The sequence below is a fragment of the Tardiphaga sp. P4_G1 genome, assembly GCF_056401215.1.
Window position 1 is genome coordinate 220,088 of sequence record NZ_JBFUJU010000009.1, and the last position, 57,671, is coordinate 277,758.

28 protein-coding genes (2 of these 28 running past the window's edge) are annotated in these 57,671 nt (G+C 62.5%); 16 read left to right on the forward strand and 12 right to left on the reverse strand.

The features are described 5' to 3' along the window. From AC1DUY_RS22350 to AC1DUY_RS22360, 3 genes are all read left to right on the forward strand, one after another. Positions 1-8,443 carry the 3' portion of a filamentous haemagglutinin family protein gene (locus tag AC1DUY_RS22350; RefSeq protein WP_478117170.1) on the forward strand. The gene continues 3,896 nt to the left of window position 1, outside the view, so the window shows 8,443 of its 12,339 coding nt (coding positions 3,897-12,339); the start codon falls outside the window, past its left edge; its stop codon occupies positions 8,441-8,443. A gap of 302 nt (positions 8,444-8,745) precedes the next feature. Continuing rightward, positions 8,746-9,306, forward strand: coding sequence for an STN domain-containing protein (locus AC1DUY_RS22355; protein ID WP_478117172.1), 561 nt, complete (start codon positions 8,746-8,748; stop codon positions 9,304-9,306). 72 nt (positions 9,307-9,378) lie between these two features. Further along, complete coding sequence (locus AC1DUY_RS22360; RefSeq protein WP_478117174.1) at positions 9,379-9,717, forward strand: RNA polymerase sigma factor; 339 nt, start codon at positions 9,379-9,381, stop codon at positions 9,715-9,717. Here the strand turns inward: AC1DUY_RS22360 and AC1DUY_RS22365 are convergent. Next, a complete protein-coding gene (locus AC1DUY_RS22365) occupies positions 9,677-10,126 on the reverse strand; it encodes a hypothetical protein (protein ID WP_478117176.1) in 450 nt (149 codons plus the stop codon). The genes AC1DUY_RS22360 and AC1DUY_RS22365 overlap by 41 nt on opposite strands. 279 nt (positions 10,127-10,405) lie before the next feature. On the opposite strand from AC1DUY_RS22365, the gene AC1DUY_RS22370 reads away from it, so the two are divergent. The 8 genes from AC1DUY_RS22370 to AC1DUY_RS22405 all read left to right on the forward strand — a co-directional run bounded on the left by AC1DUY_RS22370 (position 10,406) and on the right by AC1DUY_RS22405 (position 38,695). After that, complete coding sequence (locus tag AC1DUY_RS22370; RefSeq protein ID WP_478117178.1) at positions 10,406-11,053, forward strand: STN domain-containing protein; 648 nt, start codon at positions 10,406-10,408, stop codon at positions 11,051-11,053. Between the two features lie 20 nt (positions 11,054-11,073). Further along, positions 11,074-11,598: an RNA polymerase sigma factor gene (locus AC1DUY_RS22375; protein ID WP_478117180.1), complete on the forward strand. Its 525-nt coding sequence runs from the start codon at positions 11,074-11,076 to the stop codon at positions 11,596-11,598. Continuing rightward, the gene (locus tag AC1DUY_RS22380; RefSeq protein WP_478117182.1) at positions 11,522-12,634 is read left to right on the forward strand and encodes a FecR family protein; all 1,113 of its coding nucleotides are present in this window, start codon (positions 11,522-11,524) and stop codon (positions 12,632-12,634) included. The genes AC1DUY_RS22375 and AC1DUY_RS22380 overlap by 77 nt, the downstream gene beginning before the upstream one ends. Before the next feature lie 193 nt (positions 12,635-12,827). Further along, entirely contained in the window at positions 12,828-23,552 is a 10,725-nt protein-coding gene (locus AC1DUY_RS22385) for a filamentous haemagglutinin family protein (protein WP_478117184.1), read from the forward strand. A 315-nt stretch (positions 23,553-23,867) separates the two neighbouring features. Further along, a complete protein-coding gene (locus tag AC1DUY_RS22390) occupies positions 23,868-24,548 on the forward strand; it encodes an STN domain-containing protein (protein WP_478117186.1) in 681 nt (226 codons plus the stop codon). After that, positions 24,545-25,090 (forward strand): RNA polymerase sigma factor, encoded by a 546-nt coding sequence (locus AC1DUY_RS22395; protein ID WP_478117188.1) that lies wholly within the window; start codon positions 24,545-24,547, stop codon positions 25,088-25,090. The genes AC1DUY_RS22390 and AC1DUY_RS22395 overlap by 4 nt, the downstream gene beginning before the upstream one ends. Positions 25,091-25,120: 30 nt before the next feature. Beyond that, positions 25,121-26,104, forward strand: a complete 984-nt coding sequence (locus AC1DUY_RS22400) for a FecR family protein (protein WP_478117190.1) — start codon at positions 25,121-25,123, stop codon at positions 26,102-26,104. A 240-nt stretch (positions 26,105-26,344) separates the two neighbouring features. Next, positions 26,345-38,695, forward strand: a complete 12,351-nt coding sequence (locus tag AC1DUY_RS22405; protein ID WP_478117192.1) for a filamentous haemagglutinin family protein — start codon at positions 26,345-26,347, stop codon at positions 38,693-38,695. 913 nt (positions 38,696-39,608) lie between these two features. Here the strand turns inward: AC1DUY_RS22405 and AC1DUY_RS22410 are convergent. The 4 genes from AC1DUY_RS22410 to AC1DUY_RS22425 form a co-directional block, all read right to left on the reverse strand. Further along, the gene (locus AC1DUY_RS22410) at positions 39,609-40,007 is read right to left on the reverse strand and encodes a hypothetical protein (protein WP_478117194.1); all 399 of its coding nucleotides are present in this window, start codon (positions 40,005-40,007) and stop codon (positions 39,609-39,611) included. 366 nt (positions 40,008-40,373) lie between these two features. Next, positions 40,374-40,502 (reverse strand): hypothetical protein, encoded by a 129-nt coding sequence (locus AC1DUY_RS22415; RefSeq protein ID WP_441230024.1) that lies wholly within the window; start codon positions 40,500-40,502, stop codon positions 40,374-40,376. 5 nt (positions 40,503-40,507) lie between these two features. Continuing rightward, positions 40,508-40,954, reverse strand: a complete 447-nt coding sequence (locus AC1DUY_RS22420) for a hypothetical protein (protein ID WP_478117196.1) — start codon at positions 40,952-40,954, stop codon at positions 40,508-40,510. 4 nt (positions 40,955-40,958) lie between these two features. Then, on the reverse strand, positions 40,959-41,681 hold the full coding sequence (locus AC1DUY_RS22425; RefSeq protein ID WP_441230022.1) for a hypothetical protein: 723 nt from the start codon (positions 41,679-41,681) through the stop codon (positions 40,959-40,961). A 401-nt stretch (positions 41,682-42,082) separates the two neighbouring features. On the opposite strand from AC1DUY_RS22425, the gene AC1DUY_RS22430 reads away from it, so the two are divergent. Together AC1DUY_RS22430 and AC1DUY_RS22435 are read left to right on the forward strand one after the other, a co-directional pair. Continuing rightward, positions 42,083-42,823, forward strand: coding sequence for a Crp/Fnr family transcriptional regulator (locus AC1DUY_RS22430; RefSeq protein ID WP_089267544.1), 741 nt, complete (start codon positions 42,083-42,085; stop codon positions 42,821-42,823). Between the two features lie 64 nt (positions 42,824-42,887). Continuing rightward, positions 42,888-43,025 (forward strand): hypothetical protein, encoded by a 138-nt coding sequence (locus AC1DUY_RS22435; protein WP_176454725.1) that lies wholly within the window; start codon positions 42,888-42,890, stop codon positions 43,023-43,025. 108 nt (positions 43,026-43,133) lie between these two features. Here the strand turns inward: AC1DUY_RS22435 and AC1DUY_RS22440 are convergent, their stop codons facing one another. After that, a complete protein-coding gene (locus AC1DUY_RS22440; RefSeq protein ID WP_147421613.1) occupies positions 43,134-43,406 on the reverse strand; it encodes a hypothetical protein in 273 nt (90 codons plus the stop codon). Between the two features lie 281 nt (positions 43,407-43,687). Between AC1DUY_RS22440 and AC1DUY_RS22445 the strand changes: the two genes are divergently transcribed. From AC1DUY_RS22445 to AC1DUY_RS22455, 3 genes are read left to right on the forward strand one after another with little or no spacing between them, the layout of a single operon-like run. Continuing rightward, positions 43,688-45,199, forward strand: coding sequence for a cytochrome P450 (locus AC1DUY_RS22445; protein WP_478117200.1), 1,512 nt, complete (start codon positions 43,688-43,690; stop codon positions 45,197-45,199). Next, a complete protein-coding gene (locus AC1DUY_RS22450) occupies positions 45,196-47,262 on the forward strand; it encodes a hypothetical protein (protein WP_478117202.1) in 2,067 nt (688 codons plus the stop codon). The genes AC1DUY_RS22445 and AC1DUY_RS22450 overlap by 4 nt, the downstream gene beginning before the upstream one ends. A gap of 6 nt (positions 47,263-47,268) precedes the next feature. Further along, positions 47,269-48,852: a Dyp-type peroxidase gene (locus AC1DUY_RS22455; protein ID WP_120288714.1), complete on the forward strand. Its 1,584-nt coding sequence runs from the start codon at positions 47,269-47,271 to the stop codon at positions 48,850-48,852. Between the two features lie 20 nt (positions 48,853-48,872). Here AC1DUY_RS22455 and AC1DUY_RS22460 read toward each other — a convergent pair whose 3' ends face one another. The 6 genes from AC1DUY_RS22460 to AC1DUY_RS22485 all read right to left on the reverse strand — a co-directional run. Continuing rightward, positions 48,873-52,067, reverse strand: a complete 3,195-nt coding sequence (locus AC1DUY_RS22460) for an ATP-binding protein (RefSeq protein ID WP_478117204.1) — start codon at positions 52,065-52,067, stop codon at positions 48,873-48,875. 247 nt (positions 52,068-52,314) lie between these two features. Continuing rightward, entirely contained in the window at positions 52,315-53,346 is a 1,032-nt protein-coding gene (locus tag AC1DUY_RS22465) for an ABC transporter ATP-binding protein (protein WP_231077851.1), read from the reverse strand. After that, on the reverse strand, positions 53,343-54,338 hold the full coding sequence (locus AC1DUY_RS22470) for an ABC transporter ATP-binding protein (protein ID WP_478117206.1): 996 nt from the start codon (positions 54,336-54,338) through the stop codon (positions 53,343-53,345). The genes AC1DUY_RS22465 and AC1DUY_RS22470 overlap by 4 nt, the downstream gene beginning before the upstream one ends. Positions 54,339-54,341: 3 nt before the next feature. Beyond that, positions 54,342-55,244 (reverse strand): ABC transporter permease, encoded by a 903-nt coding sequence (locus AC1DUY_RS22475; protein ID WP_089266329.1) that lies wholly within the window; start codon positions 55,242-55,244, stop codon positions 54,342-54,344. Beyond that, positions 55,241-56,221 (reverse strand): ABC transporter permease, encoded by a 981-nt coding sequence (locus tag AC1DUY_RS22480; protein WP_175366953.1) that lies wholly within the window; start codon positions 56,219-56,221, stop codon positions 55,241-55,243. Before AC1DUY_RS22480 ends, AC1DUY_RS22475 begins: the two co-directional genes overlap by 4 nt. Positions 56,222-56,253: 32 nt before the next feature. Continuing rightward, positions 56,254-57,671 carry the 3' portion of an ABC transporter substrate-binding protein gene (locus tag AC1DUY_RS22485; RefSeq protein WP_478117209.1) on the reverse strand. 211 nt of this gene lie beyond the right edge of the window, so 1,418 of the gene's 1,629 nt are visible here — the last part of the coding sequence; the start codon falls outside the window, past its right edge — the gene reads right to left on this strand; it ends in the stop codon at positions 56,254-56,256.

Consider the following 57,671-nt stretch of genomic DNA (forward strand, 5'->3'; position numbering starts at 1 on the left):
CGTGCCGCGCGAGTTCATCATCTCGCAGATCAATCGCGGCAGCGGCCTTGCTTCCAATCTGACGCCCAATGCAGCCGATCCGGCGCTGGGCTACGGCACCGGCCGGCTCGGCGCCAACCAGGTGACCGATGGCGGCTTCGGCACGCTGTCGCTGCTGGTCAACGGCATTCTCAGCTTCGATGGTGACGTCACGCTATCGGCGGCGCAGAGCCTGCGGCTTTATGCCGGCAGCTACGCGCTGGCCGAGACGGCGGCGGGCACGTCGGCGGTGTCGCTCGCGACATCCTATCTGCGACTGGCGGGGTCCACCCGCGCGAAGGCAGACTTCCAGATTATGCCGACGGTGACCTGGCGCGACGGCCCTTCGAGCCGCAGCAGCGAGGCTCGGTTCTCCGCCACGGCGGATCTCATCGAGATCCGCGACCGCGTCGGCTTCGGCGCGGGGGGCACAGTCGCGATGGAGTCGGGTGCACTGGTGATGATGGACCGCCGTGGCTTCGGCCATGTGGATGTCACCAGCCGCGGCGATGTGCGGTTGCTTGGCGGCAAGTTCGGCATGGGCCTGAGCGGCGCCACCACCACCGAATTGTCGTCGCCCGGCGACCTGACGCTGACGGCAGCGCAGATCTATCCGGCCAGCGACGTCGACGCACAGCTGCTGGCCGGCGCCACCACTGGCGCCTATGCGGCCGGCAGCGTGTTGACGATCAACGGCTATGGCACCCCGGTTGCAGCGCCGCTATCGGTGTTCGGAACGCTGGCCCTCGGCGGCGATACCGTCCTGCAGGGCGGCGTTGTCCGCGCCCCCATGGGCAATCTGATCCTCGGCGCAGATACCCGCGGCAACAATGTCGCACGCGCGAGCCTGCTGTCCCTGCTGCCGGGCAGCGTGACCTCGGTGAGCGGCGCCGGCGTGATGATGCCCTATGGCGGCACTTCCGACGGCGTGTCCTACAGCTATAACGGCACGGCGATCAAACCGCGTGCGCTCGGCACCAGCGGCATCAGCGTGAACGGCGACAGCGTGATCGGCGAAGCCGGCGCACTGCTCGATCTGTCCGGCGGCGGCGTGCTGACGGGGGCCGGCTTCATCAGCGGCCGTGGCGGTTCCGTGGATGTGCTGCGCACGCCCTTCGCCAATGCCAATCCGGCATTCCCGGTCAGTGCTGCGGGCAACAGCGTCTATGCGATCGTGCCGTCCTTCGGCAATGCGTATGCACCGGTTACTGCAGATGCCGGAGCGGGCAACCCGCTGATCGGCCAGCAGATCACGCTGACGCAGGATGCCGGCGGCCTCAAGGCCGGCACCTATACGCTGCTGCCTTCCACCTATGCCTTGATGCCCGGCGCTTTTCGCGTCGAGATCGGCAAGACCGGTGCAATGGTCGGCAATACAGCGACGCTGGGCAATGGCAGCACGATCAGCGCCGGCTATCTCGGCATCGCCAATACGGCGATCCGCAATACGCTGCCAAGCCAGTTGATCGTCACCTCGGCCGACACGGTGCGCCGCCATTCGACCTATAACGAGACGGGCTACGACGCCTACACCGTCGCCAATGCGGCGAAGCTCGGCGGCATGCGCGGCCAGATCGCCGCCGATGCCGGCACGCTGAGGCTCGAATATTTCTATTCGAGACCGAAGCCCGGTGTGGCGATGTTCAGTTTCGACGGCACAGCGCTGTTCAATCCGGAAGCAGGCAGCGCCGGCTTCGGCGGTACCACTTCGGTGATCGCGCAGTATATCGAAATCCTCGGCGCCGGCGCGGCGCCGACGGCCGGCTATACCGGCCTGTCGATTCACGCCGACGACCTCAATGCGCTTGGCACGCCTCGGCTGCTGGTCGGCGGTGCTCTTCAACTCGATTACGCCGAGAATTTTGCGAGCTTTAAGGCCCAGGCCGCCGTCATCGATATCCGCAGTGGCGCGCATCTGACTGGCGCCGAGATATTCCTGATGTCCTTCACACCATGGGGCGGCATCACGATCGAGCAGGGCGCATCGATCGACACGATCGGACGCGGCCGGGCGGTCTATGACTCCACCAACGGCATTGTGTTCAATGCGAGCACGGCTGGTGTGGTGGCCGTTTCCAACGGGCTGATCAATCTGCTGCCGCCGGTGGCGGAGGGATTCTCCTCTCCAGGTACGATCCGCATCGGCGATTGCGCCGGCGGCGGCTGCAGCGGGATCACGTCGATCCTCACCGAAGGCACGCTGGCGATCGCCACCGACAAGGCCTTCACGCTGACGCCGCAGACGGTCTATGGCGCCAAAAATCTGGCGCTGGCGGTGTCGTCGGTCAATCTCGGCAGCGACGCGGCTTTGCAGCAGGCGACAGCCAACGGACAATTGCCGGCGGGTCTGTCGCTCAATCAGGGCATTCTGAACAATTTGCTGGCGGGCAACGCGGCTGCCAACGTGCCCAAGGTCGAAACGCTGACGATCACGGCGCGGGATTCCGTCAACATCTACGGTTCGGTGGTGCTCGATACCTTCGATCCCGCGACCGGAAAATCCTCGATTGCCCAGCTGGTGATAGGCACGCCCGCGATCTATGGCTATGGCAGCGCGGGGGATCGCGCTGTCATCACGACCGAACAATTCGTCTGGACCGGGCTTGCGCAGAAGCCAAATCGGTATCTGTCGGAGGGTTACGCGCCGAATACACCCGGCGCTGTCATCGGCGGCCTGCTTGGCAGCAGCACGCTCGACATCAACGCGAAGAACATCGTTCTCGGTTATGCCAGCGGCACCCAGCCGATCGCGATCATGCCGGCGGAGCGTCTGGCGCTCGGCTTCGGCACGATCAACATGACCGCGTCCGAAAGCGTCACCTCGAATGCCAAGGGAACGCTCAAGGTCTATCAGCAGCAGGGCAGCTACGATGCCGTGACCGGCTACCAGTATTCCGGCGGCAACCTGACCATCACCGCGCCGGTACTGACCGGCGTGTCCGGATCGGACAATGCGATCACCGCCGGGGGCACCATCGCAGTACTGGCGCCGGCAGGAGGCGAGATCGGAACCTCCACGACACTCGGCGCGCAACTCAGCCTGTCCGCGCAGAATATCCGCATCGACGGCGCCATCGCGCTTTCGTCCGGCAAACTGACCCTGAACGCCACCGGCGATATCCTGCTGGACGATCGCTCGCGCATCGATCTGGCCGGCCGCAAGCTCTCCTTCTTCGAAGCCAACCGCTATAGTGCCGGCGGCCAGCTGTTGATGGCCAGCACTGGCGGAAACATCACGCAGACGGCCGGCTCGGTGATCGACGTTTCGGCAGTGTTGAACAGTGCCGGTTCCGTCGAGGCCGTCGCGCTCGGTACGGGAGCCGGGCAGGTTGCGCTCGGCGGAACGGTGCTCGGCAGCAGCAGCGGCTGGTATGATGCGGGCGGCACTATCGTCCCCGCCGCGGGATCGGAGATCACGATCCGCGCGCAGGCGGTGAACGATTTCGCCGGGCTGAATACACGTCTCACCAATGGCCAGGTATTCGGCGCGCGGCGTTTCCAGATCAAGCAGGGCGACATCGTCATCGGCGACGAAGTGCGTGCCCGCGATGTAGAGATCACGGCCGACGGCGGCAGCCTCATCGTCAACGGCACCGTCGATGCCAGCGGCTTCGAGGTCGGTACGATCCGGCTTGCGGCGCGCGACAATCTGACCGTCAACGGTACGCTCGATGCGCATGCCACCGGCATCCGCCGCGACAGCTATGGCAAGATCATCGACAGTCCGAACCGGGCCATCGTCGATCTCACCACGCGCGACGGCAGGGTCACGCTTGGCAACACAGCACGGATCGATCTGCGCTTCGGCACATCCGATGCGGCTCATCACGATGGCGTGGCGCGCGGCACGCTGACGCTGAACGCGCCGCGTATCGGACGCACCGATGTCGCGCCCGATAACGACGTTGCGGTCGATGTCGCCGGCAGGCCTGAGATCCTTGGCGCCAAGACCATCGCCGTTTACGGCTTCCGAACCTATGACGATGCGCAGGTGGCGCCGACGACAGATGCCGCCGGGCAAACCACGCAGCTGATCACGCAGGACTATCTCAACATTATCGACGGTCACAGCAGGACCTATATCGAGGACGCCCTGAAAAATGACGCCCTCACGGCGCGACTTGCCGGGCTCGGCAACTATCATCTGCGTCCGGGTGTCGAGATCGTCAGCAACAGCACCATCAACCCCGATGGCAATCTGACCGTGCTGGGTGACATCGATCTGTCGAACTGGCGCTACGGGCCGGATTCCGACATCCACAGCGTAGCGCGGCGCGGCTTCGGCGAACCGGGTGCGCTGGTGCTGCGCGCGGCAGGCAATCTCCATGTCTATGGCAGCATCACGGACGGCTTCGCACCGCCCGCTGAGACGCCGGGCGACAAGGGCTGGTATCTTTCGGAAAAGAGCCTGCCGCAATTCGACAAGCACATTGCCTATGGCGCCGACATCACGATTCCCATCGATGGCGTGGTGCTGGACATCGGAACCGTGTTTCCGATGAAGGTCGCCTTGAACTTCGATATCTCGGTTGCCGCGATGACGCTGCCGGTCGGCACGACGCTGCCGGTGGATGCGGTGCTGACGGGAAGCTACACATTCGGAGCCGGCACCGTGTTGTCGGCGAATGTCTATAACGCCGATGGCAGCATTCGCGCTGCCGCCGGCACCGTGCTGACGGCCGATCTCGTTGCCGATGCCGGCATGAAGCTTGGCGCGGGCACGCCGCTGCGCGCCGCTGCCGATGTTGCGGCGCTGGTCTGGCCGAAGAACGTCGTGCTGCCCACCGCCATGAAGACGGTGGTGCAGACGACGCTGGCGCGCGGCTCCGTCATCCCGTCGGGGACGGATGTCCAGTTGCCGGGCGATTCTGCTGTCAATCTGCGGCCGGGCGCCGTGCGGAGCGATAACTGGGCGGTTGCGCCGATGTTGCCCGAAGGCACGACGAGCTGGAACATACAGCTCACTGCCGGTGCGGATCTCGCCTCGGCGGATCGCCGCGCCACCAATCCGTCGGCGCATGGTTCGATCATTCTCGCCGACACGCATTCCAACATGACCACGGCAGTCGTACAGGCTGGTGGCGACTACTATGCCTGGACGCAAGAAGGTGCCGACGGCGGGGCTGGTGTTGCCGGTGACCCTGTTGGCGATCTCAGCTTCTACTGCGATATCTTTCCTACATGGTGTGTCACCGTCAGCAGCCCGATCCGCGACGTAACCACCGCGAACTATCTGTCACCGGCATTCAGCGTGGTCCGGACCGGAACCGGCGATCTCGGCATGGTTGCTGCGGGCGACCTGCGGATGAATTCGGCCTTCGGCGTCTATACCGCCGGCACACAGTCCGCCGCAATCCTGGACGGCGCCGGCAAAAACCCGTTTAACCTGGAACGCGGCCAGAGCGTCAACGGGGCCTTGCCTTCGAACTATGACGATGTGGCGAGCACTTATCAGGCCTGGTATCCCGAGCACGGCGGCAATCTGGATATTCGCGTCGGCCGCGATCTCGTCGGCGACGTCTGGGGGCAGATGCCGCACGACAACGTGCCGAGTTCGGGCGTGGGCAATTGGTTATGGCGGCAGGGCACCGGCAGTGCGATCACCGATGCATCCGGCATCGCAACCTCGTGGTGGATCAATTTCGGTGCCTATACGTCGGCACCGATCAGCAATCAGCCTGCGTCGCCATTTTTGGCAGGCTTTACCGGTTTCGGCACACTTGGCGGCGGCAACATCACCATCAATGCCGCAGGGGATGCCGGCATCATCACGCCGCGAGGGGACATTTTGGCCGCCGCGCCGCGCAGCCAGGCGCTGGTCGTGGCGGTGGGCAGCACCGGGCGGGTCGATGCATCGGGCAATCTGACATTGACCGGCGGCGGCGACCTGCAGATCAGGATCGGCGGCGCGCTCAACCCCAATCTCGACGCGGTCCAGTTCGCGAGCAGCCGCTCCTCCAATAGCCAGAATACCGGCCTCAATGGCACGCTGACCAATCTGCGCGGTCTGACGACCCTGTCGGCGGCGTCAGTCGGCGGCGTCAATCTGCTGTATCGCATCAATCCGACCACGCTACGCGGCTTCGATGGCGACCTCATGGATGTCCGGCCGGTCGATCCGTTTACCTCGAGCGTGGCCAATAGCCAGGGCGGCATCGAGTTGTTGCCGGGCGATTCCGCGATCTACCTGAACACGTCGGGCGATCTGGTGCTCGGCACCGCGTCCGATCCCGGCCGCGTCTTCACCAGCAATCTCTCGAAGCTCACGGCCAGCGGCACGGCGACCATCGGCCAGAGCTGGTTCTCGCTCTGGACCGACCACACGGCCATCAATCTGTTGTCCGCAGGCGGCAACCTGACGCCGGGCACCGATGCGTTCAACCGGAACCGGAACTACAATTTCGGCAATGCCAATACCGGCGATACGGCGACCGTCTATCCGTCCATCCTGCGCGCGGTGGCCGGATCGGGCAGCATCTATTACGGCAATGGGGCCGGCGGCGGCGGCGCGACCCCGCCCACGAGTTCGATCCTGCTGGCACCGTCCACGAAAGGTGCGCTGGAATTGTTGGCGGGGACATCGATCTATGGCGGCGGCTACGGCATCGGCATGTCTGGTTCGGACGCGCCGCTTCCGACGCCGTTCCGTGCGGCCTTTGTCGGCTATCAGGCCGGAGGTACCCCCGAATTCTCCAACACCAGTCCGCAAGGTGCGCTGGTTGATTCCTATGGAAGCTCGGTCATCGGTATATCTGACACGTATCCGCTGTTCGCCTTTGGCCCCGACACCATCGGCACGACCTCACTGCATGCCGGCGATCCGTCATCCGCGCTGTTCTATGCGGCCAATGGCGATATCGTCGGACTGTCGAGCGGCGCGATCCGGACCTTCGAACCGGGCACCGCGGCGGGGCGCACACAACTGACCTGGTATCGCGCCGGCATCGCCATGCGGGTGCGTGCCAGCGGCGACATCATCAATCCCGACCTGATGATCGTGAACAACAACAGCGACGACGTCTCGCTGCTGCAGGCGGGCCGCGACATCACTTATGCCAATGTGCAGGTTGCCGGGCCGGGCGCATTGGAAATCATGGCCGGGCGCAATCTCGATCAGGCAGACCAGGCCTCGGTCACCTCGATCGGGCCACTGGTCGCGGGCGACGATCGACCGGGCGCATCCATCGCGATGATGGCGGGCGTCGGCGTCAACGGGCCGGACTACGCCAGGCTCGCGGCGCTCTATCTCGATCCTGCCAATGTAGCGACGGCCGGCGTGCCGCTCGCCGATCAGGTCGGCCGGGTTGCCAAAACCTATGAAGGCGAACTTGTTACCTGGCTGAAAGAGCGCAACGGCTTCTCCGGTTCGGTGGAGGAGGCGCGCACCGCTTTCGCCGCGCTGCCGCCGGAGCAGCAGCGCATCTTCCTGCGGCAAGTCTATTTCGCAGAGCTCCGCGCAGGCGGTCGCGAATATAACGACACGGTAAGCTCGCGTTACAAGTCCTATCTGCGCGGTCGCCAGATGATCGCGACGCTGTTCCCGGATCAGGATGCTGCCGGCAATCCGATCGCGCACCGCGGGGACATCACCATGTTCGGTAGTGCCGGTGTGCACACCAATTTCGGTGGCGATATCCAGGTGCTGGCGCCGTCCGGCAAGGTCGTGGTCGGTGTCGAAGGAACGTTGCCGGCGGCGACGTCGGGCGTCGTCACGCAAGGCCGGGGCGACATCCAGATCTACGCACAGGGCAGCGTGCTGCTCGGCCTGTCGCGCATCATGACGACCTTCGGTGGCAACATCCTCGCATGGTCGGCATCGGGTGACATCAATGCCGGCCGCGGCGCCAAGACCACTGTCCTCTACACGCCGCCGAAGCGGGTCTATGACATCTACGGCAACGTGACGCTGTCGCCGCAGGTGCCATCGGCCGGCGCGGGCATTGCCACGCTGAACCCGATTCCGGAAGTTCAGGCTGGGGACATCGACCTGATCGCGCCGCTCGGCACCATCGATGCGGGCGAAGCGGGAATCCGCGTCTCGGGAAATATCAACCTGGCCGCGCTGCAGATCGTCAACGCGGCCAACATCCAGGTGCAGGGATCGTCATCGGGCATCCCGACGGTGCAGGCGCCGAGCATCACGGCGGCCCTGTCGAGCTCCAACGCGACCACGGCGACGCAGCAGACGGCGACGCCGCAGCAGGCTGCCAACACCAATCCATCGGTGATCATCGTCGAGGTGCTCGGCTATGGTGGCGGAGAAGGCTCAACGCCAGCCGGCAGCGAGGACTTGAAGCGATCGAAGCGAAGCGAGCGCAGCTACGACCACAACAGCGCATTCCAGGTCGTCGGCGTTGGCGAACTGAACGAAACGGAGAAACAGAACCTCAGCATGTCCGAGCGTCGGTCGTTAAACACGCGGTAAGATGCAGGGCGAATGATCGATCTGGGGAGGTCATGGTCGCCGGGCGCAATGTCCCGGAGCCGTTGTTTGACATGTCAGTGTCACAGACGGGGCCTACATCAGCGCTGATGTGATAGTTGCAGATGGGGAGGGCGGACGTGGCTCCGGGGGCGCGTTTGTCGATCTGGGCCCGTGCCTGGTCTGGCCGTGCGTCGCTGATAGGTCTCGTTTTGTTGCTGTCCAGTCACCCCCTCGCTGCGGAAAGCAGGATTGATCGCGTGCGCGTTGATGCGACGTAGGAAGACGCCGGCGTCAAGTCTGTCATGCTGGATATTCCGTCGCAGGCCCTGGACGTCGCGCTCAAGGCATTCGGTGTCGCCACGCAGGTCGCGTTGTTTTACGAAACTGGCGTCGTCTCCGGGCGGCGTTCGTTCCCGGTGCATGGCGAATATCCGRTAGACGCTGCGCTGCGGGTGATGTTGAAGGGCACCGGCTTGTCGAGCACCTCGTTCGATCGCGGTACCATCACCATTCTTGCGCCGGCACCACACGCCGTGGCCTCCGATGTGAAACGGGCAAAGGCGGGGCTCGCGGAGTTTTCCCTTTATCTCGCTTTGGTCCAGCAAGGCCTGGATCGGGCGTTCTGCCGCGCCCCCGTGGCTGCGAGCGACCCTGACGATTTTCTCGCGCGGGTCTGGATATCGTCGACGGGCGAAGTGCAACGCGCGGAACTGCTGCCAGGAACCGGGATCGAAGCGCGTGATCGTGTCTACATAGCCGCCCTGACGGGGCTGTTGATCGGCGCGCCGCCATTGGCCGCCATGCCTCAGCCAGTCAACCTGATGATCATGCCGAAACAGTCTCAGGGTCGTCGGCCTGCATGATGCAGGGGCAAGGAACGGATTCGCGATCCGCTGCCCATGAGTAATTCTGCGGATGTCACCCTGCTACGACAGATGCTGGTCAGCGAGTATGACGATCTGCGACGGCGACTCATGCGTCGGCTCGGATCCGAGGGTGTTGCAAGCGAGGTGTTGCAGGAGACTTATCTGCATATCGAGCGTTCCTCGCTGATGAGCGTCATCTATAGTCCGAAGCGCTATCTGCTGACGATTGCCACCAATATTGTGCGGATGCGCTTTCGCCGCGAACGCCGCCTGACCAACCTGTCCGACTTGGATGAAGGGCTCGGCTTTGTCGATGAAGCGCTCGATCCGCTGCGCAGCCTGGAAGCCCGGCAGGAGTTCGAGGCCCTCAAGGCGGCGTTCGACGAACTCTCTCCGCGTCGGCGCTAATCCCGTTTGCATCGCGGCTGGAAGGGCGCAAGTTGCGCGAGATCGCCGACGAACTGGCCGTCTCGGAGCGCCTCGTCGAAAAAGAATTGAGAGCAGCGCTGATGTTTTGTGGCGTGACGCAGATGTCCGCTTGCTGCAAGGAACATGCCGCACCATCACACTTCTGGAGGGATTGAAACCGATCCTGGCGGCCGCGCGTCTGCCATTGTTCGAACTGACTGGAGAGAAGACGGATCAGGAAAGAAAGCTGGCTATCGACCGGTTTCGCAAGAGCACCAACGGCTTGCTTCTCATGACGCGCACGACGGGAGGACGAGGCCTCGATCTTCTTTTCGCGCATTGCGCCGTGTTCTATTCCCAAAATCCGATCCCGACGATGTGGCAGAGATGTCGCATTGGCCAACTTCATCGAAAACTATTCGGACTGTGCTCTTAAGATGATCCATTGCCCGGCGTCATGATGGTGTCATAGCGCTCCAGTATCGCTCCCGGCGAGATCGGGTCCATAAATGTTACGAATGGAGCGGGCCGGTCTGTTTTTGTTCGCGCGGCTTTTGCGGCCCGATCTGTCTCCTGTTCAGGGTGGGCGCAGCAGGCTCGCCTGAGCGGGCATCGATTCGAGGATGTTTGGGTGCGATCGGGTCTAGGAGACTGCGTGCGGTCTGCGTCCCGACGGTTGCCGTTGTGCGTGCCCTTAGTATTCCTGTTGCTGTTCTCATGCATTGAGCAGGTTTTCGCGCAGCAGCCCAAGCACGAGAAAATCTCGTTCGATATAGCGGCGCAACCTCTGGCGGATGCCCTCGTCGTCTATGCGCGAGTAACCGGTATCGAAATTCTGGTAGATGACGATCTTCTTGCAGGCCGCTACGCCTCACCTGTCAGTGGCATGTTTCATCCCACGATCGCCTTGCGCCGGATGGTGGCGGCAGGCGGTCTCGATGTCCGCTATGTGGACCGCGGCGCCGTCACTCTGTTGCCGCACCAAGCGCCCGGTCGCCAGGTCGGAGATAGTCCGGATCCATACGCATCATTTTCCGCGGCGCTGCAGTCCGCACTTGGGCGGGTGATGTGCAGTTACGATGACGATTCTAGGGGGCCATATCGCGTTGCCGCGCAAATGTGGATCGGTCCCACCGGCAGCGTCCAGCATGCGGTGCTGCTCGATACAACGGGCGATGGCGACCGCGACGCCGCGGTTGCCAAGCGACTTGAGTCATTGGAAGTCGGGCAAAAGCGACCGGACGGACTGCCGCAGCCAGCGACCGTGATTGTTGTGTCGCGCCCGTCGCATAATGCCAGCGGCTGTCGGCCCGTGCGCGCAGGGCAGCTCCCGTGACTGAAACCAGCTGGGCGACTTTGCGCGATCTTCTGGTCGATCGCTATGATGATCTGAGAAATCGGTTGGCGAGACGCTTGCGCTCGCCCGATCTTGCCAGCGATTCCCTTCAGGAGACCTGGCTGCGGCTGAACCGGATGGGCAGCGCCGGCACTCTGCGCAGCCCCGAGGCCTATCTGTTTCGGATGGCGCTGAACGTTGCCGCAGACGCACGCGACTCTCAAAAGCGGCGATTGACCTATTCCGAAGTCGAGCCGTTGATGGCGCTTGATGAAGATGAACTCGATCCAGAGCGGTTCGCCGAAGCGCGCTCGGACGTCAATGCTTTGGCGCAGGCTCTCGACGAACTGCCGCCGCGACGGCGCGCGATCTTCATCATGGCACGTGTGGACGAATTGCCCCATCGCGTGATCGCGGAGCGGACCGGTCTATCTGTTCGCATGGTGGATCGCGAATTACGCAAGGCGCTTGATTATTGCGGCGAGCGGCTCGACAGGAATGTCGTTAGAGTGTTCGGCCCGCGAGATTCGGAAAGGCAATCATGACTCCGACCGTTCTCTTTCGCATCCCGGGACGGCGTCGCACATGACGAGCGGGGTTGCCAAAACAAGTCTTCCGGTGGATGAACTCACGCGTGAGGCGCGGGCCTGGGTATCGCGCCTGACCTCCGGAGAGGCCACCACCGCAGATCTCTCCGCGTTCGATCGCTGGCGCTCGACAAGCCCGGCTCATCGCAGGGCTTTTGCCGAAGCAAAATTGCTGTGGAGCGTGCTGCGCCCAGCTGCTGAACAGGCGGTCAGTCGGTCGGAAACGTTCGACAGCGCACGTCGTCGATCAGACCCGCAGAACGGGCTCGGGCGCCGAGCCTTCCTCGGCGGCGCGATGGCGGCGTCGGTGGTCGGCGTCGCAGTGATAACAAGCCGGCCGCCGCTTGGGCTGTGGCCGACGCTCACCGAGATGACATCCGATTACCGGACTGCGAAGGGCGAAACCCGGAAGATCCAGCTCGCGGATGTTTCGGTGGCATTGAATACCCAGACCAGCGTTGCACTGCTACCGGTGTCCGGAAATACCGACCAGATCGAGTTGGTGTCCGGCGAGGCTGCGATCGTCGCGGATCGTCAATCGATGCGGCCCTTCGTGGTCCTCGCTGGCGGTGGTCGCGCCACTGGTCAGAATGCAGCCTTCAATGTCCGACATACCGGATCAACCGGGTGCGTCAGTTGTCTGACCGGAGAGGTTCTGGTCGAGCACGGCGAATCTGCGGTGAGGCTGCAACCGCAACAACAGGTGACTTACGACGCCAAAGGTTTACAGCCAGCCATCCCGACCGATGTCGCTTCGGTGACAGCGTGGCAACACGGAATGCTGGTGTTTCGTAGCGATCCGTTGTCCCGCGTGATCGACGAGGTCAATCGTTATCGGCCAGGTCGATTGGTTCTGATGAGCGAAGAGCTCGGTCGCCGTCAGGTGTTTGCCAACTTCCGCATCGACCGGATTGATGAGGTCGTACCGAGGCTGCAGTCTGTGTTCGGCATTCGCGTGCGGTCGCTTCCTGGCGGAATAGTCCTGCTCGGCTGACGCATGCCCTGCATGACAGGAGTGTGACGCGCGATCGCAAAAGATTCTCAAAAAAACGACGTTTGACGTGTCTGTCTGGGGTCATCCCATCGGTCAACCTAATGAGACGGTGCTGGCAGTCGTTTGCCTGCCAATGTCGATCTTGGTTTGTCCGAGGTCAAAACTGACCGAACTGATGCCTAGAGGTTTCACGATGTTGATGTCACGGATCGCCATTCGCTCTGCAACGCAATCATCCCAGCGCACATCGTATCTCCACGGTTCGCTGCTTGTCGGCGTCAGCGCGACAGCGTTGTTGATCGGTTCACTGGCCGGCGCTCAGGCGCGGAGCCTGCAGGGCAGTGGACCGTCGGTGAGCGCAGCGGCAGCCGCCGCAGCAACGGCCCAGGCGGGCACCGCGCAGGCGGCAGCGACGGCGTCACAGGCGATGATCCGTGCCGCGGCGTCGATGCAGGGCATGCGTAACATCCAGGCGGCGGCGCGCGCCGCGGCGCTGGCGGCCGGCAGCACGGTGCCGAATGGACTGACGCCGGGCGGGCTGGTGATGGCGCCAGGCGCGGTGCCGGGCAAGACCGATGGCGGCGCCGGCCTGTGGCAGGGCGCCAACCTGCCGACGCAGATGGTCTCTGGCGGCCGCACGCAGGTCGAGATCAAGCAGAACGAAGCCAAGGCTATTCTCACATGGCAGACGTTCAATGTCGGCCGCGACACCGACCTACGGTTCGACCAGAGTGCCGGCGGCAAGGACACGGCGAACTGGATCGCACTCAACCGGGTGCTGGATTCATCGGCGGCGCCGAGCCGGATTCTCGGTACCATCAAGGCCGATGGACAAGTCTATGTGATCAACCGCAACGGAATCATTTTCGGCGGATCGAGCCAGGTCAACGTCCACACGCTGGTGGCGTCGTCGCTGAGCCTGAGCAACGAGCAGTTCAAGGCTGGTATCGCCAAGAATATCCTTGTCGGCGCGAGCTCGATACTCCCGACATTCGGCGACATCCCCGCTGAGACATCGCCGACAGCAAATCCTGCCGTTTACGGCTCCACGCCCGGAAGCGTCGTGGTCGAAGCTGGCGCGCTGATCGAGAGCCAGACAGGCGGCAAGGCGATGTTTTTTGCGCCGCACGTGGTGAATGCGGGTTCGATCAGGACCCCCGGCGGGCAGATACTAATGGCCGGCGGCGAAAATGCATGGGTGTTCGATCCGCTGGTTTTCGAGGCTGGTGCCAATTCGATTGCGGATCCAGACAGGACGGTGCGCGGTCTCGACGTGCTCGCCTCGTCTCCGATGCGATTTCTGATGAGCTACAGCGACTGGACCTGGAGCGGTTCTCCACAGGCCGTCAAAGACATCTACGTTTCGGCGGCGGCAGAAATGGACGCGCGCGCGGCCAGCGTCGGCTACCAGGTCGTGAACAACGGAGCGATCGAGGCGAGCCGCGGCAATATCACCATCGCGGCCCGCAACGTCACTCAGAACGGCGTGCTGCTCGCATCGACCGCCCTGAACAACCAGGACGGTTCGGTGCTGCTGCGCGGCACCAGTCAGGGTTTCGTCGGCCATACCGGTGATAAGCTCGTGACCTATTCCTGGTTGAACGGCACGCTGACACTGGCCAGTGGTAGCGTCACCACGGTCGTGCCCGACCTGACCGATACCGGCAGCATCGAATTGAGCGCCATCGAAGCGCGGTATCGCACGGGAAGGGTCGATCTGCGTGGCGCGCTGATCGACATCCAGAGCGGGGCAACGGTCGTGGTTCCGTCGGGCACCATATCGGCCGTCGCGAGCAAAGTCTGGATCGCCGGTTCCAAGCCCACCACGACCGAACCGGTGCGCGATGGCAGCCGGCTCTATATCGGTGAGAACGCGCTGCTCAGCGTCGCCGGCTTGCAGGATGTTCTGCTCAGCATGGAGAGCAACAGCGTCAAGGCGGAGCTGCGCATCAATGAACTGCGCGACAGCGTACTCTATATCGATTCCTGGCTGCGCGGCGCGACGGTCTATGTGGACAAGCGGGTGAGCGGATCGTTCAAGGATGGCCCGATGGCGGGCGTCCAATGGATTCAGAACGCGGATGGCAGCTACCAGACCGGCAACTGGGTGGGGACGCCGATCGGCGATGTCAGCGCCTGGATCGGCACGGGATCGACCTCGCTGGCAGAACTTTCGACCGCGGGTGGCAAAATCATTCTGAAGTCCAGCGGCGATATCGTGGTTCGCGCCGGGGCAACACTCGACATCGCCGGAGGAACAGTCCGTTACGCTGACGGCTACATCCGCACGACGAATCTCGTCGGCGCGGACGGGCGCATCTACGGCATTGGCGACGCGACCCCGGATCGACTCTATGTCGGGCTTCCCGGGAAATTCTCTCGCTATCATACTCGAACCAATATCACCGAGACATGGAGCACCATCTTCGATCGTGGTATCGGCGAGCGTTTCGAGCGGGGCTATGTCGAAGGCCGTGATGCCGGACGCCTCGTCGTCTATAATGCCGCGGGCTTCGCCATGGAAGGCGAGATCGATGGTCGCGTCGTTACCGGGGAGAGGCAGGCAGCCAGCGGTGAGGCGGCAACCGCCGGGACGCTGCAAGTTGGCGGCGGCGGCGTGGAGGATACGCTGTGGCTGAGTTCCAGCATCGCCATGACCGCTAGCCCGACATTGCTCGGCAGCGGCTTCACCGCCAACTCGGCGATGCCGGCTGCGTTCTACGACCCCACGTCCGACGGGCCATCCCGTGCCAAGACCACCTATCTCGATGTTGCTATGCTCAACAAATCCGGGCTCGGCAATTTCGAACTGTACTACAATAAAAACTTCAGCGTTACCGAAGACGCCAGCCTCGAATTGATCCCGGGTGCGTCGCTGGCGCTGATCCAGAACATCACGTCCTCGGAGCTGACCAAAACCAGCGTCGTCATCGATGGTCGCATTCGTGCGGCCGGCGGCACCATCACTTTGAACACCAACAACAACCTGACGCTTGGTGCTAGTGCGGTCATCGATGTCAGCGGTCAGTGGATCAATGAATATGCCAGTGGCGCGCCGACCCAGGCGCCGAATATCAGCGGCGGCAGGATCGGCCTGATCGTCAGTCCGAACTCCGCGAAACTCGGCGTGGTCGGCACGGTCAGCGTGGCATCCAGCGCGGTGCTGGATGTGTCCGGTGGCGGCTGGCTCAGCAGGCGCGGCGGCAAACAGAATTTGCGGCTGGGCGATGCCGGTACGCTCGAATTGACGAACATGGCGAACAACGACCTGTCCATCATCGACATGCGTGCCTACGCCGCCGGGTCGGGCGGCACTCTTATCCTGTCGATGCTGGGCGACGTCCGGATCGGCGGCACGCTGCCTGCAGACCCCCTGACACGATACGTGCCGGGAACGCTGTATGCTGACCGCGGTTTCCGCTCGGTGTCAATTCAGACTACCGGCAACGTCACCATTCCCGAGGGGGAGACTGTCTCGCAGATTCCGGTCGGCGTCGAACTGGGCTCCGGCGGCGCGCTCGGCTATGTCACTGGCAGCAAGGTCACGTCGCTCGGTGCGGTCCGCGTCCTCGATCTGCAGGAACGCATGACGCGCGGCGCAGCGTCACTGAGCATCGATACGCCAAATCTGATCAGGATCGGCGCCGGCGCCACGCTGACCACCGATATTGGAGGCAATATCAGCTTTAGTCAGGGGGCGGGGTTCACGGGCTCCGTGCAGATCGACGGCGCCATCGAGGCGCGAGCCGGTATGGTCACAATCAACACCGGCAACTTCACGCTGGCAAATGGCGGTCGCATCGACACGCGCGGCGTCGCCGCGATCATGGTTGATACCTGGACTGGCCTACGCACCGGCAGCGTGCTTAGCGGCGGCTCCGTAAAACTCACTGCAACCAACATTGATATCAAAGCCGGCTCGCTGATCGATGTGTCAGGCGCGGACGGCGAAGTCGATCTCAGGGCGGGACGTGGCTTCAGGTCGGTCGGCTTGCCCAGCAATGGCGGTCTGATTTCCGCAGAGATGTTCGGCGGTCTGATCGAAGGAGACCTTCGCGGTCGATCCGGCGGCCCTGGCGCTTCCGGCGGCAGTATCAAAATCAATCAGAGAGCCGGAACGATCTTCGTTTCCGATGCAATCAATGCCGCAGCGGGCCGCGGCGTCGTCAGGCCGGGCTCACTACAGGACGGGGGCTTCGCCGAATTGACGCTCGTGTCCGTTGGGAGCGTGGTGTTCGACCGCGTCGATCTCAGCTTCACGCGCTCGATCGCAATAGATGGGATCATTGCCAGTGCAGGAGCGGGCACCGTACAGCTTGCGGCGCCCTATGTTTCGCTGTCCAATAGCCTGCTGCCAAGCACTGTTCCGACTCGGGCTCCCACTGCGGCAGGGAGCGGCGAGATCGTGCTCATTGCCGACCTGATCGACGTTACCCAGGGTGCATTCACCGGCTTCGCCGAAACCCGACTCGTGGCTCACGATCTGCGGCTGGGCGGGCTGCTCGCCGACCTGACGTTTGACCGCCAGGCGATGCTGTTTGCGGACGGTAAGCTCGCCCTGAAGGCCGGCCAGATCTATCCGGCGACCGGCGTGCAAGCCTCGATCAAGGCCGGTGCGCAACTGCTCATCGAAGCCAATGGCGAGTCCGCGTTGCCGCTGTCTGCGGCGGGCTCTCTGACGCTGGAAGCGCCGGTGATCGAGCAGAACGGTGTCGTCCGCGCGCCGTTCGGTGTGATCAATTTCAAGGCGAGCAGCCGCGTTACGCTAGGCTCCGGCAGCACCACGTCGGTGTCCGGCGACGGGCTGGTTCTGCCCTATGGCCTCCTGATCAATGGCGAGTTCTGGGGAGATCCGACCAAGCGGGCGACCACGACGCGTCCTCCGACGCTGGATCGTCTTCCGGAGAAGCAGATCACGCTCGATGCGCCCTCCATCAATGTGGCGACAGGGTCGGTGATCGACATTCGCGGTGGCGGCGATCTGCACGCATCGGAATTCGTGGTCGGTAGCGGCGGCTCGCACAATATTCTCGCAATGCCTGGCGTCTACGCCATCGTCCCCGCGGCGGGCGGAGCGACCGCGCCCAGCAGCAATGCCGGCATCGGCAGCAGAATCTGGCTCGCGGGCGGCAATGGTTTGGCGGCGGGCTGGTACGCGCTGATGCCACCGCAATATGCGCTGCTGCCTGGCGCGTTTGCCGTCCAGGCTGTCGCCGGCAGCGACAGCCATAGCGTCGTCGATCCCGTCACTTTGCTGGACGGTACAGTGCTGATGTCGGGACGTCTGGGCAATGGCCGGGATGGCGCTGCCGATGCGCTGACCTCGACGTTCCGCGTGATGAGCGGCAGCGTGGTGCGCGCCTACAGCGAATTCAACGAAGCCAGTGCCAACAGCTTTTTCGCCTCCGATGCTTTCAAACTGACGCAGTACCGCTTGATCGGCCGCGATATCGTGACGCCGCGGCTGCCCGCCGACGGCGGCGCGGTGGTGTTCAGGGCGACCAGTGAACTGTCGCTCGATGGCCAACTCCGCTCTGCCGCGGCGCCGGAGGGCGGTCGCGCAGGTCTGGTGGATATCGCAGCGACCAATATCGCGGTGATCGGCGCCGGACAGGACCGCAGCGGTCTGGCGGGGTATCTGATCATCGACTCCGCGCGGCTTTCCAGCTTCGGTGCAGCGAGCCTGCTGCTCGGCGGCGTTCGCAGCGGCGCGACGGCCGGCCTCGGCATCGAAGTCATTGGCGGCAGCATCGTGGTGCGCAACGACGCGTCGAGTGCGCTGGTCGGACCCGAAATCATCCTGGCCTCGACGAACACCATCAGCATCAGCGCCGGCAGCGTGCTGCGGGCAGAGGGAGTGGTGAACGGCGGCAGCGGCGACCTCATTATCAAGCCGCAATTCGCTGAGAACCCGGCCAACAACAATACACCTGACAACACCGCTGATGATCACGCGCTGATCCCGGCGCGGGACTACGGCGCGCTTATTCGGCTTTCGAACGGCGACGTCGCCAGCGTCGTTCGCGCGGGCGCGGAGGCGACACGCGGCGAGGTCGAAATCGGAGCCGGCGCAGTCCTCGCAGGCGGCACGGCGCTGATGATCGATGCGACCCGCAACACCACGCTCGCCGGTTCGGCACAGGTGTCTGCGGCGGACATCACGCTGTCCGGCAGCAACATCGGGTTCGGGGGCGGCAATTCTGGCCTGGTGTTCGATGCCGCCAGCCTGGCGCGTTTCAACAGCGCGCAGAATCTGACGCTGCGCAGCTACGCGACGATCGATTTCTACAACGGCATCGATTTCGGCTCGGCGGGTCTGAAGTCGATCACGCTGGACGCGACGGCATTGGTCGGTCGCGGCGCCGGCGCGACCGTCGTTACGGGTGACACGATCGTCCTCCGCAACTCGTCGGGCAGCCTGGTCGATCCGCTGGTCGCCAATCAGGGCACGCTGGCGCTGAACGCCAACCAACTCGTCCTCGGCAGTGGCGTCAAATCGCTGCGCGGTTTCAACACGGTATCGATCAATGCCGGTAGCCGCCTCGTCGCCCAAGGCAAAGGCAGCCTCGACGCCGGTTCGGCCAGCTTGTACATCGCGGTCCCGGTCATCACCGGGCAGGGCGGTGCGAACCAGTCGATTGTTACCAGCGGCGCTCTGTCGGTCGATGCCCTCGGGGCAATGTCAGCGCGCGATGTCGATAGCCTCGGTTCGCGCTGGGCTTTCACCGGCAGCCAAGTTGATTTCGGCGGTCGCGTCATGGCGATCGGCGGCGGCGTGTCGCTGACGGCAACCGCGGGCAACGTGGTGCTGCGCAACGGGGCCTCCCTTGACGTCGGCGGTTTCGGCAAGGTCTTCAACGACGTCACAGCCTATACCAATGCCGGGACGATCAATCTCACGGCGGTTGGCGGCAATGTGCTGCTCGACGCCGGCGCTACCCTCAACCTTGCGGCAACCGCCGGCGGCGGCGATGCCGGCAGCCTGTCCGCCGTGGCCTCGGGCGGCGGCACGGTGGTGCTGGCCGGTGCGATCGACGCACATGCCGCGGCGGGTCGGGGCGGCTCGTTCGCGCTCGACATCGGCGCACTGTCGAACTTCGGCGGCTTCGGCCAGCAATTGGAAGCTGCGGGCTTCAGCCGCGCGCGCCAGTTCCGCATCCGCGACGGCGACGTCACGCTCGATGGCAATACCCGCGTGGAAAGCTTCGTCCTCACCACCGATGCCGGCAGGGTGACCATCACCGGCACTGTCGATGCCAGCGCGGCCTACGGCGGCAGCATCGCGATTGCCGGCGGCAACGGCGTGGCGATGGCGAATGGCGCCAGCCTGATCGCGCGCTCGACCACGGCGCTCGGCAGCGGCCGGGTCACGCTCGACGCCAGCGGCGGCATGCTCGACATCACAGGCGGCGTGATCGACGTCTCTGGCGGCGAAGGCGGCAAGGTTCGTTTCCGCGCGCAGCAGACCATTGCGCCGAACCACGTCATGGTGAGCAATCTTGCCGCAACCATTGTCGGCGCGCGCTCGGCTGTCCTGGAGGGTGTCTGGCGGCAGACTGATGTCAATGGCAATCCCGTTCTGGTTTCGCTCATCGATGCCGCGCTGATCGCGCAGGCCAATGCAGCGGCCAACGCTTTCGCGGCGAACGCGGCCTCCGTTGCAACGCGCCTCGGCACCGGCGTCAATCTCGCCATCACGTCGGGGATCGATATCCGCAGCGACGGCGACCTGACGCTTGCCGCCGACTGGGATCTGTCCGGCCTGACGACACATCAGGGCAGCCTGACACTGCGCGCGGCGGGCAACCTCAACCTGCTCGGCAATATCAGCGACGGCTTCAGCAATGCCACCCGCACCAGCGCGTTGCTGGCCCAGGACTCTTGGGATCTCCGGCTGGTGGCCGGCGCCGACATCAATGCCGCGGATGCGCTGGCGGTGCGGCCGATCGCCGGACTTGCCACGGGCAGCGGCTCGCTGCGGCTCGGCAACGCCACCACCGGCTATCTGGCGCGCACCGGCACCGGCGATCTCGCCGTCCGCGCCGGGCGCGACATCCAGCTCGCCCATTATCAATCGGTGATCTACACCGCCGGCCGCCAGGATACGGCGCCCTTTGGCGATTTCAGCGCTGGAACGACAGGGGCGGTCTACGGCATCCAGGGCGGCAATCTCAGCATCGGCGCCGGTGGCAGCGTCATCAGCACGTTGCCAACTGTGAACGCCAACAACATGCTCTATACGGCCTGGCTCAGAAAAGCGGGCGCCGTCAACAACGCCAATGATCTGCTGTTGACGCAACAGAGCACATGGTGGATCGACTACAGCAAGTTCATCCAGGGCGTCGGCGCGCTCGGCGGCGGCAACGTCAATGTTCAGGCCGGCGGCGACCTCGACAACCTGCTGGTCGCGTTGGCCACCACCGGACGCGTCAGCGGCGGCAAGACAGCCAATTCGGAAAAGACGCTCCGGGTGGACAATGGCGGCGCCATGACCGTGGTCGCCGGCGGCGAAGTGAAGGCCGGCAACTATTACATCGCCCGCGGCGACGCCACGATCGATGCCGGAGCCTTTGTGGTAGGGCGCACCGTCTCCAGCATCATCACCGGGTCCCGGCCGCTCACGACTCGCTATGACATCGCGCCGGTGCTTGCGCTGGGAGATGCCTCGCTGACAGTTCGTGCCGCCGGCGATTTGCGGGTGCAGACCGTGCTCGATCCGCTGATGTCCTACGATCCCACCCGCGGTACAGGCATCGCGCAGACTTACATGCTTGGGCAGACCGACAACAGCCGTGTAAGCCTGATGTCGACAGGCGGCGATGTCACACTGGTCAACCAGAGCCTTTATCTGTCGCAGGACGTCACGACGGCGAATAACTGGTTCGCTGCAACCACGGTGAAAGTGCAATTTGCCAATCAGTACGCCGGCAATCTTTACCCCGCCTTGACCAGCATCACAGCGCTGAACGGCTCGATCGCCAATCTCGGTCAGCTCTCGACATTGCCGGCCGCCAGCGGCGAGCTGCAGATGCTGGCAGCGGGGAATATCGGCGTCGGCAACATCCTGATGTCGCGTGCGACGCCGCAGATGCTGGCGTCGCCCTTCCGCCCGTTCAACGGCAGCGGCGGCCCATTGCAGTATTCGGATCTTCAATCGACCAGCATCACCCGGTTTCTCGATCTGCTGCGCAACGCGGTCGATCCGTCGGCGTATTACGGAACGAGCCAGCCGTATTTCAACCGGGTCTCCAATCCCGATGTGCTGAGCAACGCCGGCGACTACGCACCGAGCCGCATCTACGCGCTGAACGGCAGCGTCCGCTCCGGCAGTCTGGTATCAAACGAACAGACCTGGATTTCGGCGGGGGCGGACATCCTCGACCTCAAGCTCAACCTGCGCAACCTGCACGGCATCGACGTATCATGGATGCATGCCGGCAACGACTTCCTGTATCACACGCCCGGCCTCAACGCGGTGCTTGATCCGGCCGTCACCATTCAGGGGCCGGGCGGATTGCTGCTGACCGCCGGCCGCGACATCTATGCCGACACGATGGGCGTCGTGAGCACGGGAAACCTGACCTTCCTCCGGTCAACGTCGCCGGCGCCCGTGGCAATCAAAGGCCTCTCCGCAGCCGGCGCGTCGATCGAATTGATGGCCGGCCTGCGCGGCCAGCAGCCGGACTACGCGGCAGTGGCAGCGGCGTATCTCGATCCGGCGAATGTCGGGAGCATGCCGAGCTATCTGACCGTCGCGATCAATGGAGAGTTGCGGCCGCTTTATATGACCGAGCTGCTCGGGGTAAGGGATGGTGCAATCGTCAAGCAACTGCGATTTGGGCTGATATCCTTCATCTACGATACCACTGGCCAGCTGCTTTTAGGGTCCCCGGCCGAGCTATGGGCCGCGTATCAGGCGCTGCCAGTGCTGACGCAGCAACGCTTCCTGCGCCAGGTCTACATGCAGGAACTGCGTGCCGCGGGGCGCGACTATACCGCGGGCGGCGCGACCGGCGGCTACGCGCGCGGTTACGATGCAATCGCCAGACTATTCCCGGGTGACGCCTGGAAAGGCAACGTGCAGAGCGGCAATCTGCTGGTTCGCACCAACCTCGGCGGGAGCATCGGCGTATATACGCCGGGCGGCGGGCTGGAGATCGCCGCATTGAACCAGAATGTCGAGGCGAATTACGGCCTGATCACGCTTGGCTATGGTCGCATCGATATTTTTGCGAAGCAAAACGTCGTCGTGAACCGCTCGCGCGTGCTCACTTTCTCCGGCGGCGATATCACGATCTGGTCCACGCTCGGCGATATCAACGCCGGCCGCGGCGCCAAGACGACGCGCGTGCCGAGCGCGCCCGTCGTGAGCACCAATGTCGATACAGTCACCCTGGTGAAGGAGAATTCCGACATTACCGGATCCGGCATCGGCACGGTGATTGGCTTCTCCGGCGTCGAGCCGGGTGATGTGGATCCGATCGCCCCGGTCGGCACCGTCGATGCCGGYGACGCCGGCATCCGGGTCAGCGGTAACTTCAATGTGGCTGCGTTATACGTGCTGAACACGGACAACATCAAAGTCGGCGGTGAAACGAAAGGCGTGCCGAAGGCGGAGGCGCCCGCGGTCAATCTGATCCCCGACACCAAAGACAAGGCTGCCGCCGATGCGGTCAAGGATTCAACGCAGCAAAATACTGCGAACGCGCAGCCGTCGGTGATCATCGTCGAGGTGTTGGGCTATGGCGGCGCGTCGAATCTCGCTCCGACGGACGACGACCGCCGCCGCGACAAAGACAAGGATGACCGGCAGGGCCTGCGTCAGGATCCGAACAACCCGGCGCAAGTCGTCGGCTTTGGCAATCTCACCGAGCAACAGAAGCAGGCTCTGACGGAAGAGGAGAAACGCAATCTTTGACCCAGGCACCTTGTCCATCCGTTGTTAAGGCGGGAATCAGCAGAAGCAATCACCGCCGTGTAACGGAAGCTAGCTCGCGGTCGAGATACCCGTTGTGGCACCGATCCAGCCGGCACCTCCAAATTGCCGGCGCGGTTCTCCTTCTCGGCGAAGCAATGTCACATCGCGCCTTATAAATAGCGGCAGCAATATGTGGCGTGCGACGAATGTTGCGCTTGATCATTCGGCAGATCGGCCTGACATCTAGTTGTTATACTTGTCACATAGGTACGAGCTTGGCACGTCACGTGCCCTTCAATGTGAGGATGGGGTCAAATGCCCGCGCCATGGGTTGCGCATGTGGGCGTTGCGCTTCGTCTTGCGGTAGGTGTTGCTTTGCTGGGTTCTCCGATCGACGCGCAAGCGTCCAGCGAAGCACGACGTTTCGACATTGCTGCGCAGCCGCTCGCCAGCGCGCTGGTCGAATTTGCCGACAGCACGGGGTTGGCTGCGTTGGTCGATGCCGAAGTCGCCAGCGGCAAGCGATCAACCGCCGTTCACGGGCGGTTGCTCCCGCAGGACGCATTGCGCATTCTTCTTGCTGGGACCGGTCTTTCGTTTCGTCGTGTCGGCGACACCGCCTTCACGGTCGGTCCGAACACGACGGCGCCGATGATCGACGGCGAGCATTCTGACGGGCATCGTCGCGCGGAGTTCAATCATTATTTCGCGCTGATTCAGGGTACGATCGAACAGGCGCTCTGCAGCGATGCGGAGGTACGGCCCGGACCGTACCGTTCGGTGGTGCAGGTGTGGGTGGGACGGGCTGGATCGATCGATGCGATTCATCCGGTCGGTTCGAGCGGCGACGATGGCCGCGATGCGCGCATAGCCCTCGCAATCGCGCGCGCCAGAGTGACACCGCCGCCGGTCGGGCTGCCGCAGCCCGTCACCGTCATTCTGCAGCACAGCACGTCCGACGCGGTCTGCGCGACCGGGGCTGCGGCGGCACGATGACGGAAACGTCGACCGTCCGGATGCGGAGCATCTTCGAGGCCAAATATCAGCGGTTTCGCGAGCGGCTGCGTCGCCGGCTAGGCTCCGATGCCCTGGCGGTCGAGGTGTTGCACGAGACTTGGCTGCGGCTCGACCGGATTGGCGACGTCAGCGCTATTCAGAAGCCGGAGTCTTACCTGTTCCGGATGGCACTGAACGAGGCCGCGGACCGTCGCAAGGCCGACAACCGCAAGCTCTCACCCGCCGAGATCGAGGCGGTGCGCCATATGATGGACCACACCCTCGATCCCGAGCGCATTTCGGACGCGCGACGGGAGATAGAGGAGCTTGCGGCTGCGCTGAACGAGCTGACGCCGCGCCGCAAGGCGATCTTCCTGCTCGCGCGGGTCAATGAAATGAAACACGCCGACATCGCGGTGAAATTCGGCATTTCCCCGCGAATGGTTGAAAAGGAGCTCGTGCAGGCCCTGCAGCACTGTTCGCAACGTCTGGGAAGAAAAGTCATCCGCCGGTTCGGTCCCGGCCTCCCGAAAGAGTCTTAGGGGTAGGGGATGGGCGAGGACAGCACTCCAATGACAGACGTGAACGGGCATGAGGCGCTGGCGCACGAGGCGCAGGCGTGGCTCGTCCGCCTGACATCCGGCGAGGTCACGGCTGCGGATAGCCGGGACCTGGCGAGCTGGTGCGCGCGCAGTCCGGCGCATGGGCGGGCTTTCGCCGAGGCCAATGCGCTGTGGGACAGGCTGGAACAGGCGGCGCGCCACCCAGCCGTATCGGCGTCGCTGGGGCTCGCGCCGTCAGGTCATGCATTGTCGGGCCGAACAGCACATTCCCGTCGCTGGTTTCTGGGCGGAGCGATTGCGGCATCGGTTGCCGGGGCCGGTTATCTGATTGCGCACCCGCCGATGGAGCTGTGGCCATCGCCCCAGGAGCTGGCCGCCGATTACCGAACCCGTACCGCGGAGCGGCGCCAGATTGCGGTGGGCGATGGAATTACGGTCGAATTGAACACCCGCAGCAGCCTCAACGTGCTTCACGACGCAAACGCGAACAGGCTCGAGTTGATTTCCGGTGAGGCCGCGATCTCCGTCTCGCAGCAACAGCCCGCAACACTGACGGTTGCGGCCGGAGGCGGGGCCGTTCACGCCACCGATGCGCAGTTCAACCTCCGATGCGAAGGCGGGCGCTCCGTGGTCACATGTCATCGCGGCACGGTCGCGATCGCCTATGCGGGGACATTCGTCACCGTGGGTGAGGGCAAGCAGGCCTTCTATGCCGATGGCATCGTGAACGCACCTGCCATCGTCGATCCTGCTGTCGTCATGGCCTGGCGCGACGGTCAACTGGTGTTTCGGCAAACGCCGCTTGCTGACGTCGTCAGCGAGGTCAATCGGTATCGGAACGGTCGGATCATTCTCGCGAATGAAGCGCTCGGGCGCCGTCCCGTCGAGGCACGCATTGCCATCGACCGGGTCGACGATCTGATCGCCCTTGTCAAGGAAGCCTATGGCGCCAAGGTGACGTCGCTTCCCGGTGCCATCGTCGTGCTCTCGTGATCGGCTTCGGCCGTGGCCATTTGCGAAATTTTCATGACACGGTTCAGTCCCGTTCTGCCTCGGACCGTCTTAGGGGCAATCAGAAGAAGAGACGAAGTGCAGGCGTGTTGAAGTCATCGGCGGTTGGCATTGCAGCGATAGAGCTGCCGATGCTGGGCGCGGATATTGATGCTGTTCTCCTTGGTCCCTTCTAACGAACGGTCTCGGTTCGACTTCGGTCGCGCCGTATGAGGGGCAATCATGGCGTCGCACATCAATAAAATGCAGGCTTTCTCGCGTCACGGCGTTTTGCTGACCACGGTCAGCGCAGTGGCGCTCCTGATATCCGCGTCATTGGTTCATGCACGTTCCATGAACGGCGGCAGCAGCGGCGGCACGTTCTCAGCACCGAACATCGCGTCCGATGCCGCTGCGCAGGCGGCGCAGCAGGCGGCGGCCGCCGCGCGGCAAGCACAAGGTTCGCTGGCGCGTGCAGCACGTGCCGTGCAGGATATGCAAAGCGTGCAGGCCGCCGCACGGGCTGCCGCAGCGGCGCGGCAAACCTCGATGACGGCGCCGGTCAATGTCCCGAACGGCCTCGGTGCCGGCGGGCTTCTTCCGAACATGCCCGCCAACTGGACTGGCGCCAATGCGCCAACTGAGGGCGTCGATGGTGCTGGTCAAACGCAAGTCAATATCCGTCAGACCACGCAACAGGCGATCCTGAACTGGCAGAGTTTCAATGTCGGCGCGCGCACGACGTTGACCTTCGACCAGCAGGGCAATGCCAATTGGGTGGCGCTCAACCGCGTCAACAACGCCACAGCGCCGAGCCAGATCCTCGGCACCATCAAGGCCGATGGTCATGTCTATGTCATCAATCAGAGCGGCATCATTTTCGGCGGCAACAGCCAGGTCAATGTCGGGTCGCTGATCGCGTCGACGGCCGATATTACTGATAGCCAGTTCCGCAACAACGGCATCTACAGCACCCAGACCGGCAACATCTACGCCCCGAGTTTCACCGCGGCCGGCGGCAAGGTCGTCGTCGAATCCGGTGCGTCGATCGCAACGCGCACGCCATCGTCGGTGACATCCGGCGGCGGCTATGTCCTGATGCTCGGCAGTGAGGTCGAGAATGCCGGCAGCATTTCGACGCCGAAGGGCCAGACCTTGCTCGCAGCCGGCGAGAGTTTCATCCTGCGCCGCGGCTTCGGCACTGAGGGCAACGCGACATCCACGACGCGCGGCATCGAGATCTCGACCGTCATCGGTATCGGCAGCACCAGTGGCCGCGTCATCAACAGCGGGGTGATCTTCGCGCAGCAGGGCGATATCACGCTGACCGGACGCACGCTCGCTCAAAGCGGCGTGCTCTTGGCGACCAGTTCGGTCAATACCCGCGGTACCATCCATCTGCTCAATTCGGCGGCGGACCGCCAGGGCAGCGTGACGCTGGGCGCAGGCAGTGTCACCGCCATCCTGCCCGAACTGGAGAGCAGCGAGACCGCGCTCGATAGCCAGCGCGACGCGCTGATCGCGGCGTCAACGGAGGCCAACAAGCTGCGCGCCGCCAGCGCCACGGGGGCGTTCGACAATCTGTCGATTCTGGCGGACCGGCAGGACCAGTCGCGCGTCGAGATCGTCACCGGCGGCGTGGTCAATTTCCAGAACCAGTCGCAAACCATGGCGCAAGGCGGCCAGGTTGCCGTCAGTGCCGGCACGCGCGTCTTTGCAGAAACCGGCGCCAGCATCGACGTCTCCGGCGTGCGGGGCACGGTACGGCCGATGTCAGCCAACCAGGTGCTGGTCAACGTCCAGGGCAACGAACTCCGGGATTCGCCGGTCAATCGCGACAGCGGCGCGCTGATCAACAAGAACGTCTGGATCGACATTCGCGATCTCGTGCTGCTGCCGGCCGGGACCGGCGGCTATGCCGGCGATCGCTACTACACCAGGGGCGGCCTGCTCGAACTCGGCGGCTATCTTTCCAACACCGCGCACACCATCGGCGAATGGACGGCGCTGGGCGGCACCATCACGCTGGCGGCGCCGGACGTCATCGCGCAGGCGGGCGCCAAGTTCGACATCTCCGGCGGATCGGTGAGCTACGATGGCGGCCGGATCTATTCGACCAAGCTGATCGGCTCGGACGGTCGCATCTACAGCTTTGATAACGCGCCCGCCGATATGAAGTTCATCGGCGCCGCTGGCGGCTTCGTGCGTCAGCACAATATCCAGGGCAAGATTGCCGACCAGCTGACCGAGGTCTGGAGCAGCATATTCGACCGCTCGTCGTCCTGGCGCTACGAGGCGGGCTATACCGTGGGCCGCGATGCCGGCCGTCTCAATCTTTCGACGCCGACCGCGATGTTCGAGGCGGATATCATCGCTGATGTCGTCGCCGGCGAGCGCCAGAACAGCGCACGCGCCGCCAATGTTGCCGACGGCTACAAGCAGGTGCAGAACGCCGCACCGCTCGCCGGCACGTTGGGCATCGGGCAATATACCGCGCTCGGTCAGCCGGATCTGTATAACAGCGACGTCCGGATCGAAGATGTCCCGATCGTCACGATGGCGCTCGGTGTGGCGGACGTGCTCCCGGCAGGCCGCACCAACACGGTTTGGCTTGACGCCCGGCATCTGTCCGAACAGGGCCTCGGCGGTTTGCAAATCGGCACTCGCGGCACCATCACCATCGACGGCGATCTGACGCTTGCCAATGGCGGCGCGCTTAGTCTCATTGCGCCGATCGTCGAGATCAAGGCCGATATCACCGCCCGTGGTGGTTCGATCGACGTCACCAATGTCTTCACCTCCGCGTCGCTCGGCACGATCAACCTGACCTCGAACGGAACAGCGCGGATCGCGGTGCGCGCGGGCGCCGTGCTCGATCTCAGCGGCGTGCAGGGCCTCGACGCCCCGAGCCAGGATCCGAATGTCCTCGCCTATCTTAATGGCGGTTCGGTCTCGCTGCGATCGAGCCGCGATGTCGTGCTTGAAGCCAAGGCGCTGATCAATGTGTCGTCGGGTGCCGGAATGCTGCGCACCGGAAAGATCCAGGGTGGCCGCGGCGGCTCCGTTACGCTCAGGGCCAATCTCAACGGCGTCGATTCGACGGGCGACCTGACCCTTGCCGGCGACGTGCGCGGCTATGGCATGAACGGCGGCGGCAGCTTGATCCTGCAGACCGATCGCGCCACGATCGGTGCAGCGTCCGATATCACTGGAGTTGGCACGCTGGTGCTGGCGGCGAATTTCCTCTCCAAGGGTTTTGGTACTTACACGATCATCGGCAATCGCGGCGTGACCGTGGCCGATGGTGCGACCGTGGATGTCACGATGCCGGTCTATCGTCCGGCTGATACGATGGCTGCAGGCCTCGAAGTCTGGACGCCGCCGGCTTACATCGCCAATAATCTGACAGGCGCACTGACCCAGCGCGGCGGCGCCAGCCTGACGCTGCAGGCCGGCAACAGCCAGTTGCTGGCGAGCGACCTGCCGTCGGTCGGTCTCAGCATAGGCAAGAATGCCGTGATCACGGTCGATCCCGGCAAGTCCATCTCGCTGAGCAGTGTCGGCCAGTTGACGGTAGACGGCACATTGCATGCCGCGGGCGGCAGCATCTCGCTCAAGACCATTGATCTGTCGGGGTTCCAGGTCGATCAGGTTGCGGCAACGACCAACAACCGGTCAATCTGGATCGGCGAAAGCGCGCGGCTCGACGTCGCGGCACAGGCCGTGGTCGGGCGCGACGCGGGGGGTGGTCGCCACGGTCTGGTGGCCAATGGCGGCAGCATCGTCATCGGCGGCGAGATCGATAGCGCGCTCGGCCAGGCGCCGGGCTCGAACAATTTCATCGTGGTGCGGCCGGGGGCGGTGCTCGACGCGTCGGGCACAGCGGCGACGCTCGATGTCAGCGGTCTCGGCGCGGTGGATGTCGCCAGCAATGGCGGCAGCATTTCGCTGATCTCCAACAACGGACTGTTCCTGGACGGCACGATGATCGCCCGTGCAGGCGGCGCCGGTGCGGCGGGCGGCAGCCTGAATGTCGCGCTGCAGATGCTCGAATATCGCATCCAGACATTGGATCCGGCCAATTTCCCGCTGGCGGACGCGGCTTATCTTGCACAGCGCCGGATCGTCCTCGCCGATACACAAGGCGGTTCGATACTCGCTGCGGGTCTGCAGGCTGGCGCGGCCGATGCAGCCATGACCTATGGCTATGGCCGCCTCGGCGCTGACACCGTTGCGCGCGGCGGCTTCGACAATCTTGCGGTCATGAGCAGCGCCATCGGCTTCGATGGCAACGTGACCCTGCGGGTCGGCCAGAGCCTCAACCTCTATAGCGACATGATGATGCCGGTCGCCGGCAGCGCGCAGGACGCGCGCATCACGCTGCAATCGACCTATGCACGGCTGGGCCAGATCAACTATGTCTATAAAGAACCGGACTCGCAGAAATCGCGCATCCCGGTCATCCCCGCTGATCCCACCCGTTACGACGTGCAGCTCAATGTCGCGGCAAAGCTGATCGACATTCGCGACACCGTCAATCTGACGTTCGGCAAGACACGCCTGGCAAGCGCCGGCGACCTGCGCTTCCTGCAGGGCGTGCGGCCGGTGCCTGGCGTGCCTGTCTTCGGTGCGATCACCACGTCGCTGCTCAGTCCCGGCAGCATCACACTGCGCGCGGCGCAGGTCTATCCGGCGACCGGCACGGTCGCGCAGGTCCAGGTCGGGCAAAACACCGTGAATGGCGTGATCGGCTACGATCCCGCACGAATTCTGCGCATCGAGGCGACTTCGGCCGAGATCCCGACGGTGCCGTACTCGGTGTTCGGTGACCTGACCCTGGCGGCCGCCTTTGTCGAGCAGGCCGGCGTCGTTCGCGCGCCGCTCGGCAAGCTGACGATCGGCACCGGTCAGTACGAGGGGTCGAACTCCACCCGCGTCAGCTTGCTGGCGGGCAGCCTGACCTCGGTGAGCGGGCGTGGCCTCGTGATGCCCTATGGCGGGACGGTCGACGGGTTGAGCTACCAATATAACGGCAAGGACGTGACGCTGGTCGGCGCGGGTGGGGCGGGCTCCACGACCTTGTTGATCGGCATCGCCTTGGGCGGCAAGAGCGCCATCGTCGATTCCGGCGCGCTGCTGGACCTCTCCGGTGGCGGCGATCTCACCGGCGCGGGCTTCATCAGCGGCCGCGGCGGTTCGGTCGATATCCTGCGCACGTCGTTCCGCAACGCCAATGCCGCGAACACATTCAGTGCCTCGGGCAATGCCGTCTATGCCATCGTTCCGGGCTACAAGGGTGACTACGCCCCGGTCGGCGCGGATGCCGGCGCCAGCAATCCGCTGGTCGGACGCCAGGTCACATTGGATGGCAGCACGCCCGGACTCCCGGCCGGCACCTACACCTTGATGCCCTCGACCTATGCGTTGTTGCCTGGCGCATTCCGCATCGAGATCGGCGCGCAGCAGGAACGCAATGCTATCCCCGGGGTGAATCTAGTCGCCAACGGGTCGTACCTGACGTCCGGCGTGCTCGGCTTTGCCAACACCACCATCCGGGACAGTCTCGCCAGCCAGGTCGTGCTGACGCCGTCCGCCGTGGTTCGCAGCTTCTCACAATATAACGAGACTGGCTACGCAGACTATGCGCTCGCCGACGCGGTGAAGCGCGGCGTGCCGCGCGCGATGCTGCCGGTGGACGCGCGCAGCCTGGTGCTGGACCTCAATCCTGGCGCCGGGATCGACGCACTCCGCTTCAACGGCACCGCAAAGTTCAATGCGGAGAGCGGCGGCTATGGCGGTGCGGTCATGCTCGCCACCCGTTCCGGCGGCGGCTACGATATCGAGGTTGTCGCAGGCGGTGCAGCCGCCACGGCCAGTTTCCAGGGCGTGTCGATCGATTCGACGATGCTCAACGCGCTTGGCGCCTCGCGCATCGTGGTCGGCGGAATCCAGTTCGTTGTGTACGGGCAGGGCGGCCGGCTCGTCGATAGTTACGACCAGACGCAATACATCTATCTCCGGCAGGGCTCGGTGCTATCGGCGCCGGAGGTCTTCCTGATGGCCAACAGCGGAAATACCAGAACCGGAAGCGGCATCGTCATCGAGCGCGGCGCCCATATCAACACCATCGGCAAAGGTGCTGCGGCCTACGATTCGCGGGATGGCTACGTTTACGCGGCGACCGGCAACCAGGTGATGGTCTCCAACGGCATGCTTGATCTGGTGCCGAATACGGCTAAGGCGAGTGCTGTCACAACCAGCGGCGTGCGCATCGGGGTTTGCGACGTCGGTATTTGCAGCGGGCAGACTGAAATCTATTCCGAAGGCACTATCGCGCTGGTGACTCCGAACCAGTTCCAGCTCGACGACGCCGTGCGTTACGGCACCCGCAATCTCACACTCTCGGTCAGCCGGATCAATCTTGGCGACAGCGCCGTGTTGATTGACGCGGCGGCGCGCAACATCCTGCCGAGCGGGCTGTCGATGAACCAGTCGCTGCTCGATCGGCTGCTGCGCGGCGATACCCGATATGGTGCGCCTGGGCTGGAGACGTTGACACTGTCGGCGTCCAATGCCGTCAACATTTTCGGCACCGTCACGCTGGACACCGTCGATCCCACCACCGGCAAATCGACGCTCGCCAATCTCGTGCTCAGCACTCCGGCGATCTATGGCGCCGGCACTGCCGGCGACGTCGCCACCATTCGCACCGGCAATTTCATCTGGCGCGGATCGACGCTGGCGCCGGGCGAACTTGTCGCCAACGGCGCGGGCACCGGCAGCGGTACCCTGAACGTCGCCGCCGATCGCATCGTGTTCGGCTACGGCCCCGATTCGCGCCCGAGCGGCAACGATATCGACAGCCGGGTCGCGCTCGGCTTCGCCAATGTTAATCTGTCGGCGACCGACCGCGTCAGCGCCAATCAGCAGGGCACGCTATCGGTCTATCAGGCGCGCGGCGCCTATGTGGCCGGACAAGGCTACAGCTATAACGGCGGCAATCTGTCCATCACAGCACCGCTGGTGACCGGCGAGGGCGGCTCGGTCAACAGCATCACCGCGGGCGGCGCACTGCGGCTGGTCGGCGCGGGCACGCCCGGCGCGGTGACGACCGATGCGCTCGGCGCAAATCTGACGCTGAACGGCAGCAGCATCACGCTGGAGACCGCGATCGTGCTGCCGAGCGGCAAGTTGGCGCTCAAATCGACTACCGACATCACACTCACCGGCGCTTCGCGCATCGATATGAGCGGCCGCGAGATCGTGTTCAACGATGTCAGAAAATATAGCTGGGGCGGCGATGTCACGCTCGACAGCAGCACCGGCAATGTCCGCCAGGCGCCGGGCTCGGTGATCGACCTTTCGGCGCGCTTCAACAATGCCGGCAGCCTCACCGCGATCGCGCTCGATGCCGCGGCCGGCACGGTCGATCTGCAGGGCGCGATCCTCGGCACGACGGAGGGCCACACCGATGCCGGCGGCACGCTGGTGTCGTATCGCGCCGGCAGCGCCACCGTGCGCGCGCAAAGCCTCGGCGATTTCGCCGCGCTCAATGCGCGGCTCAATGCCGGCGGCGTCTACGGCGCGCGCAGCTTCCAGATCAAGCAGGGCGATGTCACCATCGGCAACGAGTTGAAGGCGAACGAGATCAATGTCTCTCTCGACAACGGGCGTCTCACCGTCGTCGGCACCATCGATGCCAGCGGCGAAAGCGTCGGCACCATTCGCCTCGCCGCGAAGAACGGCCTCACGCTGGCGGGATCGGCAGTGCTCGATGCCCATGGCACAACGCTGCGGGTCGATAGCTACGGCATGATCATCGATAGTCCGAACCGTGCGATCGTCGAACTCAGCTCGGGCAACGGCCGGCTGACGCTGGCGCAGGGCGCCCGCATCGATCTGCGGCACGGCACCAATGCCGCAATGGGTACGGCCGTCGGGCAGAACGACGGTATTCCTCGCGGTACGCTCGACCTCAACGCGCCACGGATCGGCAGCGGCGGCAATGTCACCGATGCCAACGCGGCAACCTTCGGCGATATCGATATCGATGTCGGCGGCATGCCCATCATTCAGGGCGCGCGCTTCGTCGCCGTCAATGCGATGCGCAGCTATGACGATGCGCCTTATGCGGTGGATCCCGCGGCCAATGGCCGGCGCTATCAGGTCATCGACCAGGCCTGGCTCGACGGCAAGCATGCGGACAGCGAGGCGTTCATCAATGCGGCGCGCGGCAATGCCACGCTCGTCGACGGCAAGCTCGCCGGCCTCAACAATGCGACTTATCGCGACGCCTTCCATCTGCGTCCGGGTGTCGAAGTCGTCAGCAAGACGGCAGACGGCGATCTGGTTGTCACAGGCGATCTCGATCTGTCGCGCTATCGCTATGCCAGCCTCAATCCGCATTCGCAGCTGACCGGCATTTACGGATCGGGTGAAGCCGGCGCGCTGACGCTGCGGGCCGGCGGCGATCTCAACATCTATGGCAGCATCAATGACGGCTTCGCGCAGCCCCCGGCAACGCAGGACGACAAAGGCTGGGTGCTGCGGCCCGGGAAGGAATTCACCGGCGCCGATATCACGATCCCGCGCACCGGCGTGGTGCTGGCGACCGGCACCATTTTCTTCGGCGCCAAAGCGCTGAATTTCGATCTGCCAATCCGTGCGCGCGTTTTCTCCGCAGGCATGGTGATCCCCGTCGCCAGCGCTCTCAATGCCGTGATGAATTTGGTGCCGGGCACAGTCATAACCGCCAACATCCGCAATGCCGGCGGCAGTATCCTGTATCCCGCGGGCACCATCATCGGGAGCGCCGTCAGGCTTCCGGTCGGCACAAAGTTCGATGCCGGGTGGAAGATGCCCGTAAATGCCAGCTTGGCCGCGATGGTCTGGCCGAAGGGCGTTCCGTTGCCGGGCGTATCCGCTGCGCAATACCTTCTGAACGGTAATCTCACTTTGCCGATGGGGGCAGTCCTGCCAGCAGGCACCGATATTAAATTGCTGAGCGGTGTGACGTCGATCGAGTTGCGGCCCGGGGCGGCCGGAAAATTATACGCCGTGGCGGCGATGCTGCCGGAAGGTTCGCAGTCGTGGTCGATGCGGCTTGTGGCTGGCGCCGATACGAATGCGGCCGACGGCCGCCTGACCAATCCGCGCGCGAAGCACGGAGATCTGACGCTGGCCGACAATCACTACGGCCTCTATGGCGTGCCCGGACCGGGCGCAACCTATCTTTGGTCGGAATACGGCATCACCTGGTACGGAGATCCCAGCGATCCGTCCATTTATGTCGGTGCGCCGATGTCTCAGCAGCAGTACGAGGACGCCTGTATGTACGATTCGCAATCATGCACGGCGGATCCAAACTCTCCGTTCGATCTGTTGCCCGGCAGCACACGTTTCAGCGTCATTCGAACAGGCGCCGCCGATCTGGACCTCATCGCTTCCGGCAACGTGGCAATGGGTACGCTCTACGGCGTCTACACGGCCGGTACGTCCTCGACGACGACAAGCGCCAGCGATCCATACAATCTGCCGCGCGCGATGCATGGCTCGGGCACCGTTCTAACCGACGGTAATCAAGGTTACGAGAAGTTCGTCAATGGCGGTCCCGACAGTCTGGCACGCGCCTGGTATCCGACCGGCGGCGGTAATCTCACCGTCACGGCGGGCGGCGATCTCACCGGCGATCTGATGACCTTACCGGTCTATACGGGCGGAATCAGTCGCCCGAACGAGCGAGATATCGGTTACAACAGCGCGACGATCGGTAACTGGCTTTGGCGGCAAGGCACCGGATCCACGCTCGGCGGTGGCGCCGATCAGGCCACCGCATGGTCGATCAATTTCGGCAGCTATGTCTCGCCGTCAATTCTCAGCATCATCAGGGCCGACACCTTGATCGGCTTCACCGGCTTCGGCACGCTCGGCGGCGGCGATCTCCGCGTCGATGTGGGCGGCAATGCCGGCATCGTCACGCTGATGGGCACGAACGTTGTCTCATCGAGCGGCGTGGAAGCACAGGATCAGACCAGCAACCGGCGCACCCAGGGCCTCGTGCTCGCCGTGGGCAGCACCGGCCGCGTCGGCGCCGATGGCAGCCTGACGCTGACCGGCGGCGGCGATCTCGATCTGCGGGTCGGCGGCAAGCTGAACCCGGCCTCGCTGTATGTCGATGCCAGTTTCAACGGCACGGTTACCAACCTGCGCGGCGATACCAGGATCGTCGCAGGCGCGCTGGGCATGGTGAGCCCAATCTATGGCGTCCAGCCGATCGACCAGTCGCCGCGCGAAAGCCGGGCCTTTGACGTGCTGAATGCGTCGCGGGCATTAGCTTTTGGCGGCTTGGTGCTGGCGCCCGGCGACTCGGCCTTCACGCTGAACAGCGGCAGCGACCTGGTGCTGTCCGGCGCCAGCGATCCCGGCCGCGTGACCACCGTCGTCGATGCGCCCTATGGGCGCGACGGCGCGGCCGGCGGCAACACCTGGTTCTCGCTATGGACCGACCACAGCGCCATCAACCTGTTCTCTGCGGGTGGCGACCTGGTGCCGATCACCCTCGGCAGCGCTTTGCCCTCCACCGACTCGGCGCTGATGTATCCGTCGATCCTCACCGCCGTCGCGGCTGGCGGCAGCTTCTACTACGGTAATTCGATTTCCGATCGCTCGGCGCCGATCTCGTCCGTTTACGCGCCGCTGCTGCTGGCGCCTTCGGCCAACAGCCAGCTCGAATTCCTGGCATCGGGGTCGATCTATGCGGGCGGCTATACCGTGGCCCGATCGAGTGCATCGGCATCGTCGCTGGCGACGCCATTTCGTCCGGCCTTCACTCTGGTTGATGCTATCACAGGTGGGACCACGTTCAGTAATCTCTCGGCCACGGGCAACGTGGCGTATGAGAGCCAGGGCATCTATCCGCTGTTCGCCTTCGGGCCGAACACCGCCAGCGCGGAATGGGGCAGTCTAGATCCGACACGGTTTTATGCCGTCAATGGCGATCTCGTCGGTGTCAGCAGCGGCCGTATCATGACCTTTGCAGCCAATGATCCGACGCGGGCCGGACAGGTTTGGTATCAGGGCGCAGGCCCGATGAGCATGATGGCCGGGCGCGACATCGTCGGCAGTGGCACCGCGCTCGGGACCACCGAGGATGGGCTGGGGTCGAACTACCAGACCTACTTCTCCTCGACCGGCAATCTGTTCGTGCATCATTCCGAGACCGATGTGTCGCTGGTGCAGGCCGGCCACGACATCATCTATAGCAGCTTCAATGTAGGCGGCCCCGGCACGCTGCAGATCTCGGCCGGCCGCAACATCCTGATGGACGACAGAGCCAGCGTCGTCTCGGTCGGTCCGGCGGTCGCGGGCGATCGGCGGTCGGGTGCCAGCATCGCGATGCAGGCCGGCATCGGCAACACCGCGCCGAACTATCAGGCACTGCTGCGCTATCTCGACCCGGCTAATCTGCTGCCGACCGGCACGCCGCTGGAAGGATCAGGCAAGGTGGCGAAGACCTATGAGAAGGAACTCATCACATGGCTGCAGCACCGCACCGGCTTTGCCGGGACCGATGCCGAGGCGCGCGCCGCCTTTGGCGCTTTGCCAGCGGGGCAGCAGCAGGTGTTTCTGCGTCAGGTTTATTTTGCTGAACTGACAGAAGGCGGTCGCGAATACAACAACAGCGCCAGCCTGCGCCATTTCAGTTATCTGCGCGGCCGCGAGGCGATAGCGGCGCTGTTTCCCGGCAATGTCTATTCCGGCGACATCACGATGTTCGCAGGCTCCGGCGTTCGCACCTTGGAGGGCGGTGATATCTCGATGTTCACGCCCGGCGGCAGGCTGATCATCGGCACCGAAGGCGTCGCACCGCCGGGCTCGGCGGGCCTGATCACGCAGGGCGACGGCAATATCCAGATCTACAGCCAGGGCAGCGTCTTGTTGGGATTGTCGCGCATCATGACCACCTTCGGCGGCAACATCATCGCCTGGACCGCTAATGGCGACATCAATGCCGGCCGCGGCTCGAAGACCACCGTGGTCTACACACCGCCGAAGCGTGTCTACGACATCTATAGCAATGTCACGCTGTCGCCGCAGGTGCCCTCGGCGGGCGCCGGCATCGCGACTCTCAGGCCGATCCCGGAAAAGCCGCCCGGCGACATCGACCTGATCGCGCCGCTCGGCACCATCGATGCGGGCGAGGCGGGCATCCGCGTCTCCGGCAATATCAATCTCGCCGCACTGCAGATCGTCAATGCGGCGAATATTTCGGTGCAGGGCTCGTCTTCAGGTATTCCGACCGTGCAGGCGCCGAGCATCACTGCGGCGCTGTCGAGTTCCAACGCGACTACGGCGACGCAACAGACTGCAACGCCGAAGCAGGCCACCAACAACAATCCGTCGGTGATCATCGTCGAAGTGCTGGGCTATGGCGGCGGGGAACCGAGTGAGGACGACAAGAAGCGCAATCCGCCGCGCGAGGACAAGCGCGCGCAAAATCCAGCAAGCCCCGTGCAGGTTCTCGGCGCGGGCAGACTCGAACAGGCAGCGATAGATCAACTGACGCCAGATGAACGAAGGCGTCTGGTGCAGTAAGTCAGGGACCGCACGCATGTTGAAGGCGAATGGTTGATCGTTATCCCCACGGCAACAGCGCAGTTCGCGGCCGCCGTCGGCGTTGCGTACGACCGGCGCCATATAGTCCGGATAGATGCCCGGTCCAAGGCAGGTTGCCGGAGCTGTCCTGCTCGACCTTGAACAGATCTCGACTGGCGGCCTGGTTCTTGGTCATCGAATAGACATTGCACATTTGGCTATTCAGATTTTCGTGCGGCCTTTGTAAGAGGCGATAACGGCTTGAATGGCTTCGTCGCTCGAAATCTTGCCGTCAGCCACGTCGTTCGTTCGTGAAACAGCCGCGGTGACGAGGCGACTTCGATGCGTTCCGACGACTCGGAGATCGCTCATGAGTCTCACAAGACCATTCCGACAAAGAGAAATTCTGTAGTAATCTCAATCGCCCAAAGGGCTGCAAAATGTCGGAATGGGTTTTGAAAACACTGCCGAAATTCGAAGACTTCCAAGCTGAATACGAGGGTTCGATTCCCTCTACCCGCTCCAATGATTTCAATCGGTTAGCAGTGTCGATTTCTGATTTTCAGAAATTGGTGGCAACTCTGGTGGCAAGTATTCTACCTAAAGTATGCCTCGGAAAATAATAAAGCCGCCTAGTGGGCGGCTGTGAATATCTGTTAGTGGCGGCTTGCCCACGCCTTCACCTGGCGAATTAGCAAACGACGCTTTGTTCGGCGCTGATGCGCGTTTCCAGTAATCGCATTTCCACCGCACTCGATGTAATCGCGTGTGTTGCAGCAAGGACAGGGCGTATCGCCGCCAGAAAAGAGTGGGCCACCTGGTTCATCGCAACTATCCAAATCCCACAAGTAGCCATCAACACATCCAGCATCCGGGTAACGCGCTCCGAAGTGTGAACCTTGATAACCGCAACTCATACAGAACCCGACGCGGCTAATGCTTCCCGCGCCAAATGGATGCCTTCCCCGATTTCCTGACGCGTCAGTAGCCCACGTAGAACCTTGCGAGCTTCATATACCCCGCGCTCTGGAGCGACACTTATTGGCGCTACTTCAGATGGCGCATCCACGCCAGCGTTGACGTGCCACAAGATGCCATACGCAATTTTCAGTTCCCCTCGTGTATTCGAAAGCGCAGCGCTAGTCTCCAACGCTTCCATGATGGCTGTAACCACCCATTCGTGGGGACAAAATTGCTCGCCATAATAAGACGGCTTACAGCGTTCCGCGTGTCTTACCGCGATGACTTCTGCTTTTCGGCGCAGTTCTGACGGCTCGATGCTTAGATAGTCGGTTGCCATAAAAGTGCTCATACAATCCTTTCATTGACGCCGCGCCCACGCGCAGCCTGAAATGAATTGTACCACGGTGTATTTACTCGTGTGAATAAATTCCACGATCTGTTGCTTTTGGTGGCAACTTTGGTGGCAAAATGGTCCGAGTGACCAAGGGTTTGAAGGGCAACGATAATTCGCGAAAAACGCCGAAAAACCCTATAAAACAAGATGTTTGCAGTGTTTTCGGGTGATGCTCAGTGATGCCCGATTATGCGGGCGGGAAAGCCTTCCAAGCTGAATACGAGGGTTCGATTCCCTCTACCCGCTCCAATATTTTCAATGGCTTAGCGCGTCAGGAACTTTCCATTCCGACAAGCTCAACGAATTCATTCCGACAAACGTTCACTTTTTGGCCGCCTGCTTGCGCCGTTTAATGCGCTTGATCTGAGCTTGCTGCTTGCCTTCGTCGTCGTGCAGGTACTTCGCCATCGCCGCGACCGAGGACCACTGACCCTTGTCCATCAATTGCAATGTGGTCAGTCCCGAGGATTTCGATTCGGTGGCCCCGCCGTGCCGATCGATGTGAAGGTTAGCTCAGGTCGCAAGCCCGCAGCGATGATGATCTTTTTCGAGATGCGCTCCACTTGCGTCAGCATCTCGCCCTTGCCGCTCCACGGCAGGCTGCTGCCGTCCCGCCGCAGCATCAGGCCGCCTCTTGGTCGCAGTGCCTTCATGGCATCCAGCTCTGCCATCAGCAGGGGATAGAGCGGTTTGCCCTTCTTATCGAACAACGGTTCCCATGAGCCGGTGCTAGTCTTGTAGTTGATGACGTAGACGTGGTTCGGGTGGCTGTCCGGGCGATAGTGCTCGGCCATAAACCGGATGAAAATATGCGCCTTGCGCTGGAGCCATTCCCAGCCGATCAGAACGCGGGTTTCCAGCGACGCGAATTCCATTTCGAATGCCTTGGCGCGGAACGCCATCAGCTCATCGAAGTTCGCGTGCGGGGGTCTCGCGCGATGTCGATCGCAGGCCCATCTTTTCGAATGAGTTTTGCGGCGGAAACATGTGAGGATGCGCCCGTGAGATTGTGTTCCACGCACCGCGCGCGGTTTTCATGGCGTGGTTTACGGTAGTGCGGCGTTCGATTTTTTCGCCATCGACATTTTTGTAGAGCAGCTTCTCAAACAGATCATCGGCAAAGGCTGTATCGATGCTCGACACCCGCCGCGTGCCAAGCCGCCTGCCGTCCCGCAATAGATATTCGCAGATCATCTTGATGCCGGTTTCATGGACGCGGCATTGTCCTGGGCTCAACGGCTGCAAACGCTTCGCAGTTTTCTGTTTCCACGTCCGGCGGTACTCGTGAAACATCCAGTCCAGCGTTCCGATCACCACGCCGAAGCCGACCGGATTTGCATCTTCGCCGCCGCTCAGCCAGCTATCGAACGCGGGTAGTAATATTTTTTCGGCGCGTTGCACCGCCAAGTCGCAATCGGTACCCAGCGGTTCATTTTTGACCGGGCAACCTCTCTTGCGTGCCCACGTCGGCGCGTCAAAAAAATATCCGAGCCCACCCTCTTGAGGCGTTTGCGCCTTGTGTAGCGCGGCAAGGGCAGGGCAGATCGGCCAGTTTTCCAGAAGGAGGCTGAATAAGCAAGCGACAGGCCGCGAAAGCCCTGCGCGAATTGATTCAATCATCGGGTTCAATGCGGCTCAATCGAAGGCGAAGAAAACTTGGACCATGATGAGGCAGTTGAAAGAATCGAAGGATTGAGACGACGCTAGTATCGTCGAAGTAGAGGATAGCGATCATTTTTGTTGACCGATTCACCTCGTATCAGTGAGCACTGCGATCATATCGATTGAGCCGACACACCAAGTTGCAGAGGCCTTCCCGTGCAGAAGAATCCGTAACCGAGCGGGCGTTCGTTTGTCAGAAGCGCATTGGATAGCCCACGCTCGCTGAAGCTAGCTTACTCGCCATAAAATCCTGCGTTACTTCTTAAAGTCTTCATGGCAGGCTATGACTCTTGAGAGGGGGCTTCGTTTCACAATACCAGTGTGCCTAGCCTTGTTTTGAGTTTTTCTGGGATGGAGCAGCACTTGTGATGGCGCGAGGCGTTTCACAGATCAACCCCCGATTGTCGATATTACGCAGTCATCCATTTTTCATTGATCTCGACGCTAAGGCATTGGATCAACTATGCCAGTATGTGAGCTTCCGAAAGTTCAAACGCGGCGCGACCGTCTTTGTGAGAGGTGATCCCGGCAATAGTCTCTTCGTCGTGGTGAGCGGCGCTGTCAAGATGAGCGTCGCCTCATCTGAGGGACGCAGCGCCATCCTCAATCTTGTGACGAAAGGTGAGGTATTCGGGGAGATCGCGTTGCTCGACGGGCTTGCGCGAACGGCCGATGCGATTGCTCACACCAATTGCGAGCTTATCGTGATCGACCGGCGAGACTTCTTTCCATTTATCGAATCCCAACCGATGCTGGCCATGAAGTTCATTCACTTGCTTTGCGCCCGTCTGCGCTGGACGAGTGAACAGGTCGAGCATGTCATTCTGCAGGACCTGCCTGCGCGGCTAGCGAACCTGCTGATCGGTTTGGCCTCGAAGCACGAGCCTTCCGACGTCGGCCGTCCGTTTATCGTCACTCAACAAGAGATCGGCGAGATGGTCGGAGTGACCAGAGAAAGCATCAACAAGCAACTTCGTGCCTGGTCCTTGAAAGGGTGGATCCGCCTTGAGCCCGGCAGCATCGCCATCCTCAAGCCGAAGGCGCTAGCGGCTGTTGCCGAAGCCGAGCCTGCAACCCTTGATGCGTCGGGGCGGCCGCTCAAGGTGTGATGTGGTTCACATGACTTCGTTGGTGTTTGGCCCATTAGTGGCCGGGTATCAGGAGGTATTCGGCATGGCATCCGTCGACGAATTGGAGCAAACCTATCGCCGCATTTACCGACGCCTCACGCTCGGGGTGTTTATCCTCTACGGCGTCGTTGTAGTGTTGGCTGTCACGGTGCTGCTCGGCAACCCGATAAAAAGCTTCTAGACGCCGGACAGGTGGGAGCCCCCATCCCGAAGGGCGGCTCGTCTGCGTGTGGCGACAGTGAGCTCGCTAACGCGAAGGCTGGTTCCCCTTAAAGGTGAGGGGGGCCCGCTATGGGCTCGATAGATCCGAGAAATCATATGGGATGACGTTAACGCAGCGCACGGGCTGATTCAGCACGTGCTCGGCGGCCAGAGCGAAGTCATCCGTGTGAACCGCTTCGATCTCCGCTGCGCAGGCTTCGTTCGAGACAAAGACGTAGAGGACGTCTTCGTCCATTCCTCCGACTTTCATACCCAGGCACAAGCGGTCGTAAACACGCGGCCCCAGCAGACTGTTGAGCATGGCTTCGATGGCAAGTTGTTGTGTTGTCGTTGGTCGCATTTGGCCTCCATAAGGCTACTATGCGAATGAATGGACGGCTGTCTGTGATCTAGTTCACTGACGCGGGGAAATGCGGCAGCTAACGTGTCGGCCATGATGGCGCTGGCCAGCGGCTGGTTGTTGTGGCTTGCAAGTCTGACAACAATCCTAGTTTTGGCGAGCTGTCTTCGATGGAATATAGATAGTTCTACAACTACAAACGCTCTTGTTCTAATGCTGAGCACTCCAACCCGAGCCGAATAGGCGCACCGATGCATGGGATTCGCGAGACCAAGGATCTGGTGCTGCCGGCAGACGGCCAGGATCAACATTCATTGAAACTATTCCGGGATCAGGTGGTCGGCGACGATACGCCGGATCAGTCGGCAACCGGCATATCCGGCTCGAAGCTGACTGATCCCAATGGACTTGATCCAGGTGGCGCCAGCGCTGTGGATCGCTTCGGATGGCGCATGCGTATGTGGGGCGAGCTCGTCAAATATCGACTGTCCTGCCATGTGCTCTCCCATCTTCGGTTGTTCAAGGCGGTCTTCGCGGTGCTGCGCGTCGTGCGGCCCGTCACGATCGTCGGCAACGTCCTTGTGGCGACAAAAGCCAGCGATGTACGCGAGGTGCTCGAACGCTTCGACGACTTTGAACTGGGCGACACCATCGAGCCCGGAATGCCCTGGGGACCGTTTCTGATGACGGTCGATGGGCGAGAGCAGCATGCCCGCGAGAGGGAAATGCTGCAGAGCGTGGTCGAGAAGATTGATGACCGGCTCATCCGGACGATCTCTTCCGAGAATTGCCAGTCCTGCATCGAGGCATTGAAGGACTCGGGCCAGATCGACGTTGTCGCCGATCTGGCGGAGCCGGTGATGGTTGCCGTCCTGGCCGAATACTTTGGCGTCCCTCCACTGAATGGAGACCGGCAGCGAATGGCAGGCGTCATGCGGAATCTGGCCGGCATCATTATGGTCAACCCGCCAGTTGATTCGCTTCCGTGGAGCCGGTCTCGCGCCGATATCGCAGATCTGACCTGTCAACTGACGCAGCAGCTTGGATCCGGCGGCCCCACTACTGCCGCTGCATCGCACCCATCCATTCCCGCTCACAGCCTGCTGGCACGGTTGCAGCGCCGCCATGGTCAGCCGGGCAACCCGCCCTGGTTTGATGAGGAGTGGATTCGCTGCTATCTGACCGGGCTGGTTGCGACGGGCGGAGCCACCATTATCCGCGGTGTCACCCATGCCGTGGATCAGTTGCTGGAGCAGGCCGGGGCATTGGCGCATGCTCAGGCACTGTCCGCTGCACTCGAGCGTGCGATCCACACCGATCAAGGATCGGTCGCCGCTGATGCGCCGAATGGCCAGCTCGCAGCGGCGCGGGAGGCGTTACGTGGCTGCATCTATGAAGCCATGCGGTTTCGTCCGATGCTGCCTTTGCTGGTGCGAACATGCCCGCGTGATACGATCATCGCCAACGGCACCCCGCGGGCCCGGCGGGTGCCTGCCGGGACGCTTGTCTTGGCACCGCCGCTGGCGGCCATGTTCGATTCCGAAGCATTTCCAGACCCGCTCACATTTCGCGATCGTCCCATCGAGAGTTACTTTCATTTCGGTTTCGGGCCGCGCCACTGTTTCGGCAAATACATTGCTGACGTGGTCATGCTGGAGATCGTCCGCGCGCTGATGCGCCTGCCGGGTCTGGCGCGCGCGCCCGGACAGGGCGGTCAGGTCGGCTATGACGGGCCAGCACCTTGCTCGCTGCGCGTGACGTTCAATGCGAATGGATCGGAGCCCGTCCATTGAATCCGAATTTCACAACGATCATCACGCCGATCGAACCGTCCAAAGTGGAATGGTGCAGGGGCTATCTTCGCGACAATGCCGACCCGCAGTTTGGCGGTGAGGCAGCGTTTCTTGAGTGCCGCCCATTGTTTCCATTCGACAAGATTGCAGGTCTGCATTTTTGTAGTTTTGTCATCCTGGACGCTGCCGACGGGGTCGGGCCTTGTCTCGTATTCGAGGCAACGTTCGATGGCCCGAGAGCGGGTTTTCTGGATGAGCTGTTAAAGTATGCACCAATTGGTTTCGACGAGGTCTACCGCTGGTGTGTCGGCTATCCCTTGTCAGGAACAACGACCCCAAATCTGGTCCGGGAGTATTGGGAGCGCCATGACGTCGGCGCGAATACGTTCTTTAGTGGCAGTCCCGGCCGCACGGTGGTGCAGGTCAAAGGCGAGAATAGCGTCCGGAAGGGAATCGTGTCGTTTCTCTCGGCGCGATTTCTCGTCGATGCGATCTTGCCCGGTCGCCCGGCGGGGTTACTCGATCTCGTGACACGAGAGTGCATTCGCGGCAGTGCCGACAATCGCTGGGCAGAGCAGCCGGCGCAATTGCCATGGCAGATGACGCTTCGAACCCAGATCGCTGTTGCGGCTGGTATCGTCGTCGCGCTGCTGGCATGCGCTCTGGGCGCACTCGTGTGCTGGGCTTTGGGCTATCGACCATCAGCGCTCTACGCGGTGTTGCCGCTATGGCTTGAGGCGGTCGGTCACGCAACGCAGCATCTCGATACAAAGGTATCGGCATTGCCGTGGGTCTCACAGCTCACCGAAGTCATACAGCCGGCAACGCTGACCGGCTTGATGCTATTGAGCGTGATGTGGCTGGTGGTCCGGGCGGCAGAACTCCTTCTCCGGAGTGCGAGCAAAAATACCCGCGACCAGCATCTGTTCTGGCGCTTTCCGCTGCAATTAGCGGTCGTTACACGATACGCGCTGGTCGGTGTGCTCATCGGTGTTGTCACGCTCGCGGTCATCTCCGGCGTTGACAGATCACCGACATGGGCCGGGATATTGGTGGATGGTCCGAGTGGGATCCTGACGTCGCTGGGTGCGGTGCTGGTGGTCATGTTCCAGCTTGTCTGTATTGGAGGGCTGTTGCTCGTCGGCTGGTATTGCACGACATCGCTGCAGTTGATGATCGAGCTTCAGCCTCTCAGCAAGACGCGCGAGAATCTGCGGCGTATGGCATTGGATGTTATCCAGTTCGCCATGTTCCTTCTGGTCTCGGTCGGCGTCCTGCTCGTTGCAGCGCTGCTGCCGGAAACGGTCATCAGCAACGTGGCTGGAATGGCCAGATCGCTCACTTACGGCTGGCTTCTGATGGTTCTGTTGGGATGGAGCGGCGTGATGGCCGGCTATCTCGTCGGACTGCTGGCTCTGTGCGTGGTTGGGGCACTCGAGTATCGCGACAGGACGACGTTTGAACATCCCGCAGGTCTTTTGATCCGGGCTCGCGACAACGCGCGCAAATATGCGCGCGAGGAAGCCGGAATTAACCGGTACCAGAATCATCTGGCCAGCATCACCTGTGTAAAGCCGGGTGTCCTTCGATACTGGATCCTTCGACTGGTCCTGTTCGCCGTCAATGTTCTCGCGAAATTCTGGTTCAACAAGGGTGAGCTTGGCGGCATCCCAACCATCCTCTCGGCGCGCTGGGTGCTGATCGATGGTGGCCGGCGTCTGCTATTTCTCGACAATTTCGGCGGTGCCTGGGAGAGCTACCTCAACGAGTTCATCGATCTGGCCGCCGTGAAGGGGCTGAATGCGATCTGGACCAATACGTTCGTGAACGCGGCAGGGAAACGCTACGGTTTTCCGCCCACGCGTTTTCTGTTCTGGCAAGGCGCGCAGGATGCGAGGCCGTTCAAGGCCTATGTGCGGCAGAGCCAGGTGGAAACCATCGTCTGGTACGGCGCCTATCCTATGCTCGGTGTTGTCGGCATCAATGCGAACACCGATACCAGACAAGATCTGTTCGCTCCGTTGAGTTCGCCGGCTATCGATCGATTCCTCCAACGTCTTTGAAAAACCATGAACACGGAAAAAATCGAATGGCATGATGTGCAGGGGCTGCTGTTAAGCGGCTATCCGCAATTGCCGTACTCCGCCTATGTGGCCTGGCACTTTCTTCCAGGCCAGCGGGATGCTGCCAAGCGCTGGCTGCGCGATCTGGCCGAGCGATTGATGCGCGCGGACAGGATTGAGGGGGAAGATGACGGCGCGACGGATCTGCAGTTACCGCCGACGAACATCCGGGCACTTAAGGCCATGCGTGTTGGCGATCGGACGGCGATCAATCTGGCCATCACTGCCAGCGGCCTCCAGGAGCTAGATCTCGACGAGCATCAGCTGTCGGACTTCTCCGTGGAATTTCTCGAAGGCATGGCGCCGAAGCCGACGTCTGGCAGACGGATGCCCCGACGCTCCGGCCTTCTCGGCGACGCGGGAGAAAGCTCACCGTGCCGATGGGAGTGGGGTGGATGGGGGCCGTCCGCCGAGGTGCACGGCATGCTGTTGCTTTATGCATCCGAAGAACATGTGTTGCAGGCCCTAGTCCAGGCGGAGCAGCGCGCGATGAACGGCGTTGCTGACGTTGTTGTGACTGGTGACCAAGGCAACGGCCGGCCCGTCATCGTCCATGGCCGCCTCTATGACGATGCCAAGGAGCATTTCGGCTTCGTCGACGGCATCTCGCAGCCGATCATCGAGGGGTCGCCCCTGGCTATCCGAAGCGAGGAAAACGCCAAGAACGAGAAAAAAGCCAAGTCCTGTCACACCCTCGCGGGCAGTGGCGAAAGAGACAAGGTCCTGAGCGCAAAAGACCGCCGCATCTCCCTGGTCAAGCCAGGCGAATTTGTGCTCGGCTATCGCAATGAACGTCGGGAGCGCATCAGCAGCCAATCCGTGAAGCCCGGCTCCAATCTGCGCGATCTGCTGCGTAACGGAACCTACCTGGTGTTCCGGCAACTGGAGCAGGACGTGGACGCCTTCGAGAAATTTGTTGCCAGCCTCGCTACCCGAATGCATGGCAAAGCCGATGTCGAGGCGACAGAGGAGGTTGCGGCACGGCTGATCGGTCGGTACCGCAACGGTGCGCCGCTGGTGCGTGCCGGCGCCGATTCACCGTCGGCACCCGAACGCAATGATTTTCTTTACGCCTACGAAGACGAGTCAGGGATGGCCTGTCCGATTGGCGCGCATATTCGCCGTGCCAATCCGCGCGATGCCATTGGCTCCGACCCGGATGTCGCACTGAAGCTGTCCAAGATGCATCGCATTATCAGGCGCGGCCGGCCCTATGGAGCCAGGCGCGGCGAGCAGGACGAGACAATCGGCAAGGGTTCTCGGCGCGGGACCGCGTTCATCGCGTTGAACGCCGATATCGCTGGCCAATTCGAGATGATCCAGCATTCGTGGCTGAACAATCCTCAGTTCGGAGGACTGCCCGTCGGGACCGATCCGATTAGCCATGTTGCTCATGACGGAGATGAACTCGTCATTCAGCAGAGACCGTTCAATCTCCATATCGAAAAACCTCGCCCCTTTGTCACGGTGCGTGGTGGGGCGTACTTTTTCCTGCCGGGTATCAATGCCATCCGCGCCCTGGCCGATTGAGCTCGCAGCCAGGGTCTGATTCAGGCAACCAAGGTGGCAAGCGCATCGTTGCAGAGCGTCGTGTAAGGCTGCATGGAGCACTGTTCGGCGAGACCGAGCGCTTCGCGATAGTATCGTTCTGCGGTGGTCGTGTTGCTCGTATCGAGAATATGGGCAACGTCGCCCAGAAGCTTCTTGGCGTAGACTTGCTGTGGCAATTCTCCGCGCTCTTCCGCCAGTGCTAGCGCTCTTTCAGCTACGGCTTTGGCTTCCTTGCTGCGGCCGGCGGCAAGGAAAGCACGACCTTGAGCGATGAACAGAAAGCGCCAGCCGAATGCGTGTTCAGCGAGCGGAATATCCAGCTTTTCAGGCACTGCGAGGATGTTGAGCGCAGATTCGACATCGCCCAATGCGAGATAGGCTTCGCCCATCCGGGACGCGAAGACCGGGTACATCTGTTTCATCTCAAGATCGAGGCATGTCTGCCAGCTCTCATTCAGCAGCGCGAGCGCTTCGACAGGGCGCCCTTGCGCGATCCGGAGCCGACCAAAAACATGATTAATGTTGGCGCGGGAATACGAGTGGTTCGCCGCCACCGCCAACAGCCTTGCCTCTTTTGCAAGAGCCTCTGCGCGTGGGAAGTCACCGAGATCGATCAGTGAATCGGCCATGAAAGTCCGAAGCATCACGCTGGGAAGCGCGGCCCATCCAGCGCGCTTCTCGTCGATCTCTGGCGTTTCGATCGCGAGACATTTTTCGTGATACGCAAGCGATTGCGTGAAGTCGCCGGTTTCATGGTGGATGATGCCCACATTGTGGAGAGCGGCAAAGGTTAGGACGGGTTGGCCGATCTTCTCTGCGATCGACCGTGCCGTTTGGGCAGCGGTCATGGCTTCGACGTGATAGCCAAGTCTCCAGAGTGCGACTGTCAACTGACAATTCACCGCCGCAATCCGCCATGGTTCCCGGGATTCTTCGGCCAGCCGGCGCGCCTCGCGCAAGACGTCGGCAATCCGTTGATGCATGCCGATTGGTTCGAGCGCCGTAATTACCGTCAGATGCAGATCTATTTCAGAGATGGTTTTCTTCGACGACGGCGGCCAATGCGCCAGCGTTTCGCGACCACGCTCGTAAATGGCGATCGCATCCTGATTGGCGCCACGCTTGATTGCTCGACGGCAGCTCCGCAACTGATACGGAACCGCCTTTTGCCATAGCTCAGCGAGAAACGCGTGGTCGGCAAGTCGGTCGATATGTTCGTCGAGACGGTCGGCGAATCGAAGCTCGATAATTTCGATCGCCTTGGCGTGGAGATAGCGACGGACGCTGAGTAGCATCATGCCGTAGGCCACTTCTCTCGTGAGCTCATGTTTGAACGAATATTCGACCGTGCCGGAGGTAGTGGCCTTTCTGAGAAAATCCCCCGACTCGAGCGCCAGAAGACGAGGAGCCAGTTCGTCGGGATCAGTTCCAACCATGCCGGACAGCAGGATCAATGAGATGTCTTTGCCGATCACGGCGGACATTTGCAAAAGCGATTTCGTCGCTTGATCGAGTAGGTCGATACGCGATGCCAGAACGGAATGAATGGTCTCGGGGATTTTGATATTAGACGATCCATCGCTGACTTTGTAGCGGCCCGGATCGCCGACTAGCACCTTCGTATCTTTGAGTGCCTGGGCCAGTTCCTCCACGAAGAGTGGATTGCCTTGCGCTTTCGCGAGGACACGTCGTCTGATGTAGCCCAGACTTCCGTCATCGCCCAACAGCGATACAAGCAGTTGATCACCGTCCGGTTCGCTGAGCGGCGCGATGTCCAGGCGTTCAACCGCTCGGCCGGACCAGATGCGTTCCGGGCGTTGCGTGACGACCACGAGGACCCGGGCGTTATCGAGCATCCCCATGATGCTGTTCAGAATGAGCTGGGTTTCGGCATCGACCCAGTGGATGTCCTCGATCAGGATGAGCAAGGGCGTCAACCGTTCCTGCGAGAAGACGAGCGTCTTCATGGCGTCGATGACCTTGTTGCGTCTTTCGGATGGCTCAAGCTTTTTCCAGTCTTCGTCCTCGCTGTTGAGATCCAGGAGCGAGAGGATGGCCGGAAGATGTGGGGGCAGATTTGGATCGAGGCGGGCAACACGGGTGCTGGTCCGGCTGGCAGCTGAGGCGGGGCTATCCTCGGCGCGTACGCCGAAGAGCTCACGTATCAACGTGCTGACGGGATAGTAGCTGGAGTTCGCGCGTTGAGAAGCGCAGGTCGTCTGCAGGACGAGCCATTCTTCTGGAACGCTGGCGATGAACTCATGGACCAGACGCGATTTGCCGATCCCGGCAGGGCCGACAATGGTCACCGCGCGTCCGTGTCCCGCAGCGGCGTTATCCAGCAGTTTCTTGAGGAAATCTAATTCTGTCCGACGTCCGATCAGCGGACTGAGGCCGCCGGATGAGCGAGCCTGCCAGCGGGTGCGCGGCCGCATCGACACCAGTTCATAGGTCTCCACCGGCTCGGCGACCCCTTTGGCTTGTTCGGGCCCGAGCTGCAATGCGCTGATGAAGCCCTTCGCGAGTTGGAAGGTGTCGGACGACAATTTGATCGAGCCAGGGGAGGCAAGCGCTTCCATTCGGGCGGCGAGGTGAACCGTTTTTCCAACGGCGTCATAGTTCATCGCCAGATTGTTGCCGATCGAATGAATGATGACCTGTCCGGAATTCAGGCCAATTCTGATACTGATCGAGCGCTGATGCAGACGATTGAATTCGATGATCGCATTTCTTGCAGCCAGTGCTGCGCGGCAGGCCTGGACGGCGTGGTCTTCGCTCGCAATGGGGGCGCCGAAGAGCGCCATAATGCCGTCACCGCGCGTCTGATTGACCAACCCATCGTGCTCATGCACGGCGTCCATCAGCCGCTTGAGCACTGGGCCAATAACTTCCAGCGCTTCTTCTGGGTCCAACTGGTCGATGAGTTCGGTCGACCGCTGGATGTCGGCAAACAGGACGGTGACACGTTTGCGCTCGCCCAGCATGGATGTGCCGGACCGCATGATACGCTCAGCGAGTTCTGGCGGGATTTGCGATTGCAGGAATGAGAGTGCATGAACGCCAAGCGCAGTTGGAGCAGCCCTTGGCCGCCCGCAGCCACCGCAAAAGCGTGCATCCAATTGCATCGTGAACCCGCAATACGCGCATTGGTTGGCGGAATCGTCCAATAGGTTGTGCCCTTCTTTGGATGCCACCTTTCACCCTTTCCGGCGGAGCAAGCAATCTATCCAATTGCGCGATCATGGCAATGTCGGGAGCTATGTCTCAGGCCAGGGTGAGCGTGGTGTGATCTGGAAAGCGTCGGCCAGTTGCGCCTAGTACCAAATCGGACGGTTCGCCCGATTTGGATGGGGACAGCGCAATAGGCGCGCCATGCTGCAAGCGTCGACGAACATATGAGTGACAGCAATTGGCGCAATGCGGACGCCCCACAGCGACGGCTCACAGGGATGCAAAATCCGGAGGGGCGATCTCGCCGGTCCGATGGCAGGCGATGAAGTGTTCCTCGGCCTCGACCTGAAGGATCGGCAATTCGTCACGGCACCGCTCCACCACGAACGGGCAGCGCTGCGCGAAGCGGCAGCCGGGCGGTGGATCCACCGGACTCGGTGGATCGCCCTTGACCAGATAGTCCTTCTTCAGCCGGTCGCGCAGCGGGCCGGGCGGTGCGGCGGCTGATATCAGCGACCAGCTATAGGGATGCAAGGGTGCCGAGAAGAACACCTGCGCCGGCGCCTGTTCGACGATGCGTCCGAGATACATCACCGCAATCTCGTCGCAGAAATGCTGGATCACGCCGAGATCGTGCGAGATGAAGATATAGGTCAGGCCGCGCTCGCGCTGTAGCTTCTTCAGCAGGTTCAGGATCTGCGCCTGGATAGCGACGTCGAGTGCCGACACCGCTTCGTCGCAGACGATCAGGTCGGGTTCTGGCGCCATCGCACGTGCAATGCACAGACGCTGGCGCTGGCCGCCGGAAAACTGATGCGGAAACAGATCAGCCGCCTGCGGCGGCAGGCCGACTTCCTCCAGAAGCTGTTTGACCCGGACCTCGCGCTCGCGTGGCGAGCCGATGCCGAGCAGGTCGAGCGGTTCGCGGATCAGATCGCCCGCGCGGCGCCGCGGATCCAGTGCCGAGAACGGATCCTGGAACACGATCTGGAATTTGCTGCGCGCCAGCCGCAGTTTCTCGCCGCGGAAGTCTGCGATGTTCTCGCCGCCGAACACGATCTGGCCGGAGGTCATCGGGATCAGCCGCATCACCGCCTGCGCAGTGGTCGATTTGCCGGAGCCGCTTTCGCCGACGATGCCGAAGGTGGTGCCGCGGCGGACGCGAAAACTCACGCCGTCGACCGCGTGGACCTTCGAGGGTGGACCGAACATGCCGCGGCGTCCGGCCGGGAAGTGCACCACGAGATCGTTGACGTCGAGCAGGACGTCTGCGGGCGCAGATATATTCAAGCCATCGCTCACGGTGTGATCTCCTGATGACGCCAGCACGATACGGCGGCACCGGCATCGATGCGATCGAACGGCGGCTGCGGCTGTGCGCGACAGATCGCGCCGGCAAAGGCACAGCGCGGCAGGAAAGCGCAGTCCGGCCCGCGTGCGCCGAGCGGCGGCACCATACCTGGGATTTCGTCGAGCTCGGCCGAGGCATGGTTGCTCATGCGGCCGAGCTGCAGATGTGGCACACAGGCCATCAGCCCGCGCGTATAGGGATGCCGCGCACGGGCGATGATCTCGTGTGCGGCGCCCTGTTCGATGCAGCGGCCGGCATAGAGCACGGCGACATCGTCGGCGAGTTCGGCGACGGCGCCGAGATCATGGGTGATCAGCACGATGGCCGTGTCGGTGTCGTCCTGCAATTCGCTGAGCAGGTCGAAGATCTGCGCCTGCACGGTGACGTCGAGCGCGGTGGTCGGCTCGTCTGCGATCAGAAGCTTCGGCTTGCAGGCCAGCCCCATGGCGATCATCACACGTTGCCGCATGCCGCCGGACAATTGATGCGGATAGGCATCGACGCGTTTGTCAGCCGCGGGGATCTGCACCGCCTTGAGAAACTGTATCGCTTGCGCATGGGCATCGCGGCGGCTCAGTCCGCGGTGCTGACGCAGCACCTCGCCGATCTGGTCACCGACCGTGTAGAGCGGGTTGAGCGCCGTCATCGGCTCCTGGAAGATCATCGACATCTTGTCGCCGCGCAGGCTGCGCAACTCCTTGGGTGATGCCGATAAAACCTCGACGCCATCCAGCAGAATGCTGCCGGAGGTGACGCGAAAGTCTTCGGGCAATAGCTGCATGATCGCGAGCGCGGTCATGCTTTTGCCGCAGCCGGACTCGCCGACCAGCGCCATGGTCTTGCCTTGCGCGACGTCGAATGACAGATGCTCAAGCACCGGCACCATGCCCTTGGTGCCGTTCATCGAGACGCTGAGATCCTTGACGGAGAGAACGGGGGGCATCGCTCAGCCTCGCTTCCGCAGGCGCGGATTGATGGCGTCATTGACGCCGTCGCCGATCAGGCTGATGGCGAGCACCGCGATGAAGATTGCAGCACCGGGAAACGCCACGGTCCACCAGGCATTGAGCACATAATTGCGGTTCTGCCCAAGCATAAGGCCCCAGCTCATGGTGTTGGGATCGCCGAGGCCGAGGAAACTCAATCCGCCTTCGAACAGGATGGCCACGCCGATCGCGAGCGTCGCTGAGACGATGATCGGCGGCAGCGCATTGGGCAGCACGACGCGCAGGATGAGGTGACCATTGCCCGCGCCGGCGGCGCGCGATGCCTTGACGAAATCGAGATTGCGCAAGCGCAGGAACTCCGCGCGGGTCAGGCGCGCGGCAGACGGCCAGCTCACCACGCCAATCGCGATGGTCACGGTGGTCAGCGTCTGCCCGAACAGAGTGACCAGTACCATGGCAAACAGCAGCGGTGGCAGGATCTGGAAGAACTCGGTGATCTTGGTCAGTGCCGTGTCGATGGGGCCGCCGAAGAAGCCGGCCAGCGAACCGATGGTGACGCCGATCACGATGGTGATGATCGCGGCCACGCCTCCGACAGTCAGCGTGGCACGGCCGCCTTGCAGCAGCCCTGCCAGGATATCGCGGCCAAGATAGTCGGTGCCGAGCCAGGTGTCCGCATCCGGCGGCGTGAAGGGCGCGCCGGCAATGTCGAGCGGATCGACGCCGTAGATCGACGGCCCGAACAGGGTGGCGAGCATCAGAAACAGCAGCACAACCGCGCCGACGACGCCCGCCGGGCTGCGGGCAAACTGGCGCAGCGCGGCCATCGTGGGCGACGCCGCGGCGCTCACGGGCAGCGCGGTCCTATCGGGCTTGATGGCGGTGGATTCGATTGTGGTCATCGGGCCCCCGAACGGATGCGCGGATCGACCAGGCGATAGACCAGATCGGTGATGATATTGGCGGCCATGACCAAGACTGCCGAGAAGAACAGCACGGCGAGCAGGGTCGGATAATCTCGGCGCAGAATGGATTCGAACACCAGCCGTCCCATGCCGGGCCAGCTGAACACCGTCTCGACCAGCACGGCGCCCGCGAACAGATGGCCGAATTGCAGCCCGGCGACAGTGACAATCGGGATCAGCGTGTTGCGCAGCGCATGTTTGCCGATCACGATAAATTCTGGCAGGCCCTTGGCGCGGGCGGTGCGCACGTAGTCAGCCGTCAGCGCATCGATCATGTTGACACGGGCGAGCCGGCTATATTGCGCGATGAAGACGAGTGCGAGCGTGGTCGCGGGCAGCACGAGATGCTGCAATATATCCACGACATGCGCGAAGCCGACCTTGGGCCGCGCGACGTCGGTCATGCCCGTCACCGGCAGGATCGGCCACACCGATCCGAACAGCAGCAGCAACATCAGCCCGGTCCAGAACACCGGCGCGGCATAGCCCGCAAGCGAGATGATGGTGACGCCCTGGCTGAACAGCCCGTTCGGCTTGCGGGCGCTGACGACGCCGAGCAGCGTGCCGATCACCACCGAGATCGCCAGCGCCGACAGCACCAGATACAGCGTCGCCGGAATGCGCTGGGCGATCAGGCCGGTCACGGGGGCATTGAAATAATAGGAATAGCCGAAGTCGCCGGTGGCGACGCTGCCGAGATAGGTGAAGAGCTGTTCGAGCAGGCTCTTGTCGAGGCCGTATTTGACCCGCAGTGCAGCGATGACGTCGGCCGACGCACCGCCCATCTCGCCCGCGATCACTAGAGCGGGATCGCCGGGCGCAGCATGGATCAGGCAGAAATTGAGGACCAGCACGGCGATAAGGAGGCCAACTGCATTGGCCACCTGACGCAGAATGTGAAGAGCGAGGTTCATGGTGCTGGACCGTCAGAGTGAGCCGAAGACCATCAGGTCTTCGGCGGCACTTCCCAATAAAGCTCGTCGAGCGGCGACATCATGCCCCAGATCGACGTCGGCAGACCGCCGAGGCCCTTGCTGAAGGCGTTGCGATACGGCGCTCCGTTGATGAAATAGATCGGCACGTCGTTAACGACGATCTTCTGGAATTCCGAATACAATGCCTTGCGCTTCTCGGGCGACGTCTCCTGCGCGCCTGCGGCGAGCAGTTCGTCGACCTTCGGGTTGCTGTATTGCTGGGTGTTCGACCAGATGATGCCCTTGCGGATGTTGCTCGAAAGGTACGTGCGGTTGACGCCGATCACCGGATCGCCCCAGTTGAACACGTTGTCCATCGTCAGGTCAAAATCCCAATTCGAGACCCGCTGCGCCCAGGTCGGGAAGTCCGGAGCGGCACGGACTTCCAGATTGATGCCGACGCGCTTGAGCTGTGAGCGCAGATATTCGGCGACATTGCGCTGCTGTTCCTCGTCACCGGGGATGTAGTCGATGGTGAGGCTCATGCGCGTGCCGTCGGCAGCCTTCGGATAGCCGGCGTCGTCGAGTAGCTTCGCCGACTTCGCGAGATCGAGCTTGTACATCTCGATGCCGGGCTCCAGCAGCAGCGATCCCGGGGCGATCGGGCTGGTGGCGGTCTTCGCCTTGCCGCCCATCAGCTTGCCGGTGATGAATTCGCGGTTGGCGGCAAAGGCGATGGCTTGGCGCACGCGCACGTCATCGAGCGGCTTCTTCTTGGTGTTGAAGGCGAGCCAGTTGATCGGGCCGACGCCGGCAAAGCCCTTGTCGGTGATGGTGACGTTCGGCATCTTCTCGATGCGCTCGATGTCGCGGGTGTTTGAGACGAACGGCAGCACGTTGACGTCGCTGCGCTCAAGCGAGACCACAGCGGCATTGGAATCCGATACCAGCTTGACGACGATCTTGTCGAGCTTTGGCCTGCCGGTGATGAAGAACTTGTCGAACTTCTCCAGCGTGTAATATTCGCCCTGCTTGTATTCGGTGAGGCGATAGGGGCCTGAGCCTACCGGCTTCAGATTGGCGGGATGCGCCTTGATGTCCTGGCCGTCGCCATAGACGTGTTTCGGCAGGATCGGCATCAGTGCAGGCGACATCGCCAAAAGCAGCGCCGGGTGCGGATGCTTCAGGCGGATGATAGCGGTGAGCGGGTCGGGCGTATCGACCTTATCGACAGCGGCCAGCATGCTCTGAAAGGGATGGTTCGCCTTGATGGTCATGATTGAAAAGGCGACGTCTTCGGACGTGACCGGCTTGCCGTCGTGGAACAGGGCATTGTCGACCAGCTTCAGCGTCACCGAGAGGCCGTCCGGCGCGACCTCCCACGACTTTGCGAGATAAGGCTGCGGATTCCAGTTGTCGTCATAGCGCAGCGGACTGGCGAAGATTTGCG

Excerpts from the sequence above, each read along its gene's own strand:
- AC1DUY_RS22395 (WP_478117188.1), top strand. The coding sequence starts at position 24,545 with ATGACGGAAACGTCGACCGTCCGGATGCGGAGCATCTTCGAGGCCAAA.
- AC1DUY_RS22410 (WP_478117194.1), bottom strand. The coding sequence starts at position 40,007 with ATGAGCACTTTTATGGCAACCGACTATCTAAGCATCGAGCCGTCAGAA.
- AC1DUY_RS22420 (WP_478117196.1), bottom strand. The coding sequence starts at position 40,954 with ATGGCGTTCCGCGCCAAGGCATTCGAAATGGAATTCGCGTCGCTGGAA.
- AC1DUY_RS22365 (WP_478117176.1), bottom strand. The coding sequence starts at position 10,126 with ATGAAGTTGGCCAATGCGACATCTCTGCCACATCGTCGGGATCGGATT.
- AC1DUY_RS22400 (WP_478117190.1), top strand. The coding sequence starts at position 25,121 with ATGACAGACGTGAACGGGCATGAGGCGCTGGCGCACGAGGCGCAGGCG.
- AC1DUY_RS22480 (WP_175366953.1), bottom strand. The coding sequence starts at position 56,221 with ATGAACCTCGCTCTTCACATTCTGCGTCAGGTGGCCAATGCAGTTGGC.
- AC1DUY_RS22440 (WP_147421613.1), bottom strand. The coding sequence starts at position 43,406 with ATGCGACCAACGACAACACAACAACTTGCCATCGAAGCCATGCTCAAC.
- AC1DUY_RS22405 (WP_478117192.1), top strand. The coding sequence starts at position 26,345 with ATGGCGTCGCACATCAATAAAATGCAGGCTTTCTCGCGTCACGGCGTT.
- AC1DUY_RS22470 (WP_478117206.1), bottom strand. The coding sequence starts at position 54,338 with ATGCCCCCCGTTCTCTCCGTCAAGGATCTCAGCGTCTCGATGAACGGC.
- AC1DUY_RS22475 (WP_089266329.1), bottom strand. The coding sequence starts at position 55,244 with ATGACCACAATCGAATCCACCGCCATCAAGCCCGATAGGACCGCGCTG.
- AC1DUY_RS22430 (WP_089267544.1), top strand. The coding sequence starts at position 42,083 with ATGGCGCGAGGCGTTTCACAGATCAACCCCCGATTGTCGATATTACGC.
- AC1DUY_RS22455 (WP_120288714.1), top strand. The coding sequence starts at position 47,269 with ATGAACACGGAAAAAATCGAATGGCATGATGTGCAGGGGCTGCTGTTA.
- AC1DUY_RS22390 (WP_478117186.1), top strand. The coding sequence starts at position 23,868 with ATGCCCGCGCCATGGGTTGCGCATGTGGGCGTTGCGCTTCGTCTTGCG.
- AC1DUY_RS22360 (WP_478117174.1), top strand. The coding sequence starts at position 9,379 with ATGCTGGTCAGCGAGTATGACGATCTGCGACGGCGACTCATGCGTCGG.
- AC1DUY_RS22435 (WP_176454725.1), top strand. The coding sequence starts at position 42,888 with ATGGCATCCGTCGACGAATTGGAGCAAACCTATCGCCGCATTTACCGA.